The organism is Kitasatospora sp. NPDC041988, assembly GCF_055588525.1.
On record NZ_JBVJCO010000021.1, the window covers coordinates 91,543 to 137,303 of the forward strand.

At 73.4% G+C, this 45,761-nt stretch carries 42 protein-coding genes; 10 read left to right on the forward strand and 32 right to left on the reverse strand.

Annotation, left to right across the window (positions count from 1 at the left end; translation table 11 throughout):
* Positions 1-89: 89 nt before the first annotated feature.
* Positions 90-599, forward strand: a complete 510-nt coding sequence (locus tag ACZ6NC_RS21805; protein ID WP_465735155.1) for a hypothetical protein — start codon at positions 90-92, stop codon at positions 597-599.
* Entirely contained in the window at positions 596-1,228 is a 633-nt protein-coding gene (locus ACZ6NC_RS21810) for a hypothetical protein (RefSeq protein WP_465735157.1), read from the forward strand. The genes ACZ6NC_RS21805 and ACZ6NC_RS21810 overlap by 4 nt, the downstream gene beginning before the upstream one ends.
* Positions 1,229-1,373: 145 nt before the next feature.
* On the opposite strand, the gene ACZ6NC_RS21815 is transcribed toward ACZ6NC_RS21810, so the two are convergent.
* From ACZ6NC_RS21815 to ACZ6NC_RS21855, 9 genes are all read right to left on the reverse strand, one after another.
* On the reverse strand, positions 1,374-2,498 hold the full coding sequence (locus ACZ6NC_RS21815) for a hypothetical protein (protein ID WP_465735159.1): 1,125 nt from the start codon (positions 2,496-2,498) through the stop codon (positions 1,374-1,376).
* Positions 2,495-3,457 (reverse strand): hypothetical protein, encoded by a 963-nt coding sequence (locus ACZ6NC_RS21820; RefSeq protein WP_465735161.1) that lies wholly within the window; start codon positions 3,455-3,457, stop codon positions 2,495-2,497. The genes ACZ6NC_RS21815 and ACZ6NC_RS21820 overlap by 4 nt, the downstream gene beginning before the upstream one ends.
* Positions 3,454-4,341, reverse strand: a complete 888-nt coding sequence (locus ACZ6NC_RS21825) for a hypothetical protein (protein WP_465735163.1) — start codon at positions 4,339-4,341, stop codon at positions 3,454-3,456. The genes ACZ6NC_RS21820 and ACZ6NC_RS21825 overlap by 4 nt, the downstream gene beginning before the upstream one ends.
* A 52-nt stretch (positions 4,342-4,393) precedes the next feature.
* Positions 4,394-5,260, reverse strand: coding sequence for a hypothetical protein (locus ACZ6NC_RS21830; RefSeq protein WP_465735165.1), 867 nt, complete (start codon positions 5,258-5,260; stop codon positions 4,394-4,396).
* Positions 5,261-5,600: 340 nt separating this feature from the next.
* Complete coding sequence (locus ACZ6NC_RS21835; protein WP_465735167.1) at positions 5,601-6,242, reverse strand: hypothetical protein; 642 nt, start codon at positions 6,240-6,242, stop codon at positions 5,601-5,603.
* Positions 6,243-6,486: 244 nt separating this feature from the next.
* Entirely contained in the window at positions 6,487-6,888 is a 402-nt protein-coding gene (locus ACZ6NC_RS21840; protein WP_465735169.1) for a DNA-binding protein, read from the reverse strand.
* The gene (locus tag ACZ6NC_RS21845; RefSeq protein WP_465735171.1) at positions 6,885-7,133 is read right to left on the reverse strand and encodes a type II toxin-antitoxin system CcdA family antitoxin; all 249 of its coding nucleotides are present in this window, start codon (positions 7,131-7,133) and stop codon (positions 6,885-6,887) included. The genes ACZ6NC_RS21840 and ACZ6NC_RS21845 overlap by 4 nt, the downstream gene beginning before the upstream one ends.
* A 213-nt stretch (positions 7,134-7,346) precedes the next feature.
* Entirely contained in the window at positions 7,347-7,739 is a 393-nt protein-coding gene (locus tag ACZ6NC_RS21850) for a DUF4267 domain-containing protein (RefSeq protein WP_465735173.1), read from the reverse strand.
* Between the two features lie 55 nt (positions 7,740-7,794).
* Positions 7,795-8,460 (reverse strand): hemerythrin domain-containing protein, encoded by a 666-nt coding sequence (locus ACZ6NC_RS21855; RefSeq protein ID WP_465735175.1) that lies wholly within the window; start codon positions 8,458-8,460, stop codon positions 7,795-7,797.
* Between the two features lie 81 nt (positions 8,461-8,541).
* Here ACZ6NC_RS21855 and ACZ6NC_RS21860 point away from each other — a divergent pair, with 81 nt between their 5' ends.
* Positions 8,542-11,880: a BTAD domain-containing putative transcriptional regulator gene (locus tag ACZ6NC_RS21860; protein WP_465735284.1), complete on the forward strand. Its 3,339-nt coding sequence runs from the start codon at positions 8,542-8,544 to the stop codon at positions 11,878-11,880.
* Positions 11,881-12,259: 379 nt separating this feature from the next.
* On the opposite strand, the gene ACZ6NC_RS21865 is transcribed toward ACZ6NC_RS21860, so the two are convergent.
* From ACZ6NC_RS21865 to ACZ6NC_RS21875, 3 genes are all read right to left on the reverse strand, one after another.
* Positions 12,260-12,976 carry a hypothetical protein gene (locus ACZ6NC_RS21865; RefSeq protein WP_465735177.1) on the reverse strand — a complete coding sequence of 239 codons (717 nt, stop codon included), beginning with the start codon at positions 12,974-12,976 and terminating at the stop codon, positions 12,260-12,262.
* 94 nt (positions 12,977-13,070) lie between these two features.
* On the reverse strand, positions 13,071-13,925 hold the full coding sequence (locus ACZ6NC_RS21870) for a hypothetical protein (RefSeq protein WP_465735179.1): 855 nt from the start codon (positions 13,923-13,925) through the stop codon (positions 13,071-13,073).
* Positions 13,922-14,467, reverse strand: coding sequence for an RNA polymerase sigma factor (locus tag ACZ6NC_RS21875; protein WP_465735181.1), 546 nt, complete (start codon positions 14,465-14,467; stop codon positions 13,922-13,924). The genes ACZ6NC_RS21870 and ACZ6NC_RS21875 overlap by 4 nt, the downstream gene beginning before the upstream one ends.
* 87 nt (positions 14,468-14,554) lie before the next feature.
* On the opposite strand from ACZ6NC_RS21875, the gene ACZ6NC_RS21880 reads away from it, so the two are divergent.
* On the forward strand, positions 14,555-15,478 hold the full coding sequence (locus ACZ6NC_RS21880; RefSeq protein WP_465735183.1) for a serine/threonine-protein kinase: 924 nt from the start codon (positions 14,555-14,557) through the stop codon (positions 15,476-15,478).
* 182 nt (positions 15,479-15,660) lie between these two features.
* On the opposite strand, the gene ACZ6NC_RS21885 is transcribed toward ACZ6NC_RS21880, so the two are convergent.
* The gene (locus tag ACZ6NC_RS21885; protein ID WP_465735185.1) at positions 15,661-16,053 is read right to left on the reverse strand and encodes a PIN domain-containing protein; all 393 of its coding nucleotides are present in this window, start codon (positions 16,051-16,053) and stop codon (positions 15,661-15,663) included.
* Positions 16,050-16,331 carry a hypothetical protein gene (locus ACZ6NC_RS21890; RefSeq protein ID WP_465735187.1) on the reverse strand — a complete coding sequence of 94 codons (282 nt, stop codon included), beginning with the start codon at positions 16,329-16,331 and terminating at the stop codon, positions 16,050-16,052. The genes ACZ6NC_RS21885 and ACZ6NC_RS21890 overlap by 4 nt, the downstream gene beginning before the upstream one ends.
* Positions 16,332-16,423: 92 nt before the next feature.
* Between ACZ6NC_RS21890 and ACZ6NC_RS21895 the strand changes: the two genes are divergently transcribed.
* Positions 16,424-17,311: an LLM class flavin-dependent oxidoreductase gene (locus ACZ6NC_RS21895; RefSeq protein WP_465735189.1), complete on the forward strand. Its 888-nt coding sequence runs from the start codon at positions 16,424-16,426 to the stop codon at positions 17,309-17,311.
* 234 nt (positions 17,312-17,545) lie between these two features.
* On the opposite strand, the gene ACZ6NC_RS21900 is transcribed toward ACZ6NC_RS21895, so the two are convergent.
* Positions 17,546-17,734 (reverse strand): hypothetical protein, encoded by a 189-nt coding sequence (locus tag ACZ6NC_RS21900; protein WP_465735191.1) that lies wholly within the window; start codon positions 17,732-17,734, stop codon positions 17,546-17,548.
* A 214-nt stretch (positions 17,735-17,948) separates the two neighbouring features.
* Between ACZ6NC_RS21900 and ACZ6NC_RS21905 the strand changes: the two genes are divergently transcribed.
* The 3 genes from ACZ6NC_RS21905 to ACZ6NC_RS21915 all read left to right on the forward strand — a co-directional run bounded on the left by ACZ6NC_RS21905 (position 17,949) and on the right by ACZ6NC_RS21915 (position 20,321).
* The gene (locus ACZ6NC_RS21905; RefSeq protein WP_465735193.1) at positions 17,949-18,407 is read left to right on the forward strand and encodes a hypothetical protein; all 459 of its coding nucleotides are present in this window, start codon (positions 17,949-17,951) and stop codon (positions 18,405-18,407) included.
* Between the two features lie 82 nt (positions 18,408-18,489).
* Positions 18,490-19,428, forward strand: a complete 939-nt coding sequence (locus ACZ6NC_RS21910) for a hypothetical protein (protein ID WP_465735195.1) — start codon at positions 18,490-18,492, stop codon at positions 19,426-19,428.
* A gap of 68 nt (positions 19,429-19,496) precedes the next feature.
* Positions 19,497-20,321 carry an HAD family hydrolase gene (locus ACZ6NC_RS21915; protein ID WP_465735197.1) on the forward strand — a complete coding sequence of 275 codons (825 nt, stop codon included), beginning with the start codon at positions 19,497-19,499 and terminating at the stop codon, positions 20,319-20,321.
* Between the two features lie 5 nt (positions 20,322-20,326).
* On the opposite strand, the gene ACZ6NC_RS21920 is transcribed toward ACZ6NC_RS21915, so the two are convergent.
* From ACZ6NC_RS21920 to ACZ6NC_RS21990, 15 genes are all read right to left on the reverse strand, one after another.
* Entirely contained in the window at positions 20,327-21,283 is a 957-nt protein-coding gene (locus ACZ6NC_RS21920; protein ID WP_465735199.1) for a phosphate ABC transporter ATP-binding protein, read from the reverse strand.
* Positions 21,284-21,306: 23 nt separating this feature from the next.
* Positions 21,307-22,233, reverse strand: a complete 927-nt coding sequence (locus tag ACZ6NC_RS21925; protein ID WP_465735201.1) for a sortase — start codon at positions 22,231-22,233, stop codon at positions 21,307-21,309.
* Positions 22,230-24,110 (reverse strand): substrate-binding domain-containing protein, encoded by a 1,881-nt coding sequence (locus ACZ6NC_RS21930; RefSeq protein WP_465735203.1) that lies wholly within the window; start codon positions 24,108-24,110, stop codon positions 22,230-22,232. Before ACZ6NC_RS21930 ends, ACZ6NC_RS21925 begins: the two co-directional genes overlap by 4 nt.
* A gap of 38 nt (positions 24,111-24,148) precedes the next feature.
* Complete coding sequence (pstA, locus tag ACZ6NC_RS21935) at positions 24,149-25,387, reverse strand: phosphate ABC transporter permease PstA (RefSeq protein ID WP_465735205.1); 1,239 nt, start codon at positions 25,385-25,387, stop codon at positions 24,149-24,151.
* A gap of 58 nt (positions 25,388-25,445) precedes the next feature.
* Positions 25,446-26,360 carry a phosphate ABC transporter permease subunit PstC gene (gene pstC / locus ACZ6NC_RS21940; protein WP_465735207.1) on the reverse strand — a complete coding sequence of 305 codons (915 nt, stop codon included), beginning with the start codon at positions 26,358-26,360 and terminating at the stop codon, positions 25,446-25,448.
* A gap of 231 nt (positions 26,361-26,591) precedes the next feature.
* Positions 26,592-29,225, reverse strand: coding sequence for a hypothetical protein (locus tag ACZ6NC_RS21945; protein WP_465735209.1), 2,634 nt, complete (start codon positions 29,223-29,225; stop codon positions 26,592-26,594).
* Between the two features lie 290 nt (positions 29,226-29,515).
* Positions 29,516-30,109 (reverse strand): hypothetical protein, encoded by a 594-nt coding sequence (locus ACZ6NC_RS21950; RefSeq protein ID WP_465735211.1) that lies wholly within the window; start codon positions 30,107-30,109, stop codon positions 29,516-29,518.
* 159 nt (positions 30,110-30,268) lie between these two features.
* The gene (locus ACZ6NC_RS21955) at positions 30,269-31,300 is read right to left on the reverse strand and encodes a PstS family phosphate ABC transporter substrate-binding protein (protein WP_465735213.1); all 1,032 of its coding nucleotides are present in this window, start codon (positions 31,298-31,300) and stop codon (positions 30,269-30,271) included.
* Between the two features lie 362 nt (positions 31,301-31,662).
* On the reverse strand, positions 31,663-32,073 hold the full coding sequence (locus ACZ6NC_RS21960; RefSeq protein ID WP_465735215.1) for a hypothetical protein: 411 nt from the start codon (positions 32,071-32,073) through the stop codon (positions 31,663-31,665).
* Entirely contained in the window at positions 32,060-32,395 is a 336-nt protein-coding gene (locus ACZ6NC_RS21965) for a hypothetical protein (RefSeq protein WP_465735217.1), read from the reverse strand. The genes ACZ6NC_RS21960 and ACZ6NC_RS21965 overlap by 14 nt, the downstream gene beginning before the upstream one ends.
* Positions 32,396-32,717: 322 nt before the next feature.
* Positions 32,718-34,538, reverse strand: a complete 1,821-nt coding sequence (locus ACZ6NC_RS21970; protein ID WP_465735219.1) for a sensor histidine kinase — start codon at positions 34,536-34,538, stop codon at positions 32,718-32,720.
* A gap of 49 nt (positions 34,539-34,587) precedes the next feature.
* A complete protein-coding gene (gene cydD, locus ACZ6NC_RS21975) occupies positions 34,588-38,103 on the reverse strand; it encodes a thiol reductant ABC exporter subunit CydD (RefSeq protein ID WP_465735221.1) in 3,516 nt (1,171 codons plus the stop codon).
* Between the two features lie 4 nt (positions 38,104-38,107).
* Positions 38,108-39,133 (reverse strand): cytochrome d ubiquinol oxidase subunit II, encoded by a 1,026-nt coding sequence (cydB, locus tag ACZ6NC_RS21980; RefSeq protein WP_465735223.1) that lies wholly within the window; start codon positions 39,131-39,133, stop codon positions 38,108-38,110.
* An 83-nt stretch (positions 39,134-39,216) separates the two neighbouring features.
* Positions 39,217-40,761: a cytochrome ubiquinol oxidase subunit I gene (locus ACZ6NC_RS21985; protein WP_465735225.1), complete on the reverse strand. Its 1,545-nt coding sequence runs from the start codon at positions 40,759-40,761 to the stop codon at positions 39,217-39,219.
* A 292-nt stretch (positions 40,762-41,053) separates the two neighbouring features.
* On the reverse strand, positions 41,054-41,437 hold the full coding sequence (locus ACZ6NC_RS21990) for a VOC family protein (protein WP_465735227.1): 384 nt from the start codon (positions 41,435-41,437) through the stop codon (positions 41,054-41,056).
* Positions 41,438-41,593: 156 nt separating this feature from the next.
* Here ACZ6NC_RS21990 and ACZ6NC_RS21995 point away from each other — a divergent pair, with 156 nt between their 5' ends.
* Positions 41,594-42,409 carry a nucleotidyltransferase domain-containing protein gene (locus ACZ6NC_RS21995; RefSeq protein ID WP_465735286.1) on the forward strand — a complete coding sequence of 272 codons (816 nt, stop codon included), beginning with the start codon at positions 41,594-41,596 and terminating at the stop codon, positions 42,407-42,409.
* 8 nt (positions 42,410-42,417) lie between these two features.
* On the opposite strand, the gene ACZ6NC_RS22000 is transcribed toward ACZ6NC_RS21995, so the two are convergent.
* Together ACZ6NC_RS22000 and ACZ6NC_RS22005 are read right to left on the reverse strand one after the other, a co-directional pair.
* Entirely contained in the window at positions 42,418-43,794 is a 1,377-nt protein-coding gene (locus ACZ6NC_RS22000; protein WP_465735229.1) for an oxygenase MpaB family protein, read from the reverse strand.
* A gap of 106 nt (positions 43,795-43,900) precedes the next feature.
* Positions 43,901-44,779, reverse strand: coding sequence for an aldo/keto reductase (locus ACZ6NC_RS22005; protein ID WP_465735231.1), 879 nt, complete (start codon positions 44,777-44,779; stop codon positions 43,901-43,903).
* Between the two features lie 57 nt (positions 44,780-44,836).
* Here ACZ6NC_RS22005 and ACZ6NC_RS22010 point away from each other — a divergent pair, with 57 nt between their 5' ends.
* Positions 44,837-45,490 carry a helix-turn-helix transcriptional regulator gene (locus tag ACZ6NC_RS22010; protein ID WP_465735233.1) on the forward strand — a complete coding sequence of 218 codons (654 nt, stop codon included), beginning with the start codon at positions 44,837-44,839 and terminating at the stop codon, positions 45,488-45,490.
* Positions 45,491-45,761: the final 271 nt, after the last annotated feature.

A 45,761-nucleotide genomic window follows, 5' to 3' on the forward strand; every position in this document is an offset into this window, starting at 1 on the left:
TCCCCCCCCACGCCCCCCCCCCCCCCCCCCCCCCCCCCCCCCCCCCCCCCCGGCGCCGTCTGCTGCTCGGCGCCCTCGGCCTGGCCGTCGTGGGCGCCGGGGCGGTCGGCTACCTGGACTGGCGCCAGCACCGGCCGGCCGAACCGCCCGGGCGGGCCGCGACGCTGTGCGAGCTGCCCACCGGGGCCGGGACACCGCTCGGGCGGCTGCTGCCGGACGGCGGCCAGGACACCGAGGAACGCGCGTTCCGCTGGGTGCTCTCGACCGAACCGAAGGGCTGCTCCGTCCGGGTGGACGGCCGGGTGGCGCTGACCGTCCGGGCGGCCGTCCACGACGGCACCGTGGAACAGCTTCCGGTCGGGAACGCCCGGCCGGACGAGGTGAAGAGCTTCGGCGCCGGCTCCCGCTCCGCCTCCTGGCCCGCCGGCGCGGCCGTGGCCGACTACTGCCCCGGGAAGCAACTGCCGATCCGGCACGTGGTGGTGGAGGTCGCCCCGGGCGAGGCCGCGCGGACCGGGCAGCCGGACAGCGACCGGGCGGACTTCGAGGCCATCGCCCGGGACCTGCTCGGCGCCTACCAGAAAGCAGTGTGCGCGTGAAGGTGACCCGTACCGGCGCACGGCAGGCCGGCGCCGCCGCCGGCGTCCTGGTCCTGCTCGGCGGCGGCCTGGCCGGCTGGCACGCGTACCTCGACGCCGCGACGGACCACCCGCCCGCGGTGTCGCTGACCCACGGCGAGTGCCGGGGAGCCCTCGCGGACGAGCGGGTCGGCCGGCTGGTGGGCCAGGCCCGCACGGTACGGGTGGAGAGCGACTACTGGCCGGCGGCGGCCGACCGGCCGCCGCGGCTGCGCTGCTTCGCCGCCGGACAGGGCGAGCACGCGCTCTCCTTCGAGGTCGAGGCGGCGCGGTCGGCCGAAGAACGCGCCAACGCCGCCGCGCGGGCGCTCCCGGGCGGGGCCCGCAGGTTCGACAACGGCGGGGCCGACCATCGCACGGGCGTGCTCCGGTTCGACTGCGTGGTCAAGGCGCCGGAGACCGGGGAGGAGCGCACCGCCTACTACCTGGCCACGGTGAAGGCCGGCCCGCGGAACAAGCCGCCGGCCACCGGGCCCGGCGAGGAGACGATGGCCGAGCTGGCCGTCGTGCTCAGCCGGCAGGCGGCGGAGCAGGTCCTGGGCTGCACCGGCCCGGTCGACTGGCCGGTCACTCCGGTGCAGTTCGCGTAGCGGCCCGGCGCCTTCGGGCGGGCGACGCCTTCGGGCGGGCGGTGGGCCACTCTCTGGGATGAGCAACCCTTTGGGGTGGGCCACTCTCTGGGATGAGCAACCCTTTGGGGTGGGCGGCGCGGGCTGCGCCGCCCACCGGGAGCGGTCAGGCCAGGAGGTCGGACTGGAGGGTGACGACCTGGCGGAAGGCCGCGGTGGGGACGCCCTTGGGGTTGGTCATGGTGACGACGCCGACGAGGTCACCGGCAGACAGGTAGGCCACCCGGCCGGTGGGGCCGGCGCCGGCCCCGGTGGCCGGGGTCTCGCGGGTGGCGAGGTCGACGCCGGAGACCGAGTCCCAGCCCTGGGTGGGGCCGGTCCTGAGACCGGCGATGTCCTTCGGGTCACCGTTGGCACGGAGGTCGGCGAAGACGTCCCAGGCCTCGGCGGAGGCGCCGAAGGCGAGCAGGCGGATCTGGGTGCGGGTGCCGTCGGTGGCGGTCCACTCCCGGACGGTGGCGGCGCGGCAGGCGTTCTGCAGCAGCAGGGCGCGCAGCTTGGCCGGTTCCTTCTGCTCGCCGGCGAGGGCGTCGCAGGGCACCCAGTCGGCGGTGGGAGCGGCGGACGCGACCCCGGTGGAGGCGGACGCGGACGGCGTCGCGGACGAGGTGGCGCCCGGGCTCGCGGTGGTGGTGCCGGACGCGCTCGGCGACGCCGTCGCGCTCGCCGCTGTGGTCGGGGGCGGGGTCGGGGTCGGGAAGACCACCGGCCCCGGCGAACCGCCGGCCTCCGTGGGGGCGGGCAGGAGCAGGTACCGCAGGTCGGCGGCGTGGCGGCTCTTGCTCTCCTTGGGCACGGCCTTGCCGGAGGGCAGCGGCGGCAGCACCAGGGCCGGGAAGGTGTAGCGGCCGTCGTTCTCGGTGGCCAGACCGGGGATGTCGGTGCGGTCGGGCGCGGTCACGGCCACCGCGGCTCCAGTGCCGGCCAGCGCACAGACCAGGGCGGCGGCGCCCCAGCGCACCGCCGCCCGGCGCCGGCGGGTGCGGCGGGCCGCGAGCTCCTCGGGGCTCAGTGGCACGGCGAACGCCTGCGGGACGGGGAACGCCTGCGGATCGGGGGCGCCCCAGGGGTCGGCGGGAGCGGTCCCGCCGACCGCGGTGGCGGCCTCGGGCACGGGCGGCGCGGGCGGCGCGAACGCGGCCGGGGGTGCGACCGGCGGCGCGACGGGCGGGGCCGCCGGCGCGTCGGCAGGGGTGGCCGCGCTGTCGTGCGGGGTGGCGTGGTCGGTCATGCGGACGCTCCCGGGCTGGCGAGGCGGTCGAGCTGCTGGGTGAAGAGGGCGACGATCCTGTCCTTGGGCAGCGGTGCCACACCCTCGGCCGCCATCACCACCAGGAGGTCACCCTCGGCGGCCGAGCACTCCAGGTAGTCGATCGGCGCGGACGGCGGGGCGGGCATCAGGTAGCAGTGCGCCTCGGGGTGGTTCGGGATCGCGGGACCGATGCGGAAGATCCCGGTGTCGCCCGTGAAGACGGCGGTGTACTCGTTCAGCTTCTGCACCTCCTGCTGGTTGAACTGGCGCAGCTTCATGCCGATGACCAGGTCGTCCGCCTTGGTCTTGTAGGTGCGCACGCCGGTGGCCTTGACGTGCAGGCCGTCCCAGTACTGACGGAGCTTCTCCTGCTTGTCCTTGGGGATCTGCTGGAGACCGCTGTCCAGCTCGGCGGAGAGCTGGTCCGCGCTCAGCTCGACGTCGTTGCCGTAGCCGCCCTCGTCCGGGCCGAGCGCGTAGTCGGCCGGGACGGGCAGCAGCAGGTCGCGCAGCGAACCGAAGTGATTGCCGTTGGACTTGGCGCCGAAGGGGGTGGGGGCGGCGGTCGGGGCGGGCGCGACCGTCGGCCCGGCGGCGGTGACGGGTGCCGGGTCGTCGTACTGGGTCTTGATGATGCCGAAGCCGATGACCACGCCGACCAGGGCGGCCGCCACGGTCGCGCCGGTGGCGCGGAGGAGGCGGCGGGAGGACGGGGCGGGGGCCGCCGGCGCCGTCGCCTCGACGGCGGGCGGCGCCTCGACAGCGGGCGGCGGTACGGGTGCCGCATCGGCGGGCGGTGCCGCATCGGCGGGCGGTGCCGCATCGGCGGGCGGTGCCGCGTCGGCAGGCGGTGCCGCGTCGGCGGCCGGCGGTACGAGTGCCTCGGCGGCGGGCGTCGGCTCGGGGGTCGGGGACCCGGTCACGGTGCTGTCGCTCATACCAGCCGCTCCCACTGCTGCTTGGCAATGCCCTTCACGACCTCGGGGTCCACCGGCTGGGCGCCGAAGACCTTGATCTCCATCACCACCGTGCCGCGCTGCGCGACGGCGGTGCCGAGGTAGTACTGCTCGGTGGTCTCGGCCCAGTACGAGGCCTCGCTGTCGACCTTGTAGCCGCCGTTGGCGTCGTCGGCGAACGGCTGGAGCCGGAAGCCGGTCGCGCGGGACTTGGCCTCCGCGGCGCGGTCGGCCGAGTACTGGATCAGCGAGACCCGGACCTTCAGGCCGTCCTTCTTCCAGTCGACCTCGGCGGCGCGGCGGAACTGCTGGCCGTTCAGGTTCTTGAAGAGCTCCGCCGACCGGCCGCTTCGCTCGGCGAGTTCGCCGACGGAGATCCAGCTCGGCGAGTCCGGGTAGTCGCCCCAGGCGGTGCTGCCGGTCGGGGCGGTCATCAGCAGCTTCCGCAGGTCGCCGTCGATGGCCAGCGGCTTCGGTGCCGCCGCGGCGGCGGCCGCCGCGTCCACCGACCCGGCCGGGTAGGACGGCAGCGCGACCTGGATCGGCGGCAGCGGCGTCGGCGGGCGGCTCGCCTGGATCGCGTAGCCGACGGCGCCGCCGACCACGGTGCCGAGCACCAGCCCGCCCACCGCCAGCAGCACCGGCCGCGGACGGCGGGGGCGGTGCAGGGGCGCGTGGGCCTCGACGGGAAGGAAGGCGGGTGCGTCGGCGGGCGGGAAGGCAGGGGCATCGGCCGTCGGGAAGGCGGGGGCCTCGGCGGGGGCCTCGACGGCGGACGGTTCAGCGGCGGGCGCGGGCGGCGGGACGGCCGGCGCGGCCGGCGGAGGCGCGTCGGCGGGCGACGGCTCCACGGATTCGGTGGTCACGGAGTGGCTCCAGAAAGGGAAGGGTGACGTCGGGCGTGGGCGGCGGCGGGACTCAGCCGCCGGAGGACAGCCACTCGCGCTGGCGCTTCATCAGCTCGCTCAGCAGTGCCTTGTCCGGGGTGCCCTTCACATCGACGTCGATCGTGTACTGCACGTCGCCCTGGCTGGAGATCCCGGTCATCGAGCCGGTGTAGGCCTGCTGCTTGGGCTTGTGCACGTAGCCGTGGGCGTTGGGGTCCCCGTCGATGGCGATCGGGTCCAGCTTCATCGTGTAGTTGCGGGCGAAGTCGCCCGCCTGCCCGGTCGATCCGAAGTGCAGCAGGGTGACCGTGACCTCGGCCTTGCCGTCGGCCGTGCGGTACATCCGGGTGGCGGCGTCCTTGTACCCGTAGGAGCCGAGGATGCGCATGATGCCGTCCTGGTTGCCGAAGTTCGCGGCCACCTCGTCGTCGGTCATCGTCATGCCGTCGGCCGGCCCGTAGGACTCGCCGCCGTCGGGGATCGGGAGCAGGAAGTAGCGCAGGTCGCCGTTGTGCTTGCCGCCGCTGACGCTGCCCTTGACGGTGCTGGCCGGCTTGGGCGCGGGCGGGGCGGTGGTCGGCGCGGCGGTGGGCGTGGCCGAGGCGGAGGCGGAGGGCGACGCGCTCGGGCTCACGCTCGGGCTCGCACTGGCACTCGCGCCGGACGAGGCACCGGCCGCCCCGGCGACGACGGCGGGCCGGGCGTCCGGCTTGCCGACCGCCACCGTGACGGCGGCGCTGGTCGCCGTCACGGCGAGCAGGCCCGCCGTGGCCAGAGCGACGCCGACCGCGCGCGGCAGCTTCCGCGCGGGCGTGACACCCCCGACGGGCGCGGGCTCGGACCCGGCTTCGGTCCCGGTGGGCGCGGGCGCCGGGGCGTACGGGCCGCCCTCGGCCACCGTTTCGGAAACCGCACCGGAATCGGGTGCGACGGCAGTCTCGAATGACGGCCCCTTTGCCGGATCAGCGGCAGGCGGCATGTTTGCAAGCGCGGACAAGGAACTCCCCCGGGGCATGTGGAATGTCGCGCACGGGCCCCTTGCAGGCCACCCCCCGTGGCTCCCAGGCCGACCGTCACGCGTCTCAGCAGGAATTATGAGAGCCGGTCCACACCTGTGCCAACAAAGTTAATCACCGCACTCCCACGCATGATCGACTAATCGGACACGCCGTGATCGAACCGCAATGGGCGGGCCGGCCGCCGTCGCCGACCCGCCTGCGAACTCCCCGATCCCCCGGTCAGGAGTGGGCGCGCTCGGTGACCTCGACGACCTTGCCGGAGGAGTCGATCGCGATCTTGTAGTCCCCGCCCGAGCAGGGGTAGAAGCCCTTGGTCGCGGTCGGGTCAGCGAGGCACTCGCCGATGTGCTTCACCAGGTCGGCGACGTTGACGTCCTTCGGCGGCGCCAGGACCGAGTTCAGGTGCCCCTTGGCGGTGGGCGCGAACGGCGCGCTCTTGTCGGCCCCGGTCGGCTCGAAGACGACGTCGTTGACGCCGCACGCCGTCTTGGTGTCCTTGTAGACCAGCGTGGTCGTCGTCGTCCCCTTCGCCGGGTAGACCCACTTCTGGCCCGCCGGCAGCGGCGTGGCGTCACAGAACCCCTCCGGCCCGTCGCTCGCCCCGCCCGAGGGCTTGGCCGTCCCCGTGGGCTTGCCGGTCGTGCCGCCGGGCTTGCCGCTCGTGCCGGCGGTCGGCGCCGCGGTACCGGTGGCGGCCGGGCTGGGCGCGGTCGTCGCCGTGGCCGTGGCGGCGGGCGCGCTGCCACCCGCCTGGTCGGAGGAGTTGTCCGGCCCGCAGGCGGTGAGCCCGAGCGCGGCCGTGGCGACCAGTCCGGCACCGAGGAGCCGCTGGGCGGTGGTCATTCCCTGGAAAGCAGACATGCCGAAGAAACCCCCGTTTAACGCATGATCAGATTGCTAGGTGCGGCGGAAAGACTAGCGCCTCCCACCGTCCCCCTTCCGCCCCCTTCGCACCACGGTCGGCTACCGTGAGCCTTGGCGGAGCAGGGGGCCCCGCCGTGGACAACGTTCCGGGGGGAGCGCATGCCAAATCCTGACTTGGCCTCAGAATTCAAGGTCAATCCGGCCGCACTGGAAGGCTGTCGGCAGAGCGCCCGGACCCGGCTCAGATCGCGATGAGCCGGACTCGGCTGCCGCAGAGCTTCGCCATGTCGTCGATGTCCGAAGTGAGCATGGCCACCGGTCCGGGCTGACGGAGCGCAAGTTCGGCGACGGTCGCGTCGATGGCGTACTTGTGGCCGTGCAGGCCGGCCTGCTTCAGCAGCTTGGCCGAGGCTCTCGCGGCCTGCTCGGTGACCGACTCGACCTTGACCCGGGAGAGCGTCCAGTTCAGCCGGGCTTCATTCACGCGTGCGTGCGTGACTTCCACGATCGTGTTCGCGCCGACGACGAAGTCGGCCCCCATGGCGTGGAACACCTGGAGCATCGCCAGCACGCCTCGGTCCTGCGTGATCCACGAGGACATTCCCTGGGAGTCCAACACGACGGTCTCGAATCGCTCGGTCACGCGGCGCTCGCCGAACCCGCCGACCCGGCGGAGCCGAAGATCCTGGCGTGCGCCTCGGACAGCTCCTCATCGGTGAACGGGCCCTGTTCCTCCTGGTAGCGGCGGAAATCGTCGGCGAGCAGCTGGTGCCGGATCTGGCGGGCGACCGCCTCCGCGACATATCCGGAGACGTTGTCGGTGAGCTTCTTGAGCTCGGCCACCTGCTCCGTCGGGAGAGTGACGGTGATGCGCGTGGTTGCTGACATATGGAGAGCATACTGCGATATGCATCGACATGGCGGCCTTTCCTGGAGGACCGAACGGATCCGCCTCGGCACCCTCGGCACCTCGGTCGAGCCTCGTTCACCCGTCACCTGCCGGCATGCCGGGAAGGACCGCCGGCCAGTGCTCGGGGCGTGAGCGGCCCCGGCTGGTCGTGGTCCTTCCCGGACGTATCCGCGGTGGTGTGCACGGCCTGCTCAGGCGGCGGCCGGGGTGGGGCGTTCGCGCAGGAGGAGTACGGCGTTCAGAGCGACTGCCGCGGCGGTGAGGCCGTGGACGCCGTACGCGGTGCCGGCCGAGCCGTGGTTGCCCAGGACCGTCAGCATGTCGGTGACGGGCCCGAAGGTGAGCGCCAGCAGCACCCAGCCGAGGGCCCTGCGGTGGCCGGTCAGCAGGAGCGCGAAGACGGCCAGGCCGCACCCGATGTCGCGCCCGCCCTTGACGGTGAGGAAGCCCGTGCCCTCGTGCTCGGGCCAGCTCGGCAGGCCGAATCCGGCCGCGGACGCCTGAGGGTCCAGCAGGTAGATGAGGCCGATGTACAGGACGAACAGGCCGCTCAGGACGGTGAGGACGGTGGTGAAGCGCTTCATGGCTTTCCTGTCTTTCGGGAAGAAGGGGCGGTCCGGGCGGAGGCGGTCGGGGCGGTCAGCCCCGGACACGGCGGGTGGCGCGGGCGTACTGCGCGCGGCCGACGGCGTACCAGAGCAGTCGGGCGGGGAGCGGCAGGCCGCCGAGGATCGCCGAGCGTTCGGCGGGATCGGCCTCCTCAAGGACCATGCCGAGGAAGAACAGCAGCTTGGGTTTGGGCGTGTTGGCCAGGAAGTGCTCGCCCATGGCGTTCCATTCGTGCAGCCACAGGTGCTGTGCCGCGAGCGGGAGCAGTGAGGTCTCCTCCTCGTCGAGGTGCTCGACGAGGACGGCGCGGTGCTCGGCGAGGGCGGCCGTGAGCGCGTCGCGTTCCGCCTCTCCGGCCCCCGACTCCCAGACGGGCAGAGCGGCTTCGGCCGCCGCGAGGGTGGCGGCGACGCGTTCGTGCTGGGCCTCCATCCGCAGGACGAGGTCGGCTTCGAGGTCGACCCTGGCCAGCAGCGGAGGCCACAGGAACGCGTCCTCGCCGTGGTGGTGGTTGCTCAATCCGAGCCGGTAGTCGCGGAAGTGGTCCGCCAGAACACGGGCGCGGGCGGTGTCTCCGGGAGCCACGGCGGCGATCAGCTCGATGAGCAGTCGCGACTCGCGGCGCATTCCGCGGTGGATGACCACCATCTCCTGGGTGTTCGGACGGCTCTGCACGGGTGCGTTCGTGGTGTCCATGCGAGAAGCCTCGCCGGGGGCTCCTGGAGGGCATTTGGAAGCGACTTGGAGGAGTGCGGGCCGTCTACGATGTGCCTGGTGATGGTCTCCATACGCGTGCTCGGCTCCTTCGCGGCCGAGTGGAACGGCGGGCCCGTCCCGCTCGGCGGCCGGCGGCAGCGCGCGGTCCTCGCCCGACTGGCGGTGGCGCGCGGCGCGGTCGTCTCGGTCGACCGGATGATCGAGGAGATCTGGCAAGGAGCCCCGCCCGCACGGGCGGTGACGTCACTGCAGGCGTACGTGTCGAACCTGCGACGGCTGCTGGAGCCCGGCAGGGCACCGCGCACTCCGGCCACCCTGCTGGTCAGCGCACCACCCGGGTATGCGCTGCGCCTGCCCGACGGCGCCGTCGACGCCTGGCGGTTCGAGCGGTTGCTGCACGAGGCGCGCGAAGTCCCGCAGTGGCAGCCGGAGACCGCGCGGCGCCTGCTCGGCGAGGCGCTCTCACTGTGGCAGGGCACGGCGTACGCCGAGTTCGTCGACGAGTCCTGGGCCCGTGCCGAGGTCGCCCGCCTGGACGAGCTGCGGCTGGTCGCGCGCGAGCTGAACGTGGTCGCCGGACTGAGGTCGGCGGATGCCGCCGTGACCGTTCCCGAGGCCGAACTGCTCACACTCGACGAGCCGTTGCGGGAGGAAGGCTGGCGTCTCCACGCGCTGGCGCTGTGGGCGGCGGGCCGGCAGGCCGACGCGCTGGCGACGCTGCGCCGGGCCCGCGCGGTCCTGGCGGCCGAGGTGGGTCTCGACCCGGGGCCCGTGCTGAACGAGCTCGAAGCGGCCATCCTGGGCGGTCGCACCGCGGTGCTGCTGGCCGCGACGGAGGCTCCGCCGCACCGGCCGCCGACCCCGCCCGAAGACCGGAACATCCCGGCGCCATCGCGCCGACCCGCCACTGACACGCGCCCGTTCGTCGGACGCGAGGCCGAACTCGCCCGGCTGGTGGAGGCCGCCGGCCGGGCGGCCACCGCGGGGCCAGGAGTGGCACTGGTCACCGGCGAGGCGGGCCTGGGAAAGTCGGAGCTGCTGGAGCGGCTCGGCGAGCGGCTCCGTGGTGACGGCTGGCTGGTCGCGGTCGGCCAGGCCACCGACGACGAGGGGGCGCCACCCGCGTGGCCCTGGGTGGCGGCGCTGCGGACGATCGCCGCCGCCGCGCCACCCCCGGCCGAGTCCGCCGAGGTCCTGGCCCCGCTGCTCTCCGACCGCGCATCCGGCCGGGGCCCCGACGAGGACGTGGCCGCCGGCCGGTTCCGCCTGAACCGCGCGGTGTCGCAGTGGCTCGCGGCGGTGGCCCGCGAGCGGCCGCTGGCCGTGGTGTTGGACGACCTGCACTGGGCCGACGCCGAGACGCTCGCCCTGCTGACCGGCCTGACCGACCTGCCCCCGGGGACACCGGTCCTGGTCGTGGCCGCCTACCGTCCGAACGAGATCGAGGGCCCGCTCACGGACCAGCTCGCCGTGCTCGCGGGGCGGTCGCCGCTGCGGCTGCCGCTGCCGGGGCTGCCCGCGTCGGCCGTCGCCGAGGTGATCAAGGCGGCGGGTACCGGGCCGGTGGACGCCGGGACGGTCTCCGCGCTCGCCGAACGCACCGGCGGAAACGCCTTCTACGTGTGGGAGAGCGCCCGACTGCTCAGCAGCGAAGGTGCGTTGGTGGCCCTGTCCGAGGTGCCGGAGGGGGTCCGGGACGTGGTGCGCCGCAGGCTCGGCCGCCTCCCCGAGGCGGTGGTGGCGGTACTGCGGCTGGCCGCGGTCGTCGGGCGTGAAGTGGACGTCGAGCTGCTGGTCGGCGCCGCGGACACCGACGAGGACGGGGTTCTGGGCGCACTGGACGCCGGTCTGGTCGCCGGGCTGCTGACCGAGCCGGCCCCGGGCCGCGTCCGGTTCACGCACGCACTGGTGCGCGACACGCTGCTCGCCGATCTGAGCGGCCTGCGGGCCAGGCGCATGCACGGGCGGATCGCGGCCGGCCTGGAGCGGATCGGTTCGAGTGATGTGTCCGCGCTGGCCCACCACTTCGCACGGGCGGCGGCATCGGCCACGGCTGCCAAGGGCGTCCACTACGGCCTGCGGGCGGCCGACCTCGCGGCCGGCCGCTACGCCCACGAAGCGGCGGCCGATCTGCTCGCCGCGGCGCTGGACTGCTTCGACCGGACCCCGGCCGGGCCGTCGGAAGACCGCGAGGCAGAACGCATCGACCTGCTGGGCAGGCTGCTGCGCGCCCAGGTGCGGGCCGGGGCGGTCATGGCCGCCCGCGCTACCCGGCAGCGGGCGATCGAGTGCGCGGTCGGCACCGGGCGGAGCGAGCTGTTGATCCGCGCGCTCACCGCGTGGTCCGAGCCGACGCCGTGGCAGACCCGGCCGTACGGCGTGGTCGACGAGCCCGTCGTCGCGCTGCTCGGCCGGTCGCTGGACCAGCCGGAGCTGGCGCCCGCCGCTCGGTGCGGGCTGCTGCTCGCCTACTGCGCCGAACTGTCCGACGTGCGTGACCCGAGGGTGCGGACCGCAGCCGAAGAAGCCGTCGAACTCGCAACGGCCCTGGGAGATCCCGGCCTTCGCGCGAGGGCGCTCGCGGCGCTGCTCCGCGAGTTCGACATCGAGCGTGAGGGAGGCGAGCAGCGGGCGCGGAGCGAGGAGCTCGTCCGGCTCACCACCGAGCACGATCTGCCGGCCTTTCGCTGGTTCGGCCTGTTCAGCCTGTCGACCGCTGCCGCTGCCGCAGGTGATGCCACCGGTGCCTACGGCCACATCGAGACGTGCGTGGAACTGGCCCGGGCCTACCGGATGCCTGGGCCCATCGTGGTCGGTCAGACCGCGCTGGCGACGCGAGCGCTGATCGAAGGGCGCGACGAGGACGCCGAGGAGCTGTACGCCGAAGCCACCGCCGGCATGGCCAGGCAGGGCTCTCCGCACGCCGACGGCTTCCTGCAGATCGCGCTGGCGACGATCCGGGCCGCTCAGGGAAGGCTCGGCGAGTTCGTCCCGCAGGCCCGGCGGCTGACCGAGGAATACGGCCCGCCGATGGCGGACCTGCTCGCCGCGGCCCTGTGCGCCGCCGGGCAGCAGGACGAGGCCCGCACCGTCCTCGCCCGGGTCGGGCCGCTGCGCACGGACTACCTCCTCACGGTCTTCGCGACGTTCCGCGCGATGGCCATGGTCGCGCTCGGCGAGCAGGAACGGGCCGACGAGCTGTACACCACCCTGCTCCCCTACCGTGACGCGCCGCCGCCCTCCTCGGGCTTCACCCTGGCGATCCGCCCGGTCGCGTACACGCTCGGTGAACTCGCCCGCCTGCTCGGCCGCGACGCCGAGGCCGCCGCGCACTTCGCGCACGCGGCCGCCATCGCCGAACGGTGGGGCACCGCCCTGGGGCGTGGCGGCAGCGGCTGACCGGGGCCATGAACATGCGACGACGTAGGGACGGCGGCATGCGACTGAGTACGGTGATCCTCCCCATCCACCGACCTATCACGGTCTGACCTGCGAGAACACACTACGGACGGCCCCTGGCGGCCCACTCGGGAAGAGCCCCCGGCAGGCCGCCACGGCCTTCGCTGCTCCCAGCAGCAGCTCCGCGCTCAGCGGAGTTGAGCTGGGACGGGGCGGAGGCACCTGTCTGGTGTTCCTGGGCTTGAAACCAGCGGTGGTCATGGGCGTGGAGTGCGGCTGTTCACAGTGGTACTGGGGGTGCACGGCCACTGGGCGTGCGAGCCTCTTCGATGTTCGGGGCCGGCTCCGCACGGCGGCGCGGGCGGCGCGGGGCTGCCGTTCAGGAGGAGAGGCGGTTCAGTGCTGCGGTGGCGATGCCTTCGACGTAGGTCGGGGCGTCGGTGGGCCGGCCGGTGAGCTCGACGATGGCGACCCTGGTGCCGCTGCGCAGGACCGCGACCCCGCCGCTGACGGTGCCGTCGCCGCTGTAGGCCGGGTACCAGCGGGCGGTGCCGCCGGTGACGGTCAGGGTGTGGGCCGCGCCGTAGTGCCAGTGGCCGGCGGGCTCGTCCTGGCAGTCCTGAACGAGCGCGACGAGCTGCTTCTCCCAGGTGTCGGCCGCGGTCCCGGTGGGGGCGCTCGCAGCCGACTCGGTCAGTCGGCCGTCGGTGTCGAAGGTCCAGGTCACGGACGCGTACGCGGTGGCCTTGTCCTTGGTCAGGTCGCGCATCGTCTCCTCGCCGGAGCACGCGGACAGCGCCTGGCGTCCGGTCAGCGCAACGGTCGCGCCGACCGGGTTCAGGCCCTGCTGGAAGTCCTCGCTCTGGACGAGGTCGGCGGAGCCGAGTCCGGGCGCGGCGACCGCAGCCGGGTGGGCGGCGGTGACCGGGTGGGCGGCGGCCGCGGTGCGGTCCGCGGCGTTGTGCTCGGCCCCGTCGGCGGTGGCCGACTGGGTGCCGACGACGCTGGCCGTGATCAGTGCGGCGGCGAAGCAGGCCGCGGCGACGACCCGGTTGCGGCGAACGGACTTCTGCTGGACGGCCTGGTTCTCGGTCATCTGGTCCCCCTGCTGGTCGGGACGCCTGCTGCGTCCTCGTACAACCGGGGAGATGCCGCCGGAGAAGGGAAAGTTGGAGCCCTGACCGGCTGTTTCACAGCTGTGACAGAGCGGTCCTGACGACGCGGTCCATCGCGGCCGTCCCCAGGCAGGCATCGACCTCCAGCACCCCGTAGTGGCTGCCGCTGCGCAGCACGGCGATGCCGCCGCAGGGTTCCTTGCCCTCGGGCGCCGTACCGGTGGTGTTGAGGGATCCCTGGTAGGCGCCCATCCAGCTCGCGGTGACGTCCGGGGCGAGCTGCACCGTCGTGGTCCTTCCGTAGACCCAGTGCCCTGGCACCGCCTCCTGGCAGGGCACCTCCTCCAGCAGCAGGCGGTCGGCGAAGTTCTGCGCCAGGGAGGGGCTCCGGGTCTCGGCGGCGACCTCGCGGGCGACCTGGTCGACGCGGGCGGCGGCCAGCGTGGGGTCGTCCGGGGAGGTGCGGGTGCCGGTCATCAGTCCGCGGAAGTGGGCACCGGGCCCGCCCAGGGTCTGAGTGAGGGTCTTCTCGCCGGAGCAGGCCGCGTTGGCGTAAGCCCCGTCGCCGTACCGGTCGGTGACGTGGATCTGCCCGATGCCGACGTCCGGGCTGAAGGCCGCGGGTCGCAGAAGGTTCGCGGCCGTCACCGGCCCGGTCGCACCGGTCGGCGAGCCGGAGCCGGAGCCGGAGGCCGAGGACCCGGGCGTCGGGACGGACACGCCGGGCGTCGCGGGAGCGGACGCGCCCTGGGATGCCCCGCCGACCGCGGCACCCGACCGCGCTGCCGAGTGCGCGGTGGCGCCGGGGGGCGGTGGCAGGACGAATCGGCCGGTCGCCAGCCCAAGCGCTACGGCAGCCACCAGGGCGGCGACGGCGGACCGGGGCCGGACGACGGCGTGGCCGCCGCCCGCCGCGGGACCGCTGTTCACAGCCTGGTGACCAGGCGCTCGCGCATGAAGCGGCGGGCCTGGTGGATACGGTCCTTGACCGTGCCCAACGGGGCGTCCAGCTCCTCGGCCACCTGGACGTAGGTCAGGTCGCCCAGGTCGCGCAGCACGAAGGACTCCACCAGGGTGGGGTGCTGCCGCTCCAGCGCGGCCAGCGCCTCCATCAGGTCGAGCCGGGTCCCGGCGATGACGCTGGTGGTGCGCGGGTCGACGGACTCGGGGAGGTCGGCGTGGCTGTCCTCGGCGCGCCGGCGCATCGAGCGGTAGGTGGACCGGGCGGCGTTCGAGGCGATCACCGTCACCCAGCCCAGGAAGGAGCCGTGGCCGCCGTACTCGCCCAGGTGCGTGCTGATGGACAGTAGCGCGTCCTGCGCGGCCTCCTCCGCGTCGGCGTGGTGGGGCAGGAAGCGCGAGCAGCGGCGCAGCACCACCGGCCGCAGCTTGGCCAGCAGGTACTCCATCGACCCCGGGTCCCCCGCCTGAGCAGCCGCCACGAGCCGTTCCAGCTCGCCTTCCTCGAACACCCGGATCCCCCCGTTTCGTCCCGCCTGGCATCCCGTCCGTCGAACGGGAGTTCCGCACTCCCCCCGACTCCGGCAGAATGCTGCCACATGCGCAAGCTCGGCCGTTACCTCCTCCTGGAGCGGCTCGGAGCCGGCTCCTTCGCGACGGTCTGGAAGGCCTACGATCCGGAGCTCGACACCGAGGTCGCGGTGAAGGTGCTGGCCGAGAACTGGGCCGCCAACGCCGATGTGCGCGAGCGGTTCCTGGCGGAGGCGAGGCTGCTGCGCCGGATCGCCAGCCCGCGGGTGGTCCGGGTGCACGACGTCGGGGTGCAGGAGGACCGGCCCTACTTCGTCATGGACTACGTACGCGGCGGCACCCTGGCGGACCGGGTCGGGCAGTGCGACCCGCAGGAGGCGCTGCGGCTGGCCGCGGAGGCGGGCTACGCGGTCCAGGTCCTGCACGAGGCGGGCGTGGTGCACCGCGACGTCAAGCCGTCCAACCTGCTGCTCGCCGCCGGCCCTGCGCCCACCGCGGTGCTGGTGGCGGATCTGGGCAGCGCGAAGCAACTGGCCGACGCATCCGGGCTGACGGTGACCACGGGCACGCCCGCGTACATGGCACCGGAACAGGCCTTCCAGACCGGCGGGGTCGACGGGAGAGCCGACGTGTACGCGTTGGCCGTCGTGGCCTACGAGCTGCTGACCGGGCAGAAGCCGTTCGGCCCGGGCGGACGCGCCACAGCCCTGATGACCGACCAGCAGACCGCCTCGACGCTGCCGGCGCTCCCAGCCGGAGCGGAGCTCCCACCGAACGTCGCCCTGCTGCTACGGACCGCGATGTCCGTCGAGCCGGCGGACCGACCGCCGACCGCCCAGGCCTTCGCAGACGCGCTGCTGGCTCCGGTCCCGCAGTCCCAGCCCCTGGGGCCTGTCCGGGAAGGCCCCGGGTGGCTGACCCCGCGCGCGGTCTGTCTGGCGTCGGGCACGGTGTTCACGGCGACGACCCTGCTGAGCTGGCTGCAGCGTTGAATCCGACAGGGAGCCGGTCCGCACCGGCGGTCGTGTCCTGGAGAGGAATCCGGCCGCAAACGCGTGAAGGATCCCGGTCCTCTTCGTCACCGGACGGGCGCACCGAAGCGCGCTTCACAGGTCAAGCCTCGCTCGCCCATCGCGCTCTGAGATGCAAGAACGAGGCAAGCAGAGGGGACGAGTCAGATCTGCTCGACTGCGACGCGCGGATGGCACAGCCGGCGCAGATCATCGAGGTCGCTCGTCACGACGGTCACGTCACCGTGTTCAAGGTGGGCTGTGGCCGCGAGCATCGCGTCGATGGCGTACTTGTGCCCGTGCAGCCCTTCGGCCACCAGCAACTTGCTTGCGGCACGGGCGATCTCCTCTGTGATGGGCCGCACCTTGGTCAGGGAGACGGCGTGATCGAACGCCGCCTGGGGCACCTTGGGATCTCGCGCCTCCACCAGTGTGGCTGCGCTCGTCACCACCAGGAGATCGAGCGTACGGGCGACGTCCAGCCAGACGGTCATGGCACGATGCCGACGGGAAAGCTTGGAGAGCGCCTCGCTGTCGAGAACGAGCGTGCCGCTCACGCGGCATCCGCCGGAGCGGACTCTCCGCGGTGGGCGGCGTGGTGGGCGCGGATACGCTCGGTCTTGGCTGCCACCTCGGCTGGGTCGACCGGGCCGTGCTCGGCCTCGGAGGCGACGATGTACTCGTCGATGGCCTCGCGCTGGAGCTGCCTCTGCACGGCCTCTTCGATGTAGGAGGAAACGCCCTGCTTCCCGGCACGTGCGCGAATCGCCTCCAGGGTCTCGGCTTGCAGGGAGACACTGGTGACTCGGGTCTTGCCAGGGCGTTGTGTGTCCACACCATCAGTGTAATACATCATGTGTGAGCTTGTGAGTCCTTCTCGGCGGCTGCTCCTGAAGCGACGGAGATGGCTGCCGTAGGGTCGCAGGTATGCGCTTGAGCACCGTGATCCTCCCCATCCACCGGTGGGCCGAAGGACAGAAGACCTGGCGGCGGGCCGAGGACCTCGGCTTCCACGCCGCCTACACGTACGACCATCTCTCCTGGCGGTCGTTCCGGGACGAGCCGTGGTTCGGGTCGGTGCCGACCCTGACGGCGGCCGCGACGGCGACCGAGCGGATCCGCCTCGGTACCCTCGTCACCTCGCCGAACTTCCGCCACCCGGTGACGCTGGCGAAGGAGCTGGTCACCCTGGACGACGTCTCGGGTGGGCGGGTGACGCTGGGGATCGGGGCCGGCGGGACGGGGTTCGACGCGACGGCGATGGGGCAGGAGGCGTGGTCGCCGAAGGAGCGGGCGGACCGCTTCGGGGAGTTCCTGCCGCTGCTGGACGAACTGCTGCGCAATGACGCCACGACCCGCGAGGGCACGTACTACTCGGCGGTCGAGGCGCGGAACATCCCGGGCTGCGTGCAGCAGTCGCGGGTGCCGTTCTACGTCGCGGCGACCGGGCCGCGCGGGCTGAAGCTGGCCGCCGAGTACGGGCAGGGCTGGGTCACCTACGGCGACCCGCGCGGGCCGGCGGACGTCCCGGTCGAGCAGGCGCCCGCGGTGATCGCGGCGCAGCTGGCGAAGCTGACGACGGCCTGCGAGGCGACCGGCCGGGACGTCGGCGAGCTGGAGAAGGTGCTGCTCCAGGGCTCGACGGCGGAGAAGCCGCTGCAGTCGCTGGACGCCTTCGTGGACTGGGCCGGCGCCTACCAGGAGCTCGGCATCACCGAGCTGGTGATCCACTGGCCGGTGCCCGACTCGATCTTCGAGAACGACCTCGCCGTCTTCGAGAGGATCGCCACCGAGGGCCTGGCCCAACTGAGTTGACCGTCACGGCCGGAGCGCCCGGTGCCCGTACGGGGACCCGCTCCGGCCGCTCGGCCGGTGGCGCGTGAACGAGGATCGACCGAGGTCAACCATCCCCCGCCGAGCGGTCGGACGGAAGAGGACGACCCGGGAGCGCCGAGCGCCCGAGAGGTGAATCACCGGGCGGCCGGGCCGGGCCCGTCCACGCCGGAGCGGCAGCGCACCGCGGAACGTACGCCCCAGGGCGTGCCGCCGTTACGGGTGGGGGCGGGTGCGCTGGGCGGGGAAAGGCGGCGGCGCGGTGGCGCGGCCGCGGGCGATCTCGGCGAGGGTGTCGAAGATGATGTCGCCGATCAGGACGGGATCGCGCCGGGTGTCCGGCGTCTGCGGCCGGTCCGGGGCGGTGGTCGGTGGGCGCTCGTCTTCGAGGTGGCGAGGTGGCATGGCTCTTCCTGCCGACGGGGTGGCCGTAGTCGGTCATGCCCATCCCCACCCGCAGGGACACCCCGGCCGGAGCCGAATCGGCCGGAAACCTCGGTCCGGGGGCCGAAACGTACGTATGTGGGGGCCTGTCTTCGAAGTAGCGTCGTCCGCCCGTCCGGCGGACGGTACTTCGAAGACAGGCCCCCACATACGGGTTGGGGGTATTGTCGGCCGGGTGACGGCAGACGGGCGGCGGGGTTTGCGGCAGAACGGCGGGCGGGCGACCGCCCGGCTGCTGCTGCTCTGCGCGCTGCTGGCCGGGCTGTTCCTGATGCACGGCTCACCGACCTCGGCGGGTGGCTGCCACGAGCCGGAGCCCTCCGCGGCGGTCGCGGCGGTCGCGGCGCCCGTCCTGGCGCCGCACCACGGCGGGCCGGACGCCGGGCCGGACCCCGGGCCGATCCTGGCCGGGCTGCGGGCGCACGGCGGCGACCAGCCGGCCGTCGTCTCCTGTGTGTCGACGAGGGACCGGGAGGGCGCCCAGCTGCCCGCACCCGGCCCGCAGGCCCTCGCGCCGGCCGCCCTCCTGCTCGCCGCCCTCGCCGGACCGCACCGTCGGCCGGCCGACGGCCCGCGGGCACCGCCCGCAGCCGGGCGGCAGCTGCTGCTCCGGGTGTGCGTCGCACGGACGTGACCGGGCCCGCGCCGGAGCTCCCCGCGAAGGGAGTCCGGGCGCGCCGCGTCCTGCCCGAACACACCGGAAGAGAACCCACCAGATGTCCCTCCGCACCCGTACCCGTACCCGCGCCCTGGCGCTCGCCGCCCTCTCCCTCACCCTGGCCGCCTGCGGCTCCGACGCGATGAGCGGGATGGACCACGGCGCGAGCCCGGCGGCGGCCACGTCGTCCGCCACCGCCGGCGGCGGCCACCAGGGCCACCAGATGCCCGGCGCCGACGCCGCCGGCTCCGCCTCCGAAACCCCCGCCGCCACCGCCCCCGGGCTCGCCGCCGAGCAGAACGGCTACCGCCTCACCGCCGCCGCCGAGACGCTCACCGCCGGCACCCCCGCCGAGTACCGGTTCACCGTCACCGGGCCCGACGGCAAGCCGGTCACCGCGTTCCGGACCGACCAGACCAAGCGGATGCACTTCTACGCGATCCGCTCCGACCTGACCGGCTTCCAGCACCTGCACCCCGAGATGGCCGCCGACGGCACCTGGACCGCCCCGCTGGCCGCGCTCACCGCGGGCACCTGGCGCCTCTACGCCTCGTTCGTCCCGGACAGCGGCGCCGGGCGGGGCACCGGCCTGGTGCTCAGCCGGACGGTGACCGTCCCCGGCGAGGGGGCGGCGGCCGCCGCCGAGCTGCCCGCAGCGACCGGCACCGCGACCGTGGACGGGTACACCGTCGCGGTCGAGGGCACCCCGGTCGCCGGGAAGGCGGGCGAGCTGAAGGTCACCGTCAGCAAGGACGGCAAGCCGGTCACCGACCTCCAGCCGTACCTGGAGACCTTCGCCCACCTGACCGCCTTCCACGCCGGCGACCAGGCCTTCGCCCACCTCCACCCGGAGGCGAAGGCCGAGGCCGGCGGCGCCGGCGGCCCGACCCTGGCGTTCCACGCCGAGCTGCCGGCGCCCGGGGACTGGCGGCTGTTCCTGCAGTTCCAGACCGGCGGGCAGCTGCACACCGCCGGGCTGACCCTCAAGGTCGGCTGAACCCGTCCGCGCCGGGAGGTCGCCGCCGTAGCGGTGACCTCCCGGCGGCGGTAGGCGAAGATGGACCGGTGACCACACCCCGCACCGCCCCCCGCCTGATCGCCACCGACCTGGACGGCACCCTGCTCTGCTCCGGCGGCACCGTCAGCGAGCGGACCGCCGCCGCCCTCGCCGCGGCCGAGGCGGCCGGCGTGCAGGTGGTGTTCGTCACCGGCCGGCCGCCGCGCTGGATGCAGCAGGTCAGCTCGCACATCGGCGGGCACGGGGTGGCGATCTGCTCGAACGGCGGCGCGGTGGTGGACGTGCGGCGCGGCGAGCTGCTGGAGTCTTTCCCGCTCGACGCCGGGACCGCGCTCGACGTGGTGGCGGTGCTGCGGGCCAAGCTGCCCGGCACCGCGTTCGCCTTCGAGTACCCGGCCGGGTTCGCCCGCGAGCCCGGGTACGAGGTGCCGATGTGGGGCCAGAACGAGGACCACCCGATCGGCTCGGCGGAGGAGCTGCTGGGCGCCGGCGGCCCGGTGCACGGCCTGTTCAAGCTGCTGGCCAAGCACCCGGACCTCGATCCGGACAAGCTGCTCTCCGAGGCCCGCGAGGCGGCCGGCCACCTCGCCGAGATCACCCGCTCCGCGCCGATACCGCTGCTGGAGATCAGCGCGCCCGGCGTCACCAAGGCCAGCACGCTGGCCCGCTGGTGCGCCGGGCACGGGATCGACCGGAGCGAGGTGGTGGCCTTCGGCGACATGCCGAACGACCTGGAGATGCTGGCCTGGGCCGGTACCGCCTACGCCGTCGCCAACGCGCACCCGCAGGTGCTGGCGGCGGTGCCGCTGCACACCGTGAGCAACGAGCAGGACGGCGTCGCGGCGGTGCTGGAGCAGCTGATCGGCCGGTAACCCGGTTACCCGAACCGGCCGTTGACGTAGTCGGAGGTCCGCTGGTCGCGCGGGCTGCCGAACACCTGTCCGGTCGGACCCGCCTCGACGATCCGGCCCGGGGTGTCGTGGGTGGCCAGGAAGAACGCGCAGGACTGCGAAACCCGCTGCGCCTGCTGCATGTTGTGGGTGACGATCACAATGGTGAGCCGCCCGCGCAGCTCGGCGATGGTCTCCTCGACCCGCCGGGTGGAGGTCGGGTCGAGCGCCGAACACGGCTCGTCCATCAGCAGGATGTCCGGCGAGACCGCCAACGACCGTGCGATGCACAGGCGTTGCTGCTGTCCGCCGGAGAGCGAGCCGCCCGGGGTGTGCAGCCGGGTGGCGACCTCGTCCCAGAGCCCGGCCCGGCGCAGGCTGCTCTCCACCAGGTGCTCGCGCTCCTCCTTGGACACCTTGATGCCGGCCAGCTTCAGCCCGCTGGAGACGTTGTCCTGGATGGACATCGCCGGGAACGGGTTGGGCCGCTGGAACACCATCCCGATCCGGCGCCGCACCTCGGCGGGCCGCCGCCCGGGCCGGTACACGTCATCGCCGTCGAGCAGCACCTCGCCGGCGAGCGCGGCGCCGCGCACCATCTCGTGCATCCGGTTGAGGATCCGCAGGTAGGTGGACTTGCCGCAGCCCGACGGGCCGATCAGCGCGGTCACCTCCCCGGCGGGCATGGCGAGCGAGACCCGCTCCAGCACCTTGTGCGAGCCGAACCAGGCGGAGACGTCCCTGGTCTCCAGCCCGGCCAGCGGCCCGCCTTCCGGGAGGGCGGGGCCCGCCGACGGGACGGGCGGCAGCGTCAGGGTGGTCTCGGCCGCCGTGCCCTGGTGGCCGGGCCGGCCATGCCGGTCGGACGGCGCCGCGTCGAAGTGCGGTGCGTCGAACTGCGGTGCGTCGAAGTGCGGTGCGTCGGTCATCGGTACATCCGTCATCGGTACGGTCCTCCGGGCGCGCTTCAGTAGAGGTTGGGCAGCAGGGCGGCGGCGTTCTCGTAGACCGCCCAGAGCAGCGCGCCGACGACCGGCGTGAGGCTCAGGTAGGCGGCCGAACGGTGCCAGGTCCGGGCCAGCACGGTGGCGGACACCACCGCGCCGAGCAGCCCGAGCGTCCACAGCTGCAGCGTGGCCAGCGCGCCCTTGTCGGCCGCCAGCGCCTTGTCGTAGGGGACGGTGGCGGGCCGCCCGCCCGGGTTGACCTCGGGATCGCCGTCCAGCCGGGCGCCGACCAGCACCGTGGAGCCGGGGATCCAGTCGGAGTCCCCGGTGACCAGCACCAGCCGGTTGCGGACCGGGTCGGTGATCGGGTGGTCGCCGTCCCCGTACACGTTGACGATGTAGGTGAACCTGCCCTGTCCGGTGGTCGCCTCGATCTTGTCGCCGACCCGGAGCTTGGACAGCTCGGCGAACGGCGCCCCGAAGCTGGCCCCACGACCGAACACGACCGCCACCCCCGCCTGCCCGGGCAGCGCGGTGTCCCGGCGGTGGCCGGGCCCGCGCATGAGGTCCCGGCCGGTGGTGCCCTCCACCACGACGGTCTGGTGCAGGCCGATCGCCGGGATGTCGAGCAGCGCCACCGGCGCCCCGTCGGCCGCGGCCCCGGTCGGGGCGACCGCCCGGGCCAGCTGGTCCCGGAAGGTCTTGTGGGCGGTGGACTGGAAGTGCTGCTCCTGGACGTGCGACAGCGTGAAGAGGTACCCGACGAAGCCCGTGATCAGCGCCGCCAGCAGGCTGACCGCCCAGGCCCCCTGGAGGAACCGCCGCCGCGCCGGCGTGGCCGTCCCGCCGCGGGCCGGTCCGGCGGCCGGGGCGGAGGCCCGCGCGGGGGCCGGCTCCGCCGACGGCTGCGCGGGGACCGCCGGCTTCTCCAGCGCGGGGGCCGTCATGACCGGCCCCTGGCGGAGTTGCGGCGCCGCAGCAGGCGGCGGCCGAGCAGCGGCGGAACGATCACCACGGCGAGCAGTTCGAGCGCGGTGAGGGTGGTCAGCATCCAGTCCTCGGGCCGCCCGTCGACGGCGACCACGTTGGCCGCGACCTCCCCGCCGCTGCCGCCCCGGCCGCGCGCGACCACCTGGCCGGTCTGCGGGTCGACGACGTCCTCGGCCGTCGGGTCGCCGCCCTCGCCGCCCGTCCCGGCGGCCGGGTCGCCGCCGGCGCCGGGCCGGCCGGCCGCCTCACCGGTGCCGCCGGCGGCGCTGCCCGACCCGCTCGCCCCACCCGAGCCGCCGGTGCTGCCGGTGCCGCCGGAACCACCGGTGCCTCCCGAGCCTCCCGCACCGGTGCCGGTCGAGCCGGGCGTCTTGCCGGTGCCGGTCCTGCCGGTGCCGCCCGTACCGCCGGTGGCCGCGGCCCCACCGGCGGCGGAGCCCCCGGCGGACCCCGAGCCCGCACCGCCCTTCACCGCCTTGCCGCCCTCCACCGTGCAGTCCAGCGGCGCGCCCTTGGCGTCGCACGGGCTGGGCTGCGGGGCGTCCTTGAGGACGGTCAGCTCACCGGCCCCGTTGAAGGTCGGGTTGGCGCAGTTGGCGAGGGAGTTGGGGTCGACGGGGCTGGCGTTGCCGGGAATGTGCTGGGTCTGGAGCAGGCCGCCGCGCACCAGGTTGCGCGGGATCGGCGAGTAGCCGAGGCCGTCCGCCTCGCCCTGGCCCTCGCAGAGCACGTAACCGAGGAAACGGCTGAGCGCACTGCCCTTGTCGTTGGTGAACCGCGGCGGCGGCGGGAGCGCCGCGCCGGCCCGCGGCACGATCACGTAGCTGTAGCTGGAGAGCGGGTACGAGCGCGGGTCGTTCATCGTGTAGACGCCGTCGAGGTTCTGCTGCAGGTAGTCCGGGTCGTCGGCCGCCGTGCTGTCGTCCACGCCGCGGATCTTGGCGGCGGTGAGGGCGACGGCCACGTTGGACGCGGTCGGCAGCGTGTAGTAGCCGGCCGGGTTGAGCACCTTCACCACCGGCCAGTTGCTGCGCTTCGCGAAGGCGTACTCGTCGTAGCCGATGGTGCCGAGGCCGGACGGCGCCTTGATGTAGCCGGCGACCACGTCGGAGCCGTTCTGGGCGGTCATCCGGCCGGACGGCGGGAAGAACTCGGTGTACTCGCCGCAGGAGACGCCGTTGACGCTCTTGCAGTAGTCGTCCCACTGGGCCTGGTGGGTGTGGCTCATCCAGCGGGTGAACTGGGCGGTGGCACCGGAGCCGTCGGAGCGGACCACCGGGGTGATCGGCAGGGCCGGGAGTGGCTTGCCGTAGTCGGCGGTGATCTTCGGGTCGTTCCAGTTGGTGATCTTGCCGGTGAAGACGTCGACGATCGTCTGCGGGGAGAGCCGCAGATCGCGCACCTGCTTGCCGGCGACGACCAGGTTGTACATGAAGGTCGTCCCGCCCGCGGTGATCGGCACGTAGGAGAACCCGTACCGGGGGTTCTCGGGCTTGCCGCCGCCACCGGCCTGCCCGGCCTGGCCCAGCCCCGTGTCGGTCCTGGAGCGGAACGGCACGTCGGAGGCGGTGAAGTCGTCCTGGCCGATGCTCCACTGGTTGCGGCCGGCGGCCGAACCGATCGGGTTGAAGTTGATCTGGATGCCCTGCGGGGCGACGTCCTGGCGCCACTGGTCGATCGCCGGTCCGGCCCAGCTGGAGCCGTCGGCGTTGAGCGCGGTGGCCGCGTACGCCGGTGTGCTCAGCCCCGGCAGCAGGGAGGCCGCGGCGAGCATCAGGGACAGCAGCACGGCGAGCGTGCGTGCCACGGGGCGGCTTGCGGCCTCCCACGACATGGGAACTCCTCTGGTACGGAGGGCGGTTGGGCGGGACATCAGTGCTCCCCGGTCGGGACGGCGGGCCGCCTGGCCAGGCCGGCGGCGGTCCGGGCGGCCTGCTCGGCCCGGCGCGCGCCGCGCTCGATCCGCCGCTTCTGCCCGCGCGTCAGCCGGCCGGGGCGCCGGCCGCCGAGGACCCGCGCGGTGACGAAGAGGACCAGCACGATGAGCATCAGGGTCAGGGCCGCGGCGAAGGCGCGCGCGATCATCTCGGGGTAGGGCTGTTTGACGTAGTTCCAGATGTACAGCGGCAGCGAGACCTGGTGCTCGCTGAACGGGTTGCTGTTGAACTGCGAGGTGAACCCCGAGGTCAGCAGCACGGGGGAGGTCTCCCCGACGCCGCGGGCCATGCCGAGCACCACCGCCGCCACCAGGCCCGGCCGGGCCGTGGGCAGCACCACGTTCCACACCGTGCGCCACTGGCTGCCGCCGAGCGCGTAGGAGGCCTCCCGCAGCGTGCCCGGCACCAGCCGGATGACCACCTCGGCGGCCCGGGTGACGATCGGCATCATCATCACGGTGAGGGCGAGGGAGGCCGCGAAGCCGCTCTTCTCGAAACCGAAGGTGATGATCACGACGCCGAGGATGAAGAGCCCGGCGACGATCGACGGCAGCGCCGTCATCGCCTCGACCAGCGTGCGCACCGGCCGGGCCAGCCGGCCGCCGACCTCGGACATGAAGACGGCCGCCGCGATGCCCAGCGGCACGGCGAACAGCGTGGCCAGGCCGAGCTGTTCGAGCGTGCCGACCACGGCGTTGAGCGCGCCGCCCGAGGTGATCGGGGAGAGCGCGGCGGTGTGGTCCATCGACTCGGTGAAGAAGTTGAGGTGCTTGGCCGCCTCCTGACCGCGCACCAGCACATAGCCGATCTGGTCGGCGATCAGACCGACCACCAGCACGCCGGAGCTCCAGGCGACCACGGAGACCAGGCGCTCGCGGACCATCAGCGGGCCCCACTGGAGCCGGCCGATGGCGAAATAGCCGGCGAGGAAGAGGACGTACCAGCAGAGCAGGAAGCCGAGCGCGCCGCTGAACGGCAGGATCCGCTCGTAGAGCATCCAGTCCAGGGCCAGCGAACCGGCCAGCGAACCGGCCACGGTCAGCACGTCCTCGGTGGTGACGCCGCCGAGCCTCACCCGCTTCTCGGGGCGGGGCGGTCCGGCGTCCGCGGGAGCCCCCGCGGGGGTGGCGGCCGGGGCGGCGGGCGAGGCCGGCGACAGATCGACGGTGGTCATCGGGGCGTCCCTTCACGGCGGGGCGGCAGCGGGCGGCGAGCGGTGGAGTCGGCCATGGTCAGTCCGCCGTCGACGCGCCGGAGCGGGACCGGTTGATCACGAAGCCGGCCGCCAGGTTGACCAGCAGGGTGAGTGCGAAGAGCACCAGCCCGGCCGCCATCAGCGCGGAGAGCGAGAGTTCGTCCGACTCGCCGAACCGCAGCGCGATCAGCGCCGAGATCGAGTTGGCGCCGTTCTCCAGCACATGGGTGATCGCCTTGAAGTTGGGCGAGATGATCAGCGCGACGGCGATGGTCTCGCCCATCGCCCGCCCGAAGCCGAGCATCACCGCGCCGATCACACCGCCGCGGCCGAAGGGCAGGACGACCGTGCGGACCATCCCCCACCGGGTGGAGCCCAGCGCGAAGGCGCCCTCCCGCTCGCCCTGCGGGGCCTGGGAGAAGACCTCGCGGCTGAGCGAGGCGACGATCGGGATGATCATCAGCGAGACGACCACGCCGGCGATGAAGGTGGAGGACGTGTACGAGGTCCCGATGTCGCCGGTGCGCACCTTGAGGAACGGGATCGTGTCCCCGAGGTGGTTGGCCAGCCAGCGGACGAAGCCGATGATCCGCGGCTGGAGGAAGAACAGCCCCCAGAGGCCGTAGATAATGCTGGGGATCGCCGCCATCAGGTCGACCAGGGAGACCAGCGTGGCGCGCAGCCAGGACGGCGCGTACTCGGAGATGAAGACGGCCGTGGTGAGCGCCACCGGCACCGCGATGACCAGCGCGATCACCGCGATCAGCAGACCGTTCGGGAGCACCGCGGCGATGCCGAAGTTGTGCGCCTGGGTCTGCCACTTCTGCTCGGTGAGGAAGGACCAGCCCACCTCGTTCAGCGCGTTCGTACCGCGCAGGATCAGGAAGAACGCGATCAGCCCCATGATCGCGAAGACCGAGAGCCCGGCCGCCCGCAGCACCCCGCGGAACACCCGGTCTCCGGGGGTGGCAGGGGCGGTGATGACACGGGGGACATCGTGATCTGGTGGACGTGGAGCCCCGGCGTACGGTGCCGCGGGCTCGGCGGCGGCTGTCATGGTCTGCTCTCCGGCGCGCTCGGTACGGAAGTACTCGGTACAGGGAGGCCCCGGGCGGTGGCGCCCGGGGAGGGCCCGGCGGGGCCTGGACGGCGGCCCCGCCGGGTCGTCACTGCCGCTGCGGGATCAGGGCCGGCGGCGCACCCGCGCCCAGGTCCGGCCCAGGGCGGCCACCGCCCGCTCGCCGGCGGGGGTACCGCCGAGGAAGAGCGCCGCGGGGCCGCCGACCAGCAGCACGAGGCCCGCGATCACCGCGATCGGCAGCAGCAGCCGCGCCATGCCGGCCCGGTCGGCCGCCGGGGTGCCGGCCGCCACCGGGGCGGCGGCGAGCGGGCCGGCGGAGGCGCTCGGCGAGGCGGTGGGCTTCGCGGCGGCGGGTGCCGGGGCACCGCCTGCCGCCCCGGCGCCGGCGGTACCGGCCGCCGTGCCGCCGGTGCTGCCCGTGCCGCTCTCGGCGCCCAGGCCGCCGGTGCCGCTGCCGGTGCTGGTGCCGGTGCCGGTGCCGGTGCCACCGGAGGACGACGTACCACCGTCGGAGCCGCCGGACGTCGAGCCGTCCGCCACCGGGGCGGTGCCGCCGGCGCCCGCCGTCCCGCTCTCCGTACCCGTGCCGCCGGAGCCGCCGCTCGTCCCGCCGCTCGTCCCGCCGTCACCACCGGCCGGAGGGGCCGGCGGAGCCACCTGGTTGCCGGGCCACTTCCCGTCCTGGCTCTCGACGTGCTTCGCCGCGTCGAGGGTCTGCTGCCGCTGGTTGCCGGTCAGGCTGAGGAAGCCCGGCGCCAGCCTGCCCGGCTCCACGCCGTAGACCTGGCCGCTGCCTGCGACGGTGGTGAGGAACCGCGTGATCGCGGCCGCCTTCTCCGCCGCCACCCCGCCGGTGGGCACCATCGCGTACTGGACGGTGGTCAGCGGGTAGGCCTGGGTGTCCCGGGAGAACGCCGTGTCGGCCACCCCGTACGGGAGCTGCTGGGTGCCGGTGGCGGCGGTGGCCGGCATGTCGGCCACCGCCGACTGGAGCCCGTTGGTGGTCGGCGAGACGAAACCGCCGGCCGGGTTCCGCAGGGCGGCCTCGGGGAGCGAGAACGCCTTGGCCTGGCCGCTGTCCATGATGGCGAACAGCTTGCGGTCGCCGGGGGCCATCGGATCGCACTTCGGGTGGCTGCCGCTGCCGTCGGGCTGCCAGAGCTGGCAGGTGGAGCGGTTCTCCTGGAGCGTCCGGAGGACCTGGGTGAGGCCGCCGAGCACCGGGTTCCACTCGTACTGCCGCATCTTCTTGGCGGCCTCGCTGATGTCCGTCGGGCCGGTGAAGTCCTGCGGCTGGATGGCGTCCACCGGGTAACCGGAGAACGCACCCCGCTGGTAGAAGGTGTTCACCCGCATGCCCCACGGGTCGTCCTCGCCGTCCAGGAACCGGACGGCCTCCGGGTCGGAGGCGATCCAGGAGGTCAGCTGGTGGACCAGGTCGGTGGTGCCACCGACGACGGTCGGCTCGAACTCCGCGGGCGCGCACGATGCCGGCCACTGCATCCCGCTCGACGCCGGGAACTGGTTCAGCTGCTTGAACTCCGGGTCCTGGAAGATGCAGCTGGGGTTGCCCTTCACCGACGCGACCACTCGCCCCGGCGGCGCGTACGACTGGGTGAGGAGCTTGGCCATCAGCCGCGGCGTCAGCTTCATGTCCCGGAGCTGACGGCCGGTCACCGGATCGTCGACGAGGAAGACGACCGAGATCCCGCTGGTCGCCAGCGGCGCGTAGACGTACGGCCTGGCGGGGGTCGCGGTGTCGGGGCGCGCCGTCAGCGCGACGTCCACTCCGGACCTGCCCAGGAACGCCGCCCGGGCCTGCGGCTCGCCGCCGGAGGAGGAGTACTGGAAGGAGAGCGGCGAGTCGGCGAGGCAGAGACCCGCACGCCACTGCTGGACCGCCCGGTTGGCCATCTCCAGGCCGGCGGACGAGAAGCCGGACGCCGCCATCGCACAGTCGCCGGGCGTCGGTGCGAACGACAGCGGGACCACGACCCGGTTCTCCCAGGCGCACTGCTCACCGGTCACGAACTGGTTGTGCGGGTTCTCGAAGCCCACCAACCCGAAGTCGGTGGCGGTGTTGAAGAAGCCGTCCTGGTCGGCGGCGTGGTCGGTGCAGTCCACCGCCCCGTTCCGGACGTTCCCGACGTCGAGCGTGTCACCGCCGTAGTTCGCCTCGATCACCATCGAGCACTTGTGGGTGGCATCGCAGCCGAGCGACGGGCTCTGCTGCGCGGTCCACACCTCGATGCGCGCCTCGCCGGACCCGTCCACTCCGGTGACGCCCATCGCCATGTTGCTCGGGAAGTCGGGTGCCGTGGTGCCCTGCGGCCGCTTCTTCTGCTGGAACCCGGCCGCGGTGTCACCGTTGTAGAGCGAACTGCCGTAGCAGTCGGTGATCTTCGGCTCGGCACCGCGGCACTGGTAGATCCGCACCGGGAAGAACGTGTTCTTGTCCCTGGGCAGCACCACGTTGGCGGGCTCCCCCATGTTGTTCATGGTCGGGGTGAAGCCGCTCCATGAGACCTGGAGGACCTGGTTGCCGAGGCTCTCGGTCTGCGAGACGGTGACGCTGCCCTCGGGCCCGTACGTCCAGGTGTTGGGGTCCCACACCTTCGGGCCCTGCACGGTGACGGAGGAGGACTGCGCCGCCTGCGCCTGCGGCAACGCGCCGAGGCCGACGGGGGCCACGCCGAGCGCCACCACCACCAACCAGACGAGTGCGATCGCCGGCAACCTCCGGCGCCACCTCCCGCCTCTCGCATCGGGCAGTAGTCGGAGTCTCATGGCGGGCACCTCCGTGCGAACGCGCACCGCCGTGACGCGGCGCGAGAGTGGATCAGGCGGCGAGCGGGCCGGCGGTTCCGGTTCGCATCCATTCGGCCAGCCGTACATGGCCGGATCCGGTCGTACCGATGTACGAGACCACAACGCAGCTACTCTGTACAGGAGTTGGGAACTCCGTAAAAGAACGGCGGGCCCGCGTACTCGCACGGACCCGCCTACTGCCGCGCCACCGCCGGGTGTCAGCCGCCGGCGGTGAAGGTCAGCGAGAAGTTGCCCACCGACTGGCCGCCCTTGAAGAAGGCGGTGTTCAGCTTGGTGTCCACGAACTGCGCGCCCTCGGCGTCCACCCTGAGGTCGGCCGCGGTCACCGTCTGGGTGGCGCCGGACCGGGTGATGTCGGTGGTGCCGGCCGGGTCGAGCAGCGCCACCGGGGCGGTGCCGCCCACCGGGACGCCGGTGATCTGCCAGGTGTCCGCGCTGAACGCGAGCTGCTTGAAGACCGCGCTCTTGCCGTTGTAGAGGTTGACGAAGAGCAGGCTGCCGCCCAGCTGGACGTTGCCGTAGTAGCCCTGGAGGTTGACGTCACCGCCGGTCACCGGGAAGGACGTGGAGAAGCCCGAGGCGCTGTCGTAGGACGGGGTGGCAGTCGGCAGGGGGATGACCACCACGCCGTTCAGGGCCGAGTCCTTCAGGAACGCGGTGTTCTCGTGCACCACCGCGCTGCCGGTCGGAGCCGCCGGGGCGGTGTCGGCCGCGGCCGCACCGCTCATCCCGGTCACGGCGAGGACGGCGGCGGCACCGGTGGCGGCGAGGCGGGCGCGGGTACGGGTCATGCTGAACTCCTTGGGAGAGGTGGGAGGTCGTGCGCGGTGGTCCGGGCGGCCGGAGCCGGCCGCCCCGACGGCCGGTGCGGGCGGGGCGGGCGGGTGTGGCCGGCGGCCACGGGCCGAAGCCCGTGGCCGCCGGGTGGTGCGGGTGTGATCGGCGGGTGATCAGCTGTGGGTGGTGCTGCCGCAGGCCGTCGCCGGGAGGGGCAGGAAGCCGTAGCTCTTGATGTCGTTGGTGCCGTTGGTGCAGATCCAGCCCGAGGGGCCGAAGATCGCGCGCAGCGCGGTGCCGTGGGCGTCGGTGGCGGTCCACTCGGCGTCGCGGACCACGTTGTAGACCACGCGGCCGAAGGCCGAGGCGGCGAACGGGGCGTTGATGGTGTTGGTGGTGGGGTTGACCGGCACCAGGGTGCCGACGTTGCGCAGGGTCAGGCTGCCCGGGTTGGAGGTCGGGGTGCCGTGGCCGCCGACGGTCTGGCTCAGGTAGGCCGCGACCGAGTACGGGAAGACGGTGTCGTCACCGGCGAGGCGGGAGTCGACGCCCTCGTTCTCCTCCGGGCCGTCCTGGACACAGCTGCCCACGGTCGGGTTGCCGATCGCGGTCAGGAAGAAGGAACGGGTGCCGGAGTTGGCCTGCGGCAGCCACGGCTTGATGGTGGCGTTCGGCAGCGAGGCGTTGATCTGGGTCCAGTTGGTGATGGAGCAGTCGTAGATGCCCTTGAGCTGGGCGGCGGTCAGGCTCGCCGGGGCGTGGCCGGTGCCCTTGGCGGACCAGGTGACCGCGTCCTTGGCGAACGCGACGAAGATGTCGGAGGCCGGGTCGGTCGCCTTCGGGGCACGCGAGGAGCGGGCCACGTCGACCTTGGAGCCGGCCGTGTTCAGCTCGGTGATGCCGGCGCCGGAGCCGTTTGGACGGGTGATGGCGGAGGCGCCGGACTTCGGGGTGATGGTGGCGGAGCCGGTCGCGTCCCAGCTGTAGTACCGCGGCGAGGTGGTGTCGCCGATGCTGGTCAGGTACGCGTTGTAGTCGGTCGAGAACTGGGTCGACACGGCCTGGGTCGTGTCGGAGCCGACGCTCACGATGTCCTGGGCGGCCGGGGTGACGGCCGGGTCGGCGACGGCGGTGCCGGCGGCGACGGTGGCGACCGAGGTGGCGATGGCGGCAACGGCGAGCAGCTTGGCAGCGGTCTTGCGCATGTTCCTGTTCCTCCGGTGGGAGAGACGTACATCGCTGTACCCGGGCCCTGGTCGGGGTTCCGGGGCCGGTGACCGCGTCCGCGGCGGCCGCTCCGGCAGGGCTGATCCTGTCGGGCCCGCCGGTTGTGCCGGAAGGGTCGTCGGCGGCGGCCTGCGAATGTCGACTCATCGGTTCAGAGAGGTTTAGCGACTGGTCAGCATGGTCGTGGCAGGGCGGAAAGCCGCAGGTTGGAGGCCGGTGACGTTCTTCTCCAGGTGGCGGCCCGGGGGGTTGCCGGAAACCTGTGCTTCACCGGGGAGGGGGGTTCGGGGTGGGCGGGGCACCAGCGACGGCGGGCGGGGCACCAGCGACGGCGGGCCGGTCACCAGGGCCGGCGGCCGTCGCGGCCGGTGCGGCGCAGCTCCTGGCCGACCCACTGGAGCCCGGCCAGGAAGCCGCCCACGCCGGCCTGGCACTGGTCGCGCCGGAGGTAGCCGCGGGCGCTGCGGGCGACCGGGCCGCCTTCGGCGGCGGCTCCCGGGCGGGTACTGCGGACCGGCAGGTGCGCGGTCCAGACCCAGAGCCGGGCCTCGGACTGCCCGACGGTGCACCGCAGGGCGGCCCGTTCGATGATCAACTCACGGACGTCCTCGGCGAGTTCGTCCTCGTCGCGGTAGGTCCGGACGCCGGTTCCGAGCTGCCGGCCGTTCGCCGCGCGCAGCGACCAGCCGATGCACCGGTCGGGGGCGGGGACGATCAGCAGTCGCGGGCCGCGGCGCTCAGCGGGCGGCATCGGGGGCTCTCAGCGCATCGGGGGCTCTCGGCACATCAGCGGATCTCAACGGGCCGCCGCGCTCGGGGAGTTCAAGGGCGGGATGCTTGGCCAGCAACACCACGAATCTGCGGAAGGCGTTCTGGCAGGTCGCGTACCGCTCGTACGCACGACTGGAGCGCACCTCGGGGAGGCTGCGCGATCCGGGGACGACCCAGATCCAGCCGATGCCGTCCCGGACATGGGTGATCCGGGCGACCAGGCCGTCGGCGCCGGCGCGTAAGCCGTCGAAGCCGCGCTCGGCCTCGCCGGCCGTCCGGTACGCGGCGGGTGTGATCGCCACGATCCGGCCGTTGGGCGCCTTGAGTTGCCAGCGGTACCGGCCGTCCGGCGCCCGTTCGGCCCGGAAACCCCCTCGACTTGCCCCTGCTGCGGTGTGACCGCGGCCCGACGCGTCCACTACTCCCCCAGTCCGGTACCTCTCCGAGACGGGAGTAAAGCTATGTGTGCACACGAGCCCGCCGGAAGGGCGGGAAATGCACAACTTGCTCCGTTGGCCGCGAAGTTCTCCCTCGTTAAACTTTCACCGACTGCACACCAACCGCCCCCCTGGCCATCGCCTCCCTTACCGGCTGTTCGAAGACGAGACGTACTGAAGGCGGGCCTCAAAGGCGGGCCGTCCAGCGCACCTTCGTCCCCTTCCCGTACGGCCCCGGCTCGTGCCAGGCGTCCCCGCCGAGCACCTCGGCCCGCCGGCTGAGGTTGCGCAGACCGCTGCGCCGGCCGCCGGGCGGGATGCCGACGCCGTCGTCGGTGACGGTGAGCAGCACCCCGGGGCGCCCGGCGCGGTCCAGCGACTCCGGGTCGCCGCTCACCGGGTGGCCCTCGTCGTCCAGGTGCACGGTCGCGTCGACCTCCACGCCGACCCGGGAGGCCCGGGCGTGCCGGGCCGTGTTGGAGAGCATCTCCCGTAGTGCGGCCAGCAGTTGACGGCTGGTCTTCTCGCCGACCAGGCTCTCCACCGGGCCCGTGAAGGTCACCGAGGGCTTGAAGCCGAGCGCCGCCGCGGCCTGACTGCCCTCCCGCAGCACCCTGGTCCGCAGGGTGTCCGGCGCGTCGCCGTGGTTGTCGTGCTGGAGCGCGTAGATGGTGGTGCGGACCTCCTGGATGGTGGCGTCCAGCTCGTCCACCGCCTTGCCGATACCGACCTGCACCTCGGGCACGACGGAGCGCCGGGCGGCGCTCTCCAGCATCATCCCGGTCGCGAACAGCCGCTGGATCACCAGGTCGTGGAGGTCGCGGGCGATCCGGTCGCGGTCCTGGAAGACGGCGAGCCGCTGCTGGTCCCGCTGGCCCTCGGCGAGCCGCAGGGCGAGCGCGGCCTGCGAGGCGAAGGTCTCGGCGAGCTGCTTCTCCGCGTCGGTGAACGGCAGCGCGCCGCGCGGACGCCAGACGCAGAGACCGCCCAGAACCCGGCCGGCGGCGACCATCGGCACCGCCATCGACGGGCCGAAGCTGCGCGCCAGCCGGATCGTCACGGTCGGGTCGCTGGACATGTCGTCCAGGTAGACGCTCTCGCCCCGCAGGAGCCTGGCGGCGAAGCTGTCCTGCGGCAGCAGCTCGCCGCGGACGAACTCGGCCGCCTCGCCGGAGGCGTGGGCGACCCGCATCTGCCCGTCCTCGTCGCCGTCCGCGGTCGGCAGCAGGATCATGCCGAGTGCGGCATCGGCCAGCTCCCGGACCTGCTCGGCCGCGACGGTCAGCGCGACCTCCGCCTCGTCGGTGGAGAGCAGGGCGGTGGTGACGGCGGACGCGCCGGCGATCCAGCGCTCGCGGCGCCGGCCCTCCTCGTAGAGCCGGGAGTTCTCGATCGCGACGCCGGCCGCCGCGGCGAGCGCGTGCACCACCTGCTCGTCCTCGGGGGTGAAGGCGCCGCCGCCCTTCTTCTCGGTGAGGTAGAGGTTGCCGAACACCTCGTCGCGGATCCGGATCGGCTCGCCGAGGAAGGTCCGCATCTCGGGGTGGTGCAGCGGGAACCCGGAGGAGCGCGGGTCGGCGCCGAGGTCGGAGAGGCGCAGCGGCTCGGGCCGGTCGATCAGCGCGCCGAGGATGCCGCGGCCGGCCGGGAGTTCGCCGATCGCGGCGGCGGTCGCGTCGTCGATCCCGACGTGGATGAAGTCCGCCAGGCCGTGCCCGCCGGGCGCGATCACCCCGAGCGCGGCGTACCGGGCGTCGACCAGTTCGGCGGCGCCGGTGGCGATCCGGTGCAGCGTGGCGTGCAGGTCGAGCCCGGCGCCGACCGAGACCACGGCCTCCAGCAGCCGCTGCATCCGGTCGGTGACGGCGGCCGCCGACTGGAGGCGCTCCGCCACCTCGGTGACCAGCGTGTCCAGCCCGAGCGAGGAGATCTCGGGCACCCGGTGGGGCGTCGGGTCCGGTGCCGGGTGGGGTGCGGCGGCGGCGGGCAGGTCTGGCGTGGGGTCCATGGGGACGAGCGTAGTTTGTACGGTTTTCTGCCGAAGGGCGGCGCGACCGTCAGCGCCCGGCCGGGCTCTCCTCCAGCAGCCCGTCCGCCTCGCGCTCGCGCTCCCGCATCGCCCGCAACCGGCCGCCGGGCTCGGCCAGCAGCGCCGACCAGGTGCCGCGCTCGGCCACCCGGCCCCCGTCCAGCACGAGCACCTCGTCGACGGTGGTGTCGTCCAGGCCGGCCAGCCGGTGGGTGATCAGCACGGTGGTCCGGCCGGCCGTGGCGGCCAGCAGGTCGGCGGTGAGCGCGTCGGCGGTGGGCAGGTCGAGGTGCTCGGCGGGCTCGTCCAGGACGAGCACCGGGAAGTCGGCCAGCAGCGCGCGGGCGAGCGCGAGCCGCTGGCGCTGGCCGCCGGAGAGCCGGGCGCCGTGCTCGCCGACCATCGTGTCCAGCCCGGCCGGCAGGGTGTCGGTCCAGTCGAGCAGCCGGGCGGCGGCGAGCGCCGCGCGCAGCTCGTCCTCGGTGGCGGCGGGCCGGGCGAGGCGCAGGTTCTCCCGGAGCGAGCTGTCGAAGACGTGGGCGTCCTGGGCGCAGAGCCCGATCACCCGGCGGACGTCGTCCCCGGCCAGCTCCCGGCTGTCCACAGCCTGTGGACAGCCGGCGGCGAGGGTGACGCTGCCCGCCGTCTGGTCCAGGAACCGCAGCAGCGCCTGGGCCAGCGTGGTCTTGCCGGAGCCGGACGGGCCGACCACGGCGATCCGGCGGCCGGGGGCGAGGTCGAGGTCGACGCCGGCCAGCGCGTCCACCGCCTGGCCGGGGCGCCGGACGGTCAGGCCGCGCACCGCGATCGGCAGCGGCCGCCCCGGCAGCGCCGCCGGGGCGGCTGGTTCGGCGACCACGGCGGGCGCGTCCAGCACCTCGGCCAGCCGCGCCGCGGCCGCCTTGCTGCGCCGGCGGGCCTGCACGGCGAGCGGCATCCCGGTGACGGCCTCGAAGGCGGCCAGCGGCGTCAGCACCACCACCGCCAGGCAGACCGGCGCCAGCACGCCGGCCTGCACGCCCTGGATGCCGACGGCCGCGGCGCCTGCCACGGTCAGGCCGGTGAGCAGCGCGATCAGCCCGGTGCCGAGGGCGGCGGTGGCGGCCGAGCGGGCGGCCAGCCCGGTCAGCGCGGCGTCGGCGGAGCGGACGGCGGCCAGCCGGCCGGGGAGCGCCCCGGCGACGGTCAGCTCGGCCGTGCCGGTGAAGGCGTCGACCACGGCGGTGGCCAGCCGGCCGCGGGCCGGGGCCTGCCGCTGCTCGGCGCCGGCCGACCAGCGGGCGGCCAGTGCGGGCACCACCGCCCCGGCCAGCAGCAGCCCGAGGCCGAGCACCAGCCCGGCGGCGGGCAGGAAGGCGGCCATCGCGACGACGGCGGCCAGCGACACCACGGCGGCGACGGCGGCCGGCAGCCGCCAGCGCAGGTAGTGGTCCTGGATGGCGTCGACGTCGGAGACCAGCCGGGAGAGCAGGTCGCCGCGCCGGAAGGCGGGCAGCCCGGCCGGGGCGAGCACGGTCAGCCGGCGGTGGACGGCGGCCCGGAGCGTGCCGAGGGTGCGCAGCACCGCGTCGTGCGAGACCAGCCGCTCGGCGTAGCGGAAGACGCTGCGGCCGATGCCGAAGGCGCGGACGGAGGTGACGGCCATCATCAGGTAGAGGACGGGAGGCATCTGGGAGGCGCGGGAGATGAGGTAGCCGGAGGTGGCCATCAGCGCGACGGCGCAGCCGAGGGCGAGCGCGCCGAGCAGCACGGACAGCGCCAGCCGGGGCTTCACCGGCTCGGCGAAGGTCCCGTCGGCGCCGTTCTCCGCGCCGTCCTCCGCGGCCGGCACCGGCCGGCCGCTGTGCGCGAGCACCGGCGGGCGCCCGGCCTCCGGCAGCGTGGGCCCGGCCAGCCGGACCCGCCGGTCGGCGGCCGCCAGCAGCGCCGGACGGTGGGCGACCAGCAGCACGGTGCGCGCCGGGTCGGCGGCCAGCGCCCGGACGGCGTCCACCACGGCCGCCTCGGACTCGCCGTCCAGGTGGGCGGTCGGCTCGTCCAGCAGCACCAGCGGACGGTCGTCGGCGAGCAGCACCCGGGCGAGCGCCAGCCTCTGCCGCTGGCCGGCCGACAGCCCGGCGCCGTCCTCCCCCAGCACGGTGGCGAGCCCCTGCGGCAGCCGCTGCACGAAGTCGAGCGCGTGCGCGGCCCGCAGCGCCGTCCGCAGCTCGTCCTCGGCGGCGTCCGGCCGGTAGACCCGCAGGTTGTCGGCGACGGTGCCGGCGAACAGGTGCGGGTGCTGCGGCACCCAGGCGATCTGCCGGCGCCAGCCCGCCGGCTCCAGCTCGGCCAGGTCGTACGCGCGCCCGTCGGCGGCGGTGACGGTGACGGTGCCGGCGTCCGGCGCGGTGAGGCCGAGCAGGACGGCGAGCAGGGTGGACTTGCCGGCCCCGCTCGGGCCGGTGAGCGCGGTGGTCTCTCCCGGGCGCAGCGTCAGCGCGGCGCCGTCCAGCGCGGGCGCCGTCCGGCCGGGGTGCCGCACGGTGAGGCCGGCGGCCTCGACGACGGCGCCGCCGAGGGCGGGCGCGGTGACGGTGCCGGCCTTCGGCAGCGGGGTCTCCAGCACCTGGAAGAGCTCGTCGGCCGCGGTCAGCCCCTCGACGCTGGAGTGGTAGAGCGCGCCGACCTGGCGGATCGGGAAGTAGACCTCGGGCGCCAGGATCAGGATCAGCAGCCCGGTCTCCAGGTCGAGCGTGCCGTCCACCAGCCGGAAGCCGATGGAGACCGCGACCAGCGCCACCGAGAGGGTGGAGAGCAGCTCCAGCGCGAAGGAGGAGATGAAGGCGATCCGAAGGGTGCGCAGGGTGGCCCGGCGGTAGTCGGCGGTGATCCGGGCGATGCCGGCGGCCTGGGCGCGGGCACGGTTGAACACCTTGAGGGTGGGCAGCCCGGCGACCACGTCCAGGAAGTGGTGCGAGAGCCGGGAGAGGGTGGCCCACTGGCGGTCCATCCGGGCCTGGGTGGCCAGGCCGATCAGCACCATGAAGAGCGGGATCAGCGGCAGCGTTCCGGCGATGATCGCGGCCGAGGCGAGGTCGGCGCCGACGATCCGCAGCAGCACGATCACCGGGACGACCACGGCGAGCGCCAGCTGGGGCAGGTAGCGGGCGAAGTAGTCGTCGAGCGCGTCGATGCCGCGGGTGGCGAGGGTGGTGAGTTCGCCGGTGCGCCGGCCCGCCAGGTAGGCCGGGCCGAGCGCGGTGGCGTGGTCGAGCAGCCGGCGCCGCAGGGTGGACTTCACCCGGGCGACGGACCGGTGCGCGGTGAGTTCGGTGAGCCAGCCGACCAGCCCCCGCCCGACCGCGGTGAGCGCCAGCAGCAGCAGCGGGGTGGTGAGCTCGCCGAGCGTGGCCCGCTGCTGGAAGGCGCGGACCACGATCTCGGCGATCAGGCTCGCCTGGGCGACGACCAGGGCCGCGCCCGCCCCGCCGAGGATCACCGATCCGGCGAGGAAGGCACGGGTGGTGCGGGCGTGGCCGAGCAGGCGGGGGTCGACCGGCTTCATGGCGTCAGGCCTGGTCGAGCGCGGCGGCCGGGTCGTGCCCGGGGATGTGCTGGACACCGATCCGCTTGCGGAACACCCAGTACGTCCAGCCCTGGTAGAGCAGCACGAGCGGGGTGAAGACCGCGGCCACGATGGTCATCAGCTTCAGCGTGTACGCCGAGGAGGCCGCATTGTCAACGGTCAGGCTCCAGCCGGTGTTCAGGGTGGAGGGCATCACGTCCGGGAAGAGCGACAGGAAGAGCATCGCCACCGCGGCCACGACGGTCGCCCCGGAGAGGACGAACGCCCAGCCTTCGCGGCCCAGCTGGTTGGCGGTCAGCGCGCCGGCCAGCGCGACGACCGCGATCACCAGCGCCGCCAGGCTCCACCCGTTGCCGCTGTCGGCCTGGGTCCAGAGCAGGAAGGCCAGCGCCAGGACCGCCGTCACCAGGCCGAGCCACAGCGCCACCGCCCGCGCCCGTTCCCGGATCCCGCCGACCGTCTTGAGCGCGGCGAACAGCGCGCCGTGGAAGGTGAACAGGCTCAGCGTCACCAGGCCGCCGAGGATCGCGTACGGATTGAGCAGGTCCCAGAAGGTGCCGACGTAGTTCTTCTGCGCGTCGATGTCGACGCCGCGGACGATGTTGGCGAAGGCCACGCCCCAGAGGAAGGCGGGGAGCAGCGAGGTCCAGAAGATGGCCTCCTCCCAGTTCCGCTGCCAGCGCGCCTCCGGTCGCTTGGCCCGGTACTCGAAGGCCACGCCGCGGACGATGAGGCAGACCAGGATCAGCAGCAGCGGGATGTAGAAGCCGCTGAACAGCGTCGCGTACCAGTCCGGGAAGGCCGCGAAGGTGGCGCCGCCGGCGGTCAGCAGCCAGACCTCGTTGCCGTCCCAGACCGGGCCGATGGTGTTGATCAGGACGCGCCGCTCGGCGGTGTTGCGGGCCAGCGGCTTGGTCAGGATGCCGATGCCGAAGTCGAAGCCCTCAAGGAAGAAGTAGCCGATCCAGAGGACGGCGATCAGGACGAACCAGACGTCGTGGAGTTCCATGGTCAATCGGTCCTATCGATCCTCAGTAGTCCTCAGTGGTCCTCAGTGGGTCCTCAGCGGCCCGCAGCGGTTCTCGGCGGTTCTCAGTAGGCGAAGGCGAGCGGCTTGTCGGCGTCGTCGCCCGCGGAAGGACCGCGCAGCGACGGGTCCTCGGCGGGCGGCTGCTCGGAGGTGACCGGGCCGGCCTTGGCGTACTTGACGAGCAGCCGGACCTCGATGACGGCGAGGATCGCGTACAGCGCGGTGAAGGTGGTCAGCGCGCCGATCTGCATGCCGATGCCGACGTTCGGCGAGACGGCGCTCGCGGTGGTCATCAGGCCGAAGACGGCCCACGGCTGGCGGCCCATCTCGGTGAAGATCCAGCCGAAGCTGTTGGCGATCAGCGGGAACCCCATGGTGAGGATGCCGATCCGCCAGCTCCACTTGGTGAGGAAGGGGCCCAGCTCCCGCTTGGGGGTGAGCATCAGCCTGGGCACCTCGGTGTCACCGGTGCGGAACTCCGGCGCGAGGAAGCGCCGCTTCCTGGTGGTCCAGAGCCCGATCAGGCCCGCCACGAAGGAGGTCATCCCGAAGCCGATCATGAGGCGGAAGCCCCAGTAGGTGACGAAGATGCTCGGGATGTAGTCCTTCGGGTTGCCGCCGTACCTGGCGGCCTCCGCGTTGGCGGTGTCGTTGATGCCGGGGACGGACGAGCTGAAGTCGCTGTTGGCGAGGAAGGAGAGTATCCCGGGGATCTCCAGCTCCACCGAGTTGTGGCCCTTGCCGACGTCGCCGACCGCGAAGACCGAGAACGGAGCAGGCGCCCGGGTGTCCCAGAGGGCCTCGGCGGCGGCCATCTTCATCGGCTGCTGGCGGAACATCACCTTGGCGAGCGAGTCGCCGCTGAGCGCGGTGCCGAGGCCGAAGACGACGGCGAGGACGAGGCCGAGGCGGAGCGAGGTCCGCATCACGGCGATCTTCTTGGCGTCGGCGGTGTCCGGCTTGCGCTTGGCCTTCCAGAGGTGGAAGGAGGCGATGCCGACCATGAAGGCCGCGCCGGTGAGGAAGGCCGCGGTCAGGGTGTGCAGCACGACGGTGACGGTGGTGTCCTGGAACAGCACCCGCGCGATGTCGGTCAGCTGCGCCTTGCCGGTGGCCGGGTCGATCGTGTAGCCGGCCGGGTGCTGCATCCAGGAGTTGGCGGCCAGGATGAAGTAGGCGGAGAGCACGGTGCCGAGCGAGACCATCCACATGCAGGCGCAGTGCAGCTTCCTCGGCAGCTTGTCCCAGCCGAAGATCCAGAGCCCGATGAAGGTCGACTCGAAGAAGAAGGCGATCAGCGCCTCCATCGCGAGCGGGGCGCCGAAGACGTCACCGACGAAGCGGGAGTAGTCCGACCAGTTCATGCCGAACTGGAACTCCTGGACGATGCCGGTGACCACACCCATCGCGATGTTGATCAGGAAGAGCTTCCCCCAGAACTTGGTGGCGTGGAAGTACTTCTCCTTGTCCGTCCGCACCCAGGCGGTCTCCAGCCCGGCCACGATGGCGGCCAGGCTGATGGTGAGCGGGACGAAGAGAAAGTGGTAGACCGTGGTGATGCCGAATTGCCATCGCGCGATGGTCTCGTGAGCGATTGCCAGTTCCACGTCGCCCTCTCTCCAGCCTTGCCCCATAAGGGCATATTCCGGACAAACTTCATCTATATCCGTAGACCGCTGCGTAACCACGCAAGCTTGTCCGCTTGTGAACGTGAACACGTTCACAAGGGAAGTATCCATCATGCTTACGAGTGGTTTGCAGGCGGGGTGGGATTGACCGGCGGTGCCGTGCGCACAGTCTGCGGAGCCGCCCAGGGGCGCCACAACGAGCGGCCGGGCGAGTGCCGCGGCGATCTTGGACGATCCGGCGCTTGACAGGCGCCGGACCGTCCTCTTGGTACTAGTGGCTGCCGTACGGTCGGGTGATGATCTCCAGACCGTGACCGGCCGGGTCGAGGAAGTACAGGCCCCGACCGCCGTGGTGGTGGTTGATCTCGCCGGGCAGCTTCAGCTGCGGGTCGGCGTAGTAGGCGATGCCGTCCGCCTCGATCCGGGCGAAGGCCTCGTCGAACTCCTCGTCCGAGACGAGGAACGCGTAGTGCTGCAGGACGATCGACTCCGCCGGCACCGTCGCGAAATCGAGGGTGACGCCGTTGTCCGTGGCCACGGGGACGAACGGTCCCCACTCCGCCCCGACCTCAAGGCCGAGGATTCCCGCCAGGAACTCGGCGGACTCCCGGTTGTCCCGGGCGTGGACGATCGTGTGATTGAACTGGACTGCCATGCTTCGAATGCCTCCGTAAGGCACTCACGGGCTACCTCCATGCCTCACCCGGACGGTGACCGACACGCGATGCCGTACCACCGATCCTAGAACCGACCCCGGGCTCCCCCGCAAGGGGCATTTCCGGCCCGTGCCAGACTCCTTCCCATGCGGACGATGCAGACGATCATCGAGTCGATGGCCGGGCAACTGGCCGAGGTCCCGGGCGTGGTGGGCGTGGCACTCGGCGGCAGCCGGGCCCGCGGGGAACACCGGCCGGAATCGGACTGGGACCTCGGCGTCTACTACCGCGGTGCGCCCGACCTCGCGGCGCTGCGGGAGCTCGCCGGCCCCGGCGTCGAGGTGGCCGGGACCGGCGAGTGGGGCCCGTGGGTCAACGGCGGGGCCTGGCTGGAGGTCGACGGGACGGCGGTGGACTGGATCCTGCGCGACCTCGACCGGGTCGGACAGGTCTGGACGCACTGCCGCGCCGGCCGCTACGAGGTCGGCGTCCAGGCCGGGCACCCGCTCGGCTTCTGGTCGCCGTGCTACCCGGGCGAGCTGGCGGTCGGGCGCATCCTGGCCGACCCGAACGGCGAACTGGCGGCGCTCCAGGCCGAGTTGGCCGAGTACCCGGAACCACTGCGGGCCGCGCTGACCGCGAGCACCTGGGAGGCGGAGTTCCTGCTCGCCGGAGCGGCCAAGGGCGCGGCCCGGGCGGACACGCTGTACGTCGCGCTCTGCCTCTCGCGCGCCGTCGGCATCCTCGTCCAGGCCCTGCACGCGGACGCGCGCCGCTGGTGCCTCAACGAGAAGGGGGCCTTCGACGTCGCCGCGGGCCTGCCCGCCGCCCCGGCCGGCTTCGGGCCGCGCGCCCGCCGCCTGCTCGCCGGCCCGGGCGGCACCCGGGAGGAGCTGACGGCCACCGTCGCCGCCGCCCGCACCCTGGTCGCCGACACCGTCGCCGCCCTCCGGGCCTCCGCGGAGCAGTAGGGCTAACCCTATGGCCGCCCCAGGAGTTGGGTACCGGCGGTGGAGGGGCTGCGGGCGGTGAAGTAGTCGGTGAAGCCGCGGAGGAACTCGGCCTCGGTGATGGTGCCGTCCCCGTCCGTGTCCAACTGGCGGAAGCCGTGCGAGAGGTCGGCGGGGTGGACCCGCGGGCCGCCGAACACGGCGCGGTACTCGTCGGCGTCGAGGGTGCCGTCGCCGTCGGTGTCGGCGGCGGTGAAGACGGCGCGCAGCGCGGGCAGCAGGCCGTGTTCGAGGTAGTCGGGGTCGCGGTCGCAGCCGGCCAGGGTGGCGGCGACGAACTCGGTCCGGCTGATCCGCCCGTCGCCGTCGGCGTCCATGGTCGCGCGGAGCTGCTCCCACCAGCGGTCGAAGGCCACGCGGACACGGCCCTCGGCCTCCTCCGTGAGCTCCAGCTGCCAGCAGACGTTGTGCGCCATGGCCTGGAGGTCGGGTGCGGTGAGGTAGCCGTCGCCGGTCTGGTCGAGGACCTGGTCGAAGAAGCGGTCCAGCCGGGGCGGCCGGGTGTCCCGCCGGGGCGGCCGGCGCCGCTGGGCCGGCACCGGCGGCCGTTGGAAGCGGTAGCGGCGCCGGTCGGGCAGCCGGGTCATCAGCGCCCGCCCGCCGTGGTGCAGCAGCCGGGAGAGGAGGGCCGCGCGGCGGGTGCGGACGAGGCCGAAGCGCTCGCGGTAGACGGCGGGGAGGTCGGCGACGGTGAGGGTGGTGACGACCCGGGCGGCAACCGCCCGCAGCAGCCGCCAGCCGACCGGCCCGAGCCAGTGCAGCCGCCGCGGGCAGGGCGCCTCGTGCAGCATCTCGTACAGCAGGTGGCGGGCCTGGTCGGTGAACTCCAACTCCTCGCGCACCATCGTGCGGAAGTAGCCGGGCAGTTCGGCCGCCGTGCGCGGCAGGGCGCCCTCCGGCAGCCCGAACGCCGCGACGGTCGCCGTGAACTCCGCGTACACCGCTTCGAGTTCGTCCGCCGTGTACGGGTCTGCGCCCAACTCCCGCATGGTGACGACGGATTCGAAGAGGGTGAGCAGCACCCAGGCCCGGGTGGCCGGGTCCCCGGCGTCGTACGGCCGGCCGCCGGGCGCGGTGCCGCGGATGCGCCGGTGGGCCCGGTCGAGGCGCCCGACCTCGCGGTGGAGCGCCTCCTCGTCCGCCTGGAAGAGCCGCTGGCCGCTGCCCATGGTGTGTTCGACCCGCCGCCACGGGTGGCCGCGATAGGTGGAGTGCTCGGTCATCCCGGCCGAGACCACCGGGTGGGAGGCCTGGAGGACCAGCAGCCGCCAGGCGACGAGCGCGATCCGCCATTCGCTGAGATCGCGACGGAAGGAAGCGCTCGGCCTGGACGACGACAGTGGCATGGAAAGGCCCCTCGTAATTCCGCGAATTCCCCGTCGGCGGCGGCCTTCCCGCTGGTTCGACGGCGAAACTCCCACAGAATTAGACGGATTTACCTACCGACTACGGCTACTGGCCCTGGGCGAGTGCCCTCAGCTCCGCGAGGTCCTCCGACCCCAGGCGCAGCGAGGCGGCAGCCACGTTCTCCTCCAGGTGGGCCGGCGAGGAGGTGCCCGGGATGGCCAGGACCGTCGGGGAGACGGAGAGCAGCCAGGCCAGCATCACCTGGGCCGGGGTGGCGCCGTGCCGCTCGGCAACCCGCCGCAGCGCCGGGTGCTCGGGCACGCCGGTGCCACCCAGCGGGAAGAAGGGCACGAAGGCGATGCCCTTGGCCTCGCACGCCGCCAGCACCCCGTCACCGTGCTCGGTGTCCAGGACGCTGAACTTGTTCTGCACCGCCACGACCGGCGCGATCGCCTCCGCCTCGGCGAGCTGGGCCTCGTTGACGTTGCTGACGCCGAGGTGCCGGATCAGCCCCTCCTCGCGCAGCTCGGCCAGGGCGGCGAAGGGCTCGGTGATCGACGACTGGCTGGGCATCCGCCGCAGGTAGACCAGGTCGAGCCGGTCCACGCCCAGCTCGCGGAGGTTACGGTGGACGGCCTCGCGCACCTCGGCCGGGCCGGCCGGGTGCATCCAGGTGCCGTCGGGGTACCGGCCCGGGCCGACCTTGGTGGCGATCACCAGGTTCTCGGGGTACGGGTGCAGGGCCTCACGGATCAGGTTGTTGGCGAAGAGGTCCTTGTAGAAGTAGAACCAGGCGGTGTCGATGTGGTCGACACCGAGCTCGACCGCCCGGCGCAGCACGGCGCGGCTCTGCTCGGGGTCGCAGGCCGGGCCCTGCCAGTCCCGCATCGGCAGCTTCATCGCGCCGAAGCCCATCCTGGTCACCGGCAGGTCGCCGCCGAGGAGCAGGGAGCCGGATGCGGTGAGATGAGGTGAGGTCGTCATGGCATCAAGCCTCCGGTCCGCTCGCCAACCGGCCGTCCGATCTGGCAGCTTGCTGCCATGAGTACTGATCGGATCATCACGCTGCGCGGCGAGCAGGAGCTCGTCCGGCAGGCCGGCCACCTCTTCGTCGGCTCCCGCGAGGAGTTCCTGGTCGCGGCCGCCGACCTGATGACCTGGTCCACCGGCGTCAACGCCGCCTTCCGCGAGGGCAAGCGGCCGCACGTCGTCCCAGGTCTCACCATGCGCAAGCTGTACACCCGGCGGGCGCTGGCCGACCCGGAGTCGGAGCGGCGGCTGCTGCGGATCGCCGCCTCGGGCATCGAGGTCCGGATCTGCGACGGGCCGCTGGCCCGCGAGGCGATCATCATCGACCGGCGCACCGCGATCCTGGCCGGCGCCCCGGTGCGCGGCGTCCGGACGTACACCGTGGTGAGCTCGCCGGAGGTCGTCGACGGCGTGCGCTCGCTGTTCCGTGCCACCTGGGAGACCGCCACCGACCTCGCCGACTGCGCCCGCCCGCCGCACCTCACCGAGCAGGCCCGGCACATCCTCCGCACCCTCGCCGCCGGCCATACCGACGAGACCGGCGCCCGGCTGCTCGGCCTCTCCCTGCGCACCTACCGCCGTCGCGTCGCCGAGGTCATGACCGCCCTCGGCGCCACCTCCCGCTTCCAGCTGGGCCTGCTGGCCCAGGGCGTGCGGGAGGAGTGAGTCAGTCCCGCCGCCCGCCGGTGACCCCGGGACCGATCGCGAACCCCTTCGCCGGCCCCTCCGGGATCACGGCCTCCTCGCCGGTCCGCAGTTCACCCGATCAGGTGGTTTACCGCTGCCACAGCTCCGCATGAAACGCCGCGGGGGGGGGGGGGGGCCCCCCCCCCCCCCCCCGGGGGGGGGGTGGTGGGGGCCCCCCCATCGGGGGGGGAAGAGCGGGGGAGAAGGGGTGGCGGACCTTTTTGTGGGGGAAAGGAGAACAACCGCGCCC

Bases quoted from the DNA above. Each gene is read 5' to 3' on its own strand.
- ACZ6NC_RS21815 (WP_465735159.1), bottom strand. From the start codon at position 2,498: ATGACCGACCACGCCACCCCGCACGACAGCGCGGCCACCCCTGCCGAC.
- ACZ6NC_RS21820 (WP_465735161.1), bottom strand. From the start codon at position 3,457: ATGAGCGACAGCACCGTGACCGGGTCCCCGACCCCCGAGCCGACGCCC.
- ACZ6NC_RS21835 (WP_465735167.1), bottom strand. From the start codon at position 6,242: ATGTCTGCTTTCCAGGGAATGACCACCGCCCAGCGGCTCCTCGGTGCC.
- ACZ6NC_RS21845 (WP_465735171.1), bottom strand. From the start codon at position 7,133: ATGTCAGCAACCACGCGCATCACCGTCACTCTCCCGACGGAGCAGGTG.
- ACZ6NC_RS21850 (WP_465735173.1), bottom strand. From the start codon at position 7,739: ATGAAGCGCTTCACCACCGTCCTCACCGTCCTGAGCGGCCTGTTCGTC.
- ACZ6NC_RS21855 (WP_465735175.1), bottom strand. From the start codon at position 8,460: ATGGACACCACGAACGCACCCGTGCAGAGCCGTCCGAACACCCAGGAG.
- ACZ6NC_RS21860 (WP_465735284.1), top strand. From the start codon at position 8,542: ATGGTCTCCATACGCGTGCTCGGCTCCTTCGCGGCCGAGTGGAACGGC.
- ACZ6NC_RS21865 (WP_465735177.1), bottom strand. From the start codon at position 12,976: ATGACCGAGAACCAGGCCGTCCAGCAGAAGTCCGTTCGCCGCAACCGG.
- ACZ6NC_RS21880 (WP_465735183.1), top strand. From the start codon at position 14,555: ATGCGCAAGCTCGGCCGTTACCTCCTCCTGGAGCGGCTCGGAGCCGGC.
- ACZ6NC_RS21895 (WP_465735189.1), top strand. From the start codon at position 16,424: ATGCGCTTGAGCACCGTGATCCTCCCCATCCACCGGTGGGCCGAAGGA.
- ACZ6NC_RS21900 (WP_465735191.1), bottom strand. From the start codon at position 17,734: ATGCCACCTCGCCACCTCGAAGACGAGCGCCCACCGACCACCGCCCCG.
- ACZ6NC_RS21910 (WP_465735195.1), top strand. From the start codon at position 18,490: ATGTCCCTCCGCACCCGTACCCGTACCCGCGCCCTGGCGCTCGCCGCC.
- ACZ6NC_RS21920 (WP_465735199.1), bottom strand. From the start codon at position 21,283: ATGACGGATGTACCGATGACCGACGCACCGCACTTCGACGCACCGCAG.
- ACZ6NC_RS21925 (WP_465735201.1), bottom strand. From the start codon at position 22,233: ATGACGGCCCCCGCGCTGGAGAAGCCGGCGGTCCCCGCGCAGCCGTCG.
- ACZ6NC_RS21930 (WP_465735203.1), bottom strand. From the start codon at position 24,110: ATGTCGTGGGAGGCCGCAAGCCGCCCCGTGGCACGCACGCTCGCCGTG.
- pstA (WP_465735205.1), bottom strand. From the start codon at position 25,387: ATGACCACCGTCGATCTGTCGCCGGCCTCGCCCGCCGCCCCGGCCGCC.
- ACZ6NC_RS21950 (WP_465735211.1), bottom strand. From the start codon at position 30,109: ATGACCCGTACCCGCGCCCGCCTCGCCGCCACCGGTGCCGCCGCCGTC.
- ACZ6NC_RS21955 (WP_465735213.1), bottom strand. From the start codon at position 31,300: ATGCGCAAGACCGCTGCCAAGCTGCTCGCCGTTGCCGCCATCGCCACC.
- ACZ6NC_RS21960 (WP_465735215.1), bottom strand. From the start codon at position 32,073: ATGCCGCCCGCTGAGCGCCGCGGCCCGCGACTGCTGATCGTCCCCGCC.
- ACZ6NC_RS21970 (WP_465735219.1), bottom strand. From the start codon at position 34,538: ATGGACCCCACGCCAGACCTGCCCGCCGCCGCCGCACCCCACCCGGCA.
- cydD (WP_465735221.1), bottom strand. From the start codon at position 38,103: ATGAAGCCGGTCGACCCCCGCCTGCTCGGCCACGCCCGCACCACCCGT.
- cydB (WP_465735223.1), bottom strand. From the start codon at position 39,133: ATGGAACTCCACGACGTCTGGTTCGTCCTGATCGCCGTCCTCTGGATC.
- ACZ6NC_RS21990 (WP_465735227.1), bottom strand. From the start codon at position 41,437: ATGGCAGTCCAGTTCAATCACACGATCGTCCACGCCCGGGACAACCGG.
- ACZ6NC_RS21995 (WP_465735286.1), top strand. From the start codon at position 41,594: ATGCAGACGATCATCGAGTCGATGGCCGGGCAACTGGCCGAGGTCCCG.
- ACZ6NC_RS22000 (WP_465735229.1), bottom strand. From the start codon at position 43,794: ATGCCACTGTCGTCGTCCAGGCCGAGCGCTTCCTTCCGTCGCGATCTC.
- ACZ6NC_RS22005 (WP_465735231.1), bottom strand. From the start codon at position 44,779: ATGACGACCTCACCTCATCTCACCGCATCCGGCTCCCTGCTCCTCGGC.
- ACZ6NC_RS22010 (WP_465735233.1), top strand. From the start codon at position 44,837: ATGAGTACTGATCGGATCATCACGCTGCGCGGCGAGCAGGAGCTCGTC.